This window comes from Algoriphagus yeomjeoni, assembly GCF_049821175.1.
Classification (GTDB): Bacteria; Bacteroidota; Bacteroidia; order Cytophagales; family Cyclobacteriaceae; genus Algoriphagus; species Algoriphagus yeomjeoni_A.
Window position 1 is genome coordinate 2939627 of record NZ_CP187512.1, and the last position, 57671, is coordinate 2997297.

The 57671-nt window shown below is 40.1% G+C and carries 56 protein-coding genes (2 of these 56 running past the window's edge); 31 read left to right on the forward strand and 25 right to left on the reverse strand.

Going from position 1 to position 57671, the window contains the following annotated elements; translation table 11 throughout:
* A protein-coding gene (locus ACPUEN_RS11750; protein WP_425636063.1) for a DEAD/DEAH box helicase crosses the window boundary here: on the reverse strand, positions 1-940 show its 5' portion. It extends 2714 nt beyond the left edge of the window; the window shows 940 of its 3654 coding nt (coding positions 1-940); it begins with the start codon at positions 938-940; its stop codon lies off the left edge, out of view.
* A 201-nt stretch (positions 941-1141) separates the two neighbouring features.
* Between ACPUEN_RS11750 and ACPUEN_RS11755 the strand changes: the two genes are divergently transcribed.
* Positions 1142-3568, forward strand: coding sequence for a hypothetical protein (locus ACPUEN_RS11755; protein ID WP_425636064.1), 2427 nt, complete (start codon positions 1142-1144; stop codon positions 3566-3568).
* Between the two features lie 59 nt (positions 3569-3627).
* Positions 3628-4200: a hypothetical protein gene (locus tag ACPUEN_RS11760; protein WP_425636065.1), complete on the forward strand. Its 573-nt coding sequence runs from the start codon at positions 3628-3630 to the stop codon at positions 4198-4200.
* 2 nt (positions 4201-4202) lie between these two features.
* Here ACPUEN_RS11760 and ACPUEN_RS11765 read toward each other — a convergent pair whose 3' ends face one another.
* Positions 4203-4658, reverse strand: coding sequence for a hypothetical protein (locus ACPUEN_RS11765; protein ID WP_425636066.1), 456 nt, complete (start codon positions 4656-4658; stop codon positions 4203-4205).
* A gap of 73 nt (positions 4659-4731) precedes the next feature.
* Entirely contained in the window at positions 4732-5988 is a 1257-nt protein-coding gene (locus ACPUEN_RS11770; protein WP_425636067.1) for a tyrosine-type recombinase/integrase, read from the reverse strand.
* Positions 5989-6682: 694 nt separating this feature from the next.
* Here ACPUEN_RS11770 and ACPUEN_RS11775 point away from each other — a divergent pair.
* The gene (locus tag ACPUEN_RS11775; RefSeq protein WP_425636068.1) at positions 6683-7324 is read left to right on the forward strand and encodes a hypothetical protein; all 642 of its coding nucleotides are present in this window, start codon (positions 6683-6685) and stop codon (positions 7322-7324) included.
* 438 nt (positions 7325-7762) lie between these two features.
* Here ACPUEN_RS11775 and ACPUEN_RS11780 read toward each other — a convergent pair whose 3' ends face one another.
* Both ACPUEN_RS11780 and ACPUEN_RS11785 read right to left on the reverse strand, forming a co-directional pair.
* The gene (locus ACPUEN_RS11780; RefSeq protein WP_425636069.1) at positions 7763-10285 is read right to left on the reverse strand and encodes an ABC transporter permease; all 2523 of its coding nucleotides are present in this window, start codon (positions 10283-10285) and stop codon (positions 7763-7765) included.
* Positions 10278-10955 carry an ABC transporter ATP-binding protein gene (locus ACPUEN_RS11785; RefSeq protein ID WP_425636070.1) on the reverse strand — a complete coding sequence of 226 codons (678 nt, stop codon included), beginning with the start codon at positions 10953-10955 and terminating at the stop codon, positions 10278-10280. The genes ACPUEN_RS11780 and ACPUEN_RS11785 overlap by 8 nt, the downstream gene beginning before the upstream one ends.
* A 204-nt stretch (positions 10956-11159) precedes the next feature.
* Here ACPUEN_RS11785 and ACPUEN_RS11790 point away from each other — a divergent pair, with 204 nt between their 5' ends.
* The 5 genes from ACPUEN_RS11790 to ACPUEN_RS11810 all read left to right on the forward strand — a co-directional run bounded on the left by ACPUEN_RS11790 (position 11160) and on the right by ACPUEN_RS11810 (position 16637).
* Positions 11160-11852: an arylesterase gene (locus tag ACPUEN_RS11790; protein WP_425636071.1), complete on the forward strand. Its 693-nt coding sequence runs from the start codon at positions 11160-11162 to the stop codon at positions 11850-11852.
* Positions 11853-12002: 150 nt separating this feature from the next.
* Positions 12003-13193 carry a hypothetical protein gene (locus tag ACPUEN_RS11795; protein ID WP_425636072.1) on the forward strand — a complete coding sequence of 397 codons (1191 nt, stop codon included), beginning with the start codon at positions 12003-12005 and terminating at the stop codon, positions 13191-13193.
* Positions 13190-14329, forward strand: coding sequence for a hypothetical protein (locus tag ACPUEN_RS11800; RefSeq protein ID WP_425636073.1), 1140 nt, complete (start codon positions 13190-13192; stop codon positions 14327-14329). Before ACPUEN_RS11795 ends, ACPUEN_RS11800 begins: the two co-directional genes overlap by 4 nt.
* A complete protein-coding gene (locus tag ACPUEN_RS11805; RefSeq protein WP_425636074.1) occupies positions 14326-15465 on the forward strand; it encodes a hypothetical protein in 1140 nt (379 codons plus the stop codon). The genes ACPUEN_RS11800 and ACPUEN_RS11805 overlap by 4 nt, the downstream gene beginning before the upstream one ends.
* Positions 15462-16637 carry a hypothetical protein gene (locus ACPUEN_RS11810; protein ID WP_425636075.1) on the forward strand — a complete coding sequence of 392 codons (1176 nt, stop codon included), beginning with the start codon at positions 15462-15464 and terminating at the stop codon, positions 16635-16637. The genes ACPUEN_RS11805 and ACPUEN_RS11810 overlap by 4 nt, the downstream gene beginning before the upstream one ends.
* 250 nt (positions 16638-16887) lie before the next feature.
* On the opposite strand, the gene ACPUEN_RS11815 is transcribed toward ACPUEN_RS11810, so the two are convergent.
* The 10 genes from ACPUEN_RS11815 to ACPUEN_RS11860 form a co-directional block, all read right to left on the reverse strand.
* Complete coding sequence (locus tag ACPUEN_RS11815) at positions 16888-17478, reverse strand: porin family protein (protein WP_425636076.1); 591 nt, start codon at positions 17476-17478, stop codon at positions 16888-16890.
* Positions 17479-17773: 295 nt separating this feature from the next.
* Entirely contained in the window at positions 17774-19159 is a 1386-nt protein-coding gene (locus ACPUEN_RS11820; RefSeq protein ID WP_425636077.1) for a sodium-dependent transporter, read from the reverse strand.
* Positions 19160-19199: 40 nt separating this feature from the next.
* Entirely contained in the window at positions 19200-20135 is a 936-nt protein-coding gene (locus tag ACPUEN_RS11825; RefSeq protein WP_425636078.1) for an SDR family oxidoreductase, read from the reverse strand.
* Positions 20107-20952 carry a peptidylprolyl isomerase gene (locus ACPUEN_RS11830; protein WP_425636079.1) on the reverse strand — a complete coding sequence of 282 codons (846 nt, stop codon included), beginning with the start codon at positions 20950-20952 and terminating at the stop codon, positions 20107-20109. Before ACPUEN_RS11830 ends, ACPUEN_RS11825 begins: the two co-directional genes overlap by 29 nt.
* A complete protein-coding gene (gene hemC / locus ACPUEN_RS11835; protein WP_425636080.1) occupies positions 20949-21878 on the reverse strand; it encodes a hydroxymethylbilane synthase in 930 nt (309 codons plus the stop codon). The genes ACPUEN_RS11830 and hemC overlap by 4 nt, the downstream gene beginning before the upstream one ends.
* The gene (gene rimK, locus ACPUEN_RS11840; protein WP_111610913.1) at positions 21875-22780 is read right to left on the reverse strand and encodes a 30S ribosomal protein S6--L-glutamate ligase; all 906 of its coding nucleotides are present in this window, start codon (positions 22778-22780) and stop codon (positions 21875-21877) included. The genes hemC and rimK overlap by 4 nt, the downstream gene beginning before the upstream one ends.
* A 164-nt stretch (positions 22781-22944) precedes the next feature.
* Positions 22945-23382, reverse strand: coding sequence for an ATP-dependent zinc protease (locus ACPUEN_RS11845; protein WP_425636081.1), 438 nt, complete (start codon positions 23380-23382; stop codon positions 22945-22947).
* 1 nt (position 23383) lies between these two features.
* On the reverse strand, positions 23384-24520 hold the full coding sequence (locus tag ACPUEN_RS11850; protein ID WP_425636082.1) for an ATP-binding protein: 1137 nt from the start codon (positions 24518-24520) through the stop codon (positions 23384-23386).
* 11 nt (positions 24521-24531) lie between these two features.
* Positions 24532-25728 (reverse strand): GlmU family protein, encoded by a 1197-nt coding sequence (locus ACPUEN_RS11855; protein ID WP_425636083.1) that lies wholly within the window; start codon positions 25726-25728, stop codon positions 24532-24534.
* Between the two features lie 69 nt (positions 25729-25797).
* On the reverse strand, positions 25798-26043 hold the full coding sequence (locus tag ACPUEN_RS11860; RefSeq protein ID WP_111610593.1) for a type B 50S ribosomal protein L31: 246 nt from the start codon (positions 26041-26043) through the stop codon (positions 25798-25800).
* Positions 26044-26327: 284 nt separating this feature from the next.
* Between ACPUEN_RS11860 and ACPUEN_RS11865 the strand changes: the two genes are divergently transcribed.
* The 6 genes from ACPUEN_RS11865 (at position 26328) to ACPUEN_RS11890 (ending at position 33305) form a co-directional block, all read left to right on the forward strand.
* On the forward strand, positions 26328-28028 hold the full coding sequence (locus ACPUEN_RS11865) for a hypothetical protein (protein ID WP_425636084.1): 1701 nt from the start codon (positions 26328-26330) through the stop codon (positions 28026-28028).
* Between the two features lie 60 nt (positions 28029-28088).
* A complete protein-coding gene (locus ACPUEN_RS11870) occupies positions 28089-29921 on the forward strand; it encodes an ABC transporter ATP-binding protein (RefSeq protein WP_425636085.1) in 1833 nt (610 codons plus the stop codon).
* A gap of 121 nt (positions 29922-30042) precedes the next feature.
* Complete coding sequence (locus ACPUEN_RS11875) at positions 30043-30414, forward strand: hypothetical protein (RefSeq protein WP_425636086.1); 372 nt, start codon at positions 30043-30045, stop codon at positions 30412-30414.
* 63 nt (positions 30415-30477) lie between these two features.
* Complete coding sequence (locus ACPUEN_RS11880) at positions 30478-32016, forward strand: YifB family Mg chelatase-like AAA ATPase (RefSeq protein WP_425636087.1); 1539 nt, start codon at positions 30478-30480, stop codon at positions 32014-32016.
* A gap of 37 nt (positions 32017-32053) precedes the next feature.
* A complete protein-coding gene (locus ACPUEN_RS11885; protein ID WP_425636088.1) occupies positions 32054-32500 on the forward strand; it encodes a DUF2214 family protein in 447 nt (148 codons plus the stop codon).
* Between the two features lie 70 nt (positions 32501-32570).
* Positions 32571-33305, forward strand: a complete 735-nt coding sequence (locus ACPUEN_RS11890; RefSeq protein ID WP_425636089.1) for an MBL fold metallo-hydrolase — start codon at positions 32571-32573, stop codon at positions 33303-33305.
* Between the two features lie 41 nt (positions 33306-33346).
* Here ACPUEN_RS11890 and ACPUEN_RS11895 read toward each other — a convergent pair whose 3' ends face one another.
* Positions 33347-34447 carry a trans-sulfuration enzyme family protein gene (locus tag ACPUEN_RS11895; RefSeq protein WP_425636090.1) on the reverse strand — a complete coding sequence of 367 codons (1101 nt, stop codon included), beginning with the start codon at positions 34445-34447 and terminating at the stop codon, positions 33347-33349.
* 161 nt (positions 34448-34608) lie between these two features.
* Here ACPUEN_RS11895 and ACPUEN_RS11900 point away from each other — a divergent pair, with 161 nt between their 5' ends.
* Genes ACPUEN_RS11900 through ACPUEN_RS11910 form a run of 3 tightly spaced genes read left to right on the forward strand, consistent with a single transcriptional unit; the run spans position 34609 to position 36610 of the window.
* Complete coding sequence (locus tag ACPUEN_RS11900) at positions 34609-35139, forward strand: RNA polymerase sigma factor (RefSeq protein ID WP_425636091.1); 531 nt, start codon at positions 34609-34611, stop codon at positions 35137-35139.
* Positions 35136-35822, forward strand: a complete 687-nt coding sequence (locus tag ACPUEN_RS11905) for a hypothetical protein (protein ID WP_425636092.1) — start codon at positions 35136-35138, stop codon at positions 35820-35822. The genes ACPUEN_RS11900 and ACPUEN_RS11905 overlap by 4 nt, the downstream gene beginning before the upstream one ends.
* 29 nt (positions 35823-35851) lie before the next feature.
* On the forward strand, positions 35852-36610 hold the full coding sequence (locus tag ACPUEN_RS11910) for a hypothetical protein (protein WP_425636093.1): 759 nt from the start codon (positions 35852-35854) through the stop codon (positions 36608-36610).
* A 172-nt stretch (positions 36611-36782) separates the two neighbouring features.
* Here ACPUEN_RS11910 and ACPUEN_RS11915 read toward each other — a convergent pair whose 3' ends face one another.
* Positions 36783-37259, reverse strand: coding sequence for a DUF4293 domain-containing protein (locus ACPUEN_RS11915; RefSeq protein ID WP_425636094.1), 477 nt, complete (start codon positions 37257-37259; stop codon positions 36783-36785).
* Positions 37260-37361: 102 nt separating this feature from the next.
* On the opposite strand from ACPUEN_RS11915, the gene truA reads away from it, so the two are divergent.
* From truA to hemE, 6 genes are all read left to right on the forward strand, one after another.
* Positions 37362-38120, forward strand: a complete 759-nt coding sequence (gene truA / locus ACPUEN_RS11920; RefSeq protein ID WP_425636095.1) for a tRNA pseudouridine(38-40) synthase TruA — start codon at positions 37362-37364, stop codon at positions 38118-38120.
* Positions 38121-38126: 6 nt separating this feature from the next.
* Positions 38127-39899: an ABC transporter ATP-binding protein gene (locus ACPUEN_RS11925; protein WP_425636096.1), complete on the forward strand. Its 1773-nt coding sequence runs from the start codon at positions 38127-38129 to the stop codon at positions 39897-39899.
* Between the two features lie 37 nt (positions 39900-39936).
* Positions 39937-40518 (forward strand): hypothetical protein, encoded by a 582-nt coding sequence (locus ACPUEN_RS11930; protein WP_425636097.1) that lies wholly within the window; start codon positions 39937-39939, stop codon positions 40516-40518.
* Between the two features lie 2 nt (positions 40519-40520).
* Entirely contained in the window at positions 40521-41036 is a 516-nt protein-coding gene (locus ACPUEN_RS11935) for a hypothetical protein (protein WP_425636098.1), read from the forward strand.
* Between the two features lie 80 nt (positions 41037-41116).
* Positions 41117-41644 carry a hypothetical protein gene (locus ACPUEN_RS11940; RefSeq protein ID WP_425636099.1) on the forward strand — a complete coding sequence of 176 codons (528 nt, stop codon included), beginning with the start codon at positions 41117-41119 and terminating at the stop codon, positions 41642-41644.
* A gap of 127 nt (positions 41645-41771) precedes the next feature.
* Positions 41772-42794 carry a uroporphyrinogen decarboxylase gene (gene hemE / locus ACPUEN_RS11945; protein WP_425636100.1) on the forward strand — a complete coding sequence of 341 codons (1023 nt, stop codon included), beginning with the start codon at positions 41772-41774 and terminating at the stop codon, positions 42792-42794.
* 137 nt (positions 42795-42931) lie between these two features.
* Here hemE and ACPUEN_RS11950 read toward each other — a convergent pair whose 3' ends face one another.
* On the reverse strand, positions 42932-43738 hold the full coding sequence (locus ACPUEN_RS11950; protein WP_425636101.1) for an MOSC domain-containing protein: 807 nt from the start codon (positions 43736-43738) through the stop codon (positions 42932-42934).
* 439 nt (positions 43739-44177) lie between these two features.
* Between ACPUEN_RS11950 and dnaK the strand changes: the two genes are divergently transcribed.
* Together dnaK and ACPUEN_RS11960 are read left to right on the forward strand one after the other, a co-directional pair.
* Entirely contained in the window at positions 44178-46103 is a 1926-nt protein-coding gene (dnaK, locus tag ACPUEN_RS11955) for a molecular chaperone DnaK (protein WP_425636102.1), read from the forward strand.
* Positions 46104-46236: 133 nt separating this feature from the next.
* Positions 46237-46611, forward strand: coding sequence for a co-chaperone GroES (locus tag ACPUEN_RS11960; RefSeq protein WP_425636103.1), 375 nt, complete (start codon positions 46237-46239; stop codon positions 46609-46611).
* 60 nt (positions 46612-46671) lie between these two features.
* On the opposite strand, the gene ACPUEN_RS11965 is transcribed toward ACPUEN_RS11960, so the two are convergent.
* The 7 genes from ACPUEN_RS11965 to rocD all read right to left on the reverse strand — a co-directional run bounded on the left by ACPUEN_RS11965 (position 46672) and on the right by rocD (position 54912).
* Complete coding sequence (locus ACPUEN_RS11965) at positions 46672-46956, reverse strand: hypothetical protein (protein WP_146613692.1); 285 nt, start codon at positions 46954-46956, stop codon at positions 46672-46674.
* Between the two features lie 295 nt (positions 46957-47251).
* Positions 47252-48433 (reverse strand): porin, encoded by a 1182-nt coding sequence (locus tag ACPUEN_RS11970; RefSeq protein WP_425636104.1) that lies wholly within the window; start codon positions 48431-48433, stop codon positions 47252-47254.
* Between the two features lie 96 nt (positions 48434-48529).
* Entirely contained in the window at positions 48530-49828 is a 1299-nt protein-coding gene (locus ACPUEN_RS11975) for an ammonium transporter (RefSeq protein ID WP_425636105.1), read from the reverse strand.
* A 519-nt stretch (positions 49829-50347) separates the two neighbouring features.
* Positions 50348-51316 (reverse strand): porphobilinogen synthase, encoded by a 969-nt coding sequence (gene hemB / locus ACPUEN_RS11980; protein ID WP_425636106.1) that lies wholly within the window; start codon positions 51314-51316, stop codon positions 50348-50350.
* 118 nt (positions 51317-51434) lie between these two features.
* Positions 51435-52640 carry a porin gene (locus ACPUEN_RS11985; protein ID WP_425636107.1) on the reverse strand — a complete coding sequence of 402 codons (1206 nt, stop codon included), beginning with the start codon at positions 52638-52640 and terminating at the stop codon, positions 51435-51437.
* A 238-nt stretch (positions 52641-52878) separates the two neighbouring features.
* Positions 52879-53532, reverse strand: coding sequence for an HAD family hydrolase (locus ACPUEN_RS11990; protein ID WP_425636109.1), 654 nt, complete (start codon positions 53530-53532; stop codon positions 52879-52881).
* 108 nt (positions 53533-53640) lie between these two features.
* On the reverse strand, positions 53641-54912 hold the full coding sequence (gene rocD / locus ACPUEN_RS11995; protein WP_425636111.1) for an ornithine--oxo-acid transaminase: 1272 nt from the start codon (positions 54910-54912) through the stop codon (positions 53641-53643).
* Between the two features lie 74 nt (positions 54913-54986).
* Between rocD and ACPUEN_RS12000 the strand changes: the two genes are divergently transcribed.
* The 6 genes from ACPUEN_RS12000 to ACPUEN_RS12025 all read left to right on the forward strand — a co-directional run.
* Positions 54987-55145 (forward strand): DUF5522 domain-containing protein, encoded by a 159-nt coding sequence (locus ACPUEN_RS12000; RefSeq protein ID WP_425636113.1) that lies wholly within the window; start codon positions 54987-54989, stop codon positions 55143-55145.
* Between the two features lie 102 nt (positions 55146-55247).
* A complete protein-coding gene (rpmB, locus tag ACPUEN_RS12005; protein WP_057939354.1) occupies positions 55248-55490 on the forward strand; it encodes a 50S ribosomal protein L28 in 243 nt (80 codons plus the stop codon).
* 31 nt (positions 55491-55521) lie between these two features.
* Entirely contained in the window at positions 55522-55704 is a 183-nt protein-coding gene (gene rpmG, locus ACPUEN_RS12010; protein WP_057939355.1) for a 50S ribosomal protein L33, read from the forward strand.
* Positions 55705-55741: 37 nt separating this feature from the next.
* Complete coding sequence (locus tag ACPUEN_RS12015) at positions 55742-55894, forward strand: DUF4295 domain-containing protein (protein WP_111610562.1); 153 nt, start codon at positions 55742-55744, stop codon at positions 55892-55894.
* A gap of 91 nt (positions 55895-55985) precedes the next feature.
* The gene (gene ftsY / locus ACPUEN_RS12020; RefSeq protein ID WP_111610561.1) at positions 55986-56945 is read left to right on the forward strand and encodes a signal recognition particle-docking protein FtsY; all 960 of its coding nucleotides are present in this window, start codon (positions 55986-55988) and stop codon (positions 56943-56945) included.
* Between the two features lie 118 nt (positions 56946-57063).
* Positions 57064-57671, forward strand: partial view of an SPFH domain-containing protein gene (locus tag ACPUEN_RS12025; RefSeq protein ID WP_111610560.1) — the 5' portion only. The gene runs 241 nt beyond the window's last position; 608 of the gene's 849 nt are visible here — the first part of the coding sequence; the start codon lies at positions 57064-57066; the stop codon falls past the right edge of the window.

Below are 57671 nucleotides of genomic sequence, written 5' to 3' on the forward strand. Positions count from 1 at the left end.
TTACATCATCACCAACCAAGGCCCGATTTATTATGGCTTCCTGCCCTGGTCTGAATCTAGATTTTCTAAAAATGTTATGAAGAAAATAGATCAATGATCTATCCTGTTCAAGACTTGAATAATGGAATGAGTGAACTTCCTTTCGTTCACCATTATGTATTTCTTCCTCCGTGATTACTACTTTACCAAGTTTTTTATATCGAATCTTTCGATCCGTTAAGATTTTAAAATTCAGATTTGGTGATTTTTTGGGATCTATTGGGTTAAGTAATATCCCCTTTATTGAACCATCTACAGAGATGGTAATTTGATGATGTAAGTCCCCTTGGCTAAGGAGCGGTATTTTGGTTTCATTTTCTGAAGCTAGATTATTCAGTGCTTCAAAAAGCTCATTTAAGTCCTTATGCAGTAACACCTCTTCTTCCTTGGATACCCCCGTGATACTAAACCAGCTTTCAGTAGGGTTGCCCATCAAACTCAGCAGCATCGTTTTATGCAGTTGATTATATAAAGCAGACCTTTGGAGGAATTTGAATACAGCAAAAGTCTCTTGACCAAAATCGACTACTTCCTTTTCCTGGATATGGTCGATATTCAAAAACATCTCCTTTAGACTTAGTAAATCAGTAGCCTCAAAAACATCAAAGGAGGCTCTGATTTCAGATTTGGAAATAGTAAACCCCTTCTGGAAATCGAAATATTTTCTCAGGAGATATTCACTTATTTTTAACGAGGCTCTTGTTAAGTCTCCTCGGTTTATGATATTCCAGGCTACCTTAAGTAGAGGGGGTACTTGATCTTGATCGATGTAAGCCGGTAAATTCTCTATAGAAAAGGACGAAAATCTTGCAAAGACTTTTTCGATTTCTTCCTTGTCTAGTAAGGCTTCAAGTCTGGACTGAACCTCATCTATGTAATATGTACCCTTTAGTATAATCATGATAGAAAAAAATAGTGAAATTCTTAACTAGCTAAACCGTAAAATTTATTGAAATCCTAAATCAAGCAAGTTAAGATCTGAAAATGTCACAATAAATACCCTAAACAGGGTATTTATTCACTTCTTTTCAATCTTATATTTATCATCATTTTTACTCCATAATTGGAAGAACAGCTTTTTCTTAAATATAAAAAACTACTAATGTCAGTAATCGATGAAATAATAGATGGTGAATTCCAAAAACAACAATTTTCGATCCCAGCCCAACGACTAAAAGATAAGCTCCTTCCAATCCCAAGTAAGGCTTCGGAAATGAGTCGAAGGTGGTTTTGGGAATTACTTCAAAATGCAAGTGACATTACCAATTCTGTAAATATAAAACTCCTCATTGAAGAAGATTTCATCACATTTGAACATGACGGCGGTCCTTTCCGAATCATAGATGCATTAAACCTAATTGCACCAGACACGGGGAAAGACACAAAATTAGACCCAAACATTCCTCAAATTGGAAAGTTTGGGTCAGGTCAAGTTTCTACTCACGTTTTGTCAGGAATTTTAGAAGTAGATGGTATACTTTTGGAGTCAGATGAATATTACAAATTCTCTATAAAACTTGATCGTACAGAATACAGCAACAAAGATTTTTTAATCGATTCAATAAAAACAAGCAAAGCAGGTTTTAACCCCAAAAAACTAGTCGAGACCTACTCTCCACAAAACTTCCCGACAAAATTCAAATATCATCTTAAAAGCCCAATTGCATCCATTGATCCAAAAACTGTTGTCAAAGATGGACTCACCACAATCCTAGATCAGCTCCCTTTCACCATGGCCTTTTTGCCAAAAGTAAAATCGGTAACAATTGAGAATAAGAGCAATTTTTATTCAGACTTCAAGAACTTTAAAATCCAAAAAAGTAAAGAAGAAAACAACCTTATCACCTATACAGCTAATATTGATTCGAAGCCTAAAGACATTAAATTACTTTGGATGAAAGAGGGTGAAGTCGAAACCGCCGTTTTAATTGATAATGGAGACTTAGCGGCTTATCCCAATAATTCACCAAAATATTTTTGCGGACTACCGCTTATAGGTACTGAGGAGATAGGTCTACCAATTCCAATTCACTCTTACTTATTTGAAACAACTCAAGAAAGAGAGTCCATTGAAATCTCTCCGTCTGACACAAAGAATAGAGAGCTACTAAAGTCTGCTAACAAACTCTATAAAAACTTACTTCAAAAATGCGTGGAACTTGAATTCAAAAACATTTTTCACGTCACCAAGATGCAAAAAAAATACCTTGGCGCTGAGGGCAGTAAGATTCACTTTAAGGAAGTAATAATTCAATTGTTCAAAGAATCCCTTAACCAATCTAAAGCTATTATTAATCGAAGGGGAGACCGAATTATCTTTTCAGAATTTATTCTTCCATTCCGCTTAGGCACTAATGATTTGATGTTTGATGTAGGAAAAGCATTAAGACCATCGAATACCTGTCCCGATCAAGATTATGAAAGCTGGATTCCAGCTATAGATGCCGACTTATTTGCAGTTAATCGAGTAGGATATGATAGGTTGATGGCAGAGGTGATCAAATATTCCAATCTAAACTCAATCATTCTAGAGGAAGGTACAAACCCAAAGAATTGGCTTAAGATGGTCATATCACTTATTCTGAAAGTAGATGATTCTCATTTCAAAAAATATAGAGTTTTCCCCAACAAAGAATTAGAACTATGTTTTCTAGAAAATCTCAACTATTCAAAGGACTTACCTGAAAAACTTGTTCAGATTCATGATGAATTAACCAATTCCAAGCTAGGTAAATCCATACTTGATAAAGATTTTGAGGAATTTCATCATTTGTTCCCAAAATCAAAGGAGGTAGACGAGATTGGTCTATGTAATTTGATTGACAATGCCCTTCAAAAAAAATATTCAGAAAGCCAAAACAATACTTCAGTCATAATTGGTCCTTTGCGAGCAATATTTGCATGGTGTGATCAGGCTCGATATACTAAAGAGGAATTAAAGAAAAGGTTTGAATGGTTTGAAAAGAAACGAGCAATCCTATTTTTAGAAACCTTTGATGACAAAGAAAGGGAGCTTGCGCTAAGTATTTCACAAAGCGGCAAGCTAGAAGCCTTAGCAAAATTGGCTGAAAGCACTTTAACAGGAGACCAACTAATGCTACTGGCAGAAAACCCTTCCTTATTCCAAAGCCTATTGAATGGTCAAGCCCCAAAAGTGGATGATCAAACCTATGCAAATGAAGAAATAGGAAATCAAGGTGAGGAACTTGTCTTTTCTGATTTAATGAGAAAATTCCCTACCGGACTAGGGTTTCAAGTTATTTGGGCGAGCAAATTGCTAGGGGAAGCACGATTTGATTTTGAGGTCAAAAAAGGATCAGAAACAATTGCTTACATTGATGCAAAGACAACTGGAATTAGGGAAGGAATAAATGGATCTATCCCATTCTTTGTACGACCTGCTCAATGGAATTTTTTGAAAGATTCCATGTCTTACGGAAAGTACTTTATTTCAAGAGTATTTTTGAAGCCAACCCTTGATGTCAAATACCTTAAAACAAATCTTATAACCGAGATAAACAACCAATAATCATGAACTCTGTACGCAAATATGGAACTGCACTATTTCAAATCGACGGGATTTTCTTCATGGAAAAATATGATTTAGAGGAAAAGTATGACGAAAACATAGAAAACTCTAAAGAATTAGCTGAAAATCAACTTAAAAAAAGAATCAATGAGCTAGAAAAAAAGAGTATTGGGACTCTAGAATATCACACAGGATCGATAGCACTTTTTGGAGGCAGGGTAGTGTTTAAAAAATACAGTCAAGCAAGTTTGAGCATCGATGGAATATATATAAATAAACCTTTATCTAATGACGAATTTACAGCCACCTCTGATTTTTATGAAACTGCAGAATTGCTTGGATACATAAACATCATTTCAAAAATTGGAGTTGATTCCTTTTTTGAAAATTATAAAAAGGAAACTGAATTATTGATTGAAAAACTTGAAAAAAAGTTAAAATCCCTAGAAGAGCTTTATCGACTTGAAGGCACCATTGAAAAAAATGCAAATACACTAACTAAATATTGGAGAGACATTAAAACATTTCACATTCATGGATTCATACTTGGATTATGGATGATGCCCGGAATTGAAAACGAGACGGCTTCGATTGCCTATGATAAACTTCAGGTGATTATTGCTTCAATCTAAAATCATCCTTCAAAAGGCGTTACAGAAACTGAGTGACACCCAACTCCCTTTTCTTTTTCATCAAGTACCTTTGTTAGATAGTCGTCGCAATCTTTGGAGAAATTCATAATACGGACATTATTTGCACAAGATTCTGGAGTAAACTCAAATAATCTCCTTAGAAGTATGGAGGCAAAATAATACCCGATTTTTTCATTGATTTGGGAATCAATGGATAAGGCTATTGAATATTCCCCCTCATCACAAGTGCCCAATGAAATCACACAAAAACTTGTTCCAACTTGATCCAAAATGTATTTCGCCCTATCATCTTTCGAGAAATCCGAAATCACATTTACTCTTAACCATTCTTCCTCAAGCCAATATTGAATCCTTTTAATGCATTCCTTCATATTATGAAATGCCTCAACTAGAAGTTTATTTTTATTAATAACCTCCCCAGATAAATTAACTGACATATAAAAATTTTTTTGATTTTAAAATTCTTCAAGTTTAAAACAATCTTTCAACTATTAAAAAAAATATAGACTTCTAAGTGCTAGCATATTTCAAAAACAATCTTGCATTTTCATCCCTGTCCTTTGGCTTATTGATGTATTGAAGGAAAGTGCTTTCTTTTACATGGCCAGTAATTCCCATAATCACAGAAGTGTGGGTTGTTTTGTAATAATTGGTTGCAAAGGACCTCCTACAAACATGGGATGTAATCAATTCATGTTTTGGATACTTACCAAAAACTTTACGTTTGGATTCTGCATCATACTTTTTCCCTTCAATGATTTCATCAAGCTTCGCAGCTTTTGCTACTTCCTTTATGTAATCATTCAGATTTTGTAATGAGATTTTTTGAGGAAAGCCAGTATCCAAAACCTTCTTGGCTCTCTTAGTTATTGGGATTGTCACATGTTTTTTCCCTTTCTGCTGAAATACATCTACAACTTGATCAACGTCTATTTTTCGGAAATCAGATGGCTTGATCCTCATCAGATCTTCACCACGCTGCCCTAGTTCACAACCTAGCAAAAGCCACTTTCGGGCATTGATCAACGCCTTCCTAGATAATTCTGCTTTTGCAATTTGTTCTAATTCTGCAAATGAGAGTGTCACGATGTTTCTATCTTCGTTTGACTCATTAAAGGCTTCAATCTTAAATGCATTTGGATGAACACTTATTCCAAGCTTCTCTGCATCCTTGGAAACACTTTTCAAGTGGGCAAGAGACCTTCCTGCATGATTAACGGAATACCCCTGTTTCTTTAGCAGCCAGTTCTTAAACTTCTCAATTACTTCTGGTGACAAATCCATGAAACGCAATGGTTTTTTAATCACCAATTCAAACTCTTCAATGATGTTCTTGAAGGTTTGATAGTTTTTCACAGTGTTTGCAGCGAGACCGATTTTGCTTTTCCCTTGAATCTTTCGAGTGTCTGCATGATCGATGATGTATTGAATCTGATAGGTTACCAAAGAGTTGTCAGTCTTTTCTTCTCTATTGAAACATCCATTTGTTTTCTGTTCTAGAAACTCATTATTGATTTCTACTCCATTCGCCTGAGCATCATTGATACATTCAAGCAGATGCTTCTCTAGCGTTTTCAAATTAGCTGCAACCTTCTTATTGGCTTCATCATTCTGCTTGGGAAATCCCTTGGCTTTACTCCAGTTTGATGGATGAATTGAAAAACCTGTCCGTATTCTAAAAAATGATCCTCTTCCCATGGATAGGTAGAAGTAAATTGGAACAGCCTTGTTTGCCTCGCTCCTTAGCTGAAATTTGATTGTCGCCATTTCATTGATGTTTGCCAAATTTATGTTTTTGGCAAACCATTGGCAAACATTTCATGGATTTAAATGGATATCATGATATCACATGCTATTTGTTGATCAAGTGAATAATTTACAAAATTGCCCATTTTGATTAATTAAAGCATATATTTCGATTGGTAAAGCACCTTAATTCAGCTTTTATAAATTCGGAAAATCCAATAGGTTCGACTCCGGCTCTGGGTACACAAAACCCCTTCTTAAGCGATTTTGAAGGGGTTTTTGCATTTTTTGGCAAACACAATTTAATTCCCTCTATTTTTCTGAACTTGGAGTAAGGTTGAAAACTGGGGAATTATCAATTTCACTACTTTTCTTACCCAAACTTTCAGTGCTGAAATTTAAAAATCTAATACATAAGGTGCGTAGTCTTCTTTTGATTTTTTTGCTCCTTATCACTTAGGTTTGATACTCTATTAATGGAAGCTGTAAACGAGTCCACGGCTAGAATACAGAAATTATCAAGTGTCTCAAAATTTCTTAAATACAATCTTTCAAAGCTTCATTGTGTTTCACTCGGAGTTGGGTCTACAAGTAATGTCCATAAAAAATGCAAAAAATACCCCGTACAGGGTATTTTCTAACGAATTAGAAATGCGCAACTTTCGATTCTAATATTGCCATATCACTTTCAAAATTCTCTTAACTAAAATTATTGATGAAATTTTACACTTTAATCTTTTGCTTCTTCTTGATAAGTTCATTCGCAACTGCTCAGACCCATTTGTACGAGCACCCTCAAATCGAGCAGTATATTGCAAAGCATCAGAAAGTTGCTATTCTGCCATTCAAAACCTCAATTACGCTACGGCCAAAAGAAATGAAGTCCATGACGAATGAGCAACTCAAAAAAATGGAGGAGGATGAGGGTCTTAGCATTCAAAATGCAATGCACTCTTGGTTTTTGAAGCGAGAAAAAACCGGAAAATTAAAGGTAAGTTTTATTGATCCTTTGACTACTAATGCAAAGCTCAAAAAAATGGGTGTGACTTCTGAAAATTTCGGGGAGTATACTCCAGACGAATTAGCAGATATAATCGAAGTAGATGCCATAATAATGGGGTCGTTTGAAACAAATAAACCCATGTCCGAAGGCGCTTCTGTCGCACTTGGCTTATTAGTAGGCATGTATGGTAGTACAAACAAGGCTACGTTAAACATGTCAATTTATGATGCTGAAGACGGCATTCAAGTAGCAAACTATAATAAGGCAGTATCAGGCTCTATAGGCTCCTCTACTGAGGATCTCATCAATAAGTTAATGAGAAAGGCTTCAAGGAGAATTTCTTACACAGATTAAACATTCCCAAAAAAAGATAGATTTATAAATAGTACTAAGCCAACCCATGAAAACTGGGTTGGCTTAGTCTTTTATTGAATAGGCAAACCTCAATAAGATTCTCATGATTTAAATAAAATATGTATTTCAACTACAAATATTTCAAAAATAACCTTGCATTCTCATCCCTGTCCTTGGGCTTGTTGATCTATTGAAGGAAGGTGCTTTCTTTTACATGGCCAGTAATACCCATGATCAATGAAGTAGGTATCTTTTTGTAATAAGTGGTAGCAAAGGATTTCCTGGTAGTAGGAAAAGTTATAAATCCAAGTTTGAGTTATTTACCTAATACTCTTCGATTGATTTCTTGGCACTTCTTTTTCTCTTCAAAGATTCCCTCCAAAAAAGGCCCGCATTCCCGCGAGCCATTTCAGATTTCATAATTCCAATTTCAGACTTTTAGGTCCCTCTCAAAATCTCCATCGGGGGCTGATTGATGATTTTCCTACCATTTAGCCATCCCAAAACTATCGTCAAACTTGTGATCGCCAGATAAAGTACAAATGCCTCAACCCAAGCTCCACGGAATGGAATATTGAATACAAACTCACTCAAAAGCCAAGTGGCTCCGAATGACAATATGATTCCGGAGAGCGATGCTAAACTTCCCAAGAAGAAGTATTCCAGCGTATTTATCCTGCTGACAATGGCAGAGCTTGCGCCCAAAGTACGAAGCAGAATACTCTCACGCATCCGCTGATATTTAGAAATAATTAAAGAACTAATCAAAACCAAAACTCCCGTGGCAATACTAAAAAACGCCATAAACTGAATCACAAAGCTGATTTTTCCCAAGATCTCTTCCAGCGTCGCTACGATAGTCCCAAGATTTATGATGGAGATATTCGGAAACTGACGCACAATCTCAGCCTGCACATCTCCTGCCTCTCTGTCATTCTTGGTTTTGGTGATCAGCACATGGAATTTAGGCGCTTGATCTAATACTCCATTTGGAAATAGCACCAGGAAATTAGTGGAAACTTGGTTGAATTTCACATCCCGAAAGCTACCCACGAATGTCTGGATCGGACGACCCTGCACATTAAACTCAATCTGATCGCCTATCTTCAAGCCATTCCCTTCTGCAAATCCTTTTTCAAAACTCACAAAAATACTATCGCCTCTAGCACCTACAGGAATCAATTCTCCAGAAGTCAACGTCTCTGAGGAAATCAGCGTATCACGATAGGTAACTCGAAATTCCCGATTATAAATCCATCTAGAGTAGTCCTCTTCTTCAGGCAACTCTTCATTGGCTTGCTTGTCTATCCCGTTGATCGCATTCAGGTTCATCGTCACAATTGGCACTTCCTGCATTATCGGCAAGTCACGGGAGATTATTTTAGCTTTCACATCCTCCAGCTGAGCAGTCTGAATATCAAACATCAGCATGTTTGGCTGATCTTCCTTATCCGCAAACTTGGCTTCTTCCAGCAGTTGATTTTGGAGGAAAAAGAGCGTAGAAATCATCGCCGTCCCCAAGCCAATCGTCGCAATCAAAGAAACTGTCTGGTTATTTGGTCTGTACAAATTGGCCAAAGACTGACGTAGCGTATAAGTGAAAGAAATTGGCAGAAACTTCCTAACAGCCCAAATAATCGCCTGAGCAACAGCCCATAGGATACCGAAAGCAAATACGACAAAACCAGTAAATCCAAATGCAAAATCAACCCGATCCAGCAAATAAAAGCTAAATCCCCAGATAAAAGCCAGAATTGCGACGATCACCAACCAACGAAGGGGATCCTTCAATAAACTGGTATCGGCTGTCTCAGGTCGCAACGTAGCCATCGGAGACACATTCCGTACTTTCAGCAATGGCAAAAGTGCAAACAATACTGAGACAAATAATCCCGTAATCACTCCAAATCCTACAGATAACCAGGAAATCCCAAAGGAAACTTCTACTGGAAGAAAATCTGCAAAAACCGCAGGCAAAACAAATTGCAAAAGGGTACCCAGAAAAGCTCCTAGCACTGCTCCCACCATCCCCATAATCATGATCTCAACTAAGTAGATCAACAACACATCTCTGGACGAAACCCCGAGACAGCGTAAGACGGCAACTGAACCCAATTTTTCCTTTACAAACACATTTACAGCACTAGCCACACCCACACATCCTAGCAAGAGTGCAATGAATGCTACCAAGCTCAAAAAATTTGACATGTTTGCAAATGACCTTCCCGTAGAGCGCTTTTGATCCTCCACAGTATCTGCATCCACCCGGTCGATTTCCCATTGATCTTCGAAAGGCTTGATCAATTCATCCACATTCGTATTTACAGCAAACTGATAATACCGATTGTAATTCACTCGGCTACCGTATTGTACAAGGCCAGTTTCTTCCAAATATTCCATCGGAATATAAACCGCCGGAGCTACAGTGGCCGTAATTCCCGTTTGACCAGGCACAGCTTGAAGTTCGCCTACGACAGAAAACTCTACATTACCGACTTTAATTACATCCCCTACTTCAGCCCCAAATTGAGCCAAGAGCGCTTTTTCTACCAGCGCTTTTTTACCGCCACTTCTGAAATCCGCATCACCTGCTTCTGGGATTGTTTCTAAAACTCCATAAAATGGGAAGGCTCCTTCCAGCGCTCGCACTTGTGTCAGGCGACTGGCGCCAGTGGCAGGATAAGCCACCATGGAAGCAAAATTCACTTCTGAAGCCGTCTCTACAGCCAGAGAATCTATAGGCTGATCGCCCAGGGCTTGATTGTTTTCCAGCACCAAGTCGGCTCCCAAAAGCTCCTTGGCTTGACTGTCTATATCTTTGGTAAGATTCTCACCAAAACTACTGATCGCAACCAAAGCGGCTATGCCTACCACTATGCTGCTGACGAAAAGCAAAAGTCTAGAGATGTTTTTTCGGAAATCCCGAAACGCCATCTTCAAAATCCATCCGAAATCAGGCATGTGCTTCCTCCTGTATTTTACCCCCTTTGATATGAATAATGCGCTGGGTTTTGGCAGCTAGCTCCAAGTCGTGAGTGACCAAAACCAATGTTGTTCCCTGTTCTCTATTTAGATCAAAAATCAATTTTTCTATCATTTCCCCTGTCTCCGTATCCAGATTACCTGTGGGCTCATCTGCGAAAAGTATCTTAGGTTCGTTGGCAAAAGCTCTGGCAATGGAAACCCGCTGCTGCTCTCCACCTGATAGCTGGGTAGGGTAATGTGTCGCTCGGTTGCCCAAACCCACTTTTTCAAGTAATTCCTGCGCTTTTGCACGGGCATCTTTCCTTCTCTTTAGTTCAAGCGGAACCATCACATTTTCCAGCGCCGTCAAAGTAGGGAGCAATTGGAAATTTTGAAAAATAAAACCTACGTGCTGATTGCGAACGGCAGCTCTTTGATCCTCATCCATGGTTTGTAAATTGGCGCCGTTCAGGCTCACCATGCCTGTACTGGCAGAATCCAAGCCCGCACAAAGTCCAAGCAAGGTGGTTTTCCCACTACCCGATGGACCGACGATGGAGATGATTTCCCCTGCTTTGATATCAAAATTAACTTCGTCTAAAACAGTAAGCTTTCTACTGCCACTTTGATAAACCTTACTCAGGTTTGATACTGATAAAATATTCATGTGATGTACTTGGGTGGGAAAAAGAGGTAAATATGCTAAACGGCAAAGCTCCTAGATAGTTTTTGGAAGATAGCAATAGCCTCATTAATCAACAAGCATCCTTACAGCAGAGGTATTTGAAACCATATTTTTACTAAAAATGATGAACCTTTTGCTAAGAAATCCTTTTGCGTATATAGTTTTACAATTCATCAGTTAGATTCCATGCGATTTAAAATACTAAACTCATTCTTCCTACCCGTAGCGCTTCTTTTCACCTTAGCAGTCGTTTCTTGTTCTGAAAAGAAGTCAGAAACCACCAAACAGGAAGTGATTTCTGAAAAAGCTACAGAGACAAAAACAGATCAGAAGACTATTCTATTCTTTGGTAATAGCCTCACAGCTGCTTACGGCATCGATCCGGAAGATGGTTTTGCCGGATTGACACAACAAAGGATCGATAGTTTGGGCTTGAACTATCGAGTCATCAATGGTGGATTAAGTGGGGAAACAACCGCAGGTGGAGTTGGAAGATTGGACTGGTTTCTTGAAGAAAAGCCAGATGTCTTTGTATTAGAACTTGGAGGAAATGATGGACTCCGGGGGATCGCGATAAGTGAAACCAAGAAAAACCTGATGCTCATTATCGATAAGGTGCGGGAAAAATATCCTGATACTAAAATCATTTTGGCGGGAATGCAAATCCCGCCTAACATGGGGACAGACTATGCGAGAGAATTCACCGAAATTTACCCCGCTGTAGCACATGAGAAGGACGTAACCCTAATCCCTTTCTTACTTGAAAATGTAGGAGGAATCAAAGAACTAAACCTCCCTGATGGCATTCACCCGACGGAGGAAGGTCATGAAATTGTTTTTGAGACGATCTGGCCTTATATTGAAAAGACCATCGAATAATTACTACACGCAATACTAAAACCCCTTCACACTAGAAGTAAGTATCAATTCTGTCAGAAAAAACATGAAACTCAGTCGATAAGGCTGAGTTTTTTTTGCTCTCAACTGTTTAACTACTATCTTATTCATTTATTCTCAACTCTTGTTCAAATGCGTAAAAATCTATTAATCCTCTTCCTGATAAGTTCGTATTGGCTAATATCCTGTGAGGGGAAAGAGCGTGCCGCAGAAGAGACTCCTATAGAACTTTCCATAGATTTGGTTGACTCCTTGGACTTAGAAATCCTCGGCAATCCTTTGATGGCTTCTGTAAACAAGGAGGGCAGCCTTGTTTCCTTTTTCGATTTTCCCTCTAGCGAGACTATTATCACAAATTCAAACGGTGAAATTCTTGGTCAATTCTCAAAAAAAGAAGATACGCCTGACGCTTATGGGTTCAAACTGGAATTGCCAGTACTTTGGGGAAATGATAGGGTAATTCTAATCGGTATGAAAGGAATATTTATCTACGACCTGAGTGGTACTTTGATCAAAAAAATTGATCATGCTGAAGCTATGGGTAGTGCAGGATCCATGTCAATGCCTGGATTAACAGCTAAAATAATCACACTTGAAGGGAAAGAATACCTTATGACTAAGTCTTTTCGCAGTCGGGACACCTACCCAGGCGAGCAGAAATTCTACGATACCTACAAAGCCGTTGAGCTGGTTGATTTGGGAACTGGAGAAATGCAGGACTTCGGGCCTTTCGAACCAGAGAGCAAATTCCTTGATGGCATGGGCTATGATCAAAGTGATTATGCTCCAGCTTACGATGTGCAAAGCGATAAATTATATCTGTCCCACGGCTCAGATCCTACGCTTTATATTTATGATTTTTCTACAAAGGAGGCAAAACTCGACACTGCTATTTACCTTGATATTCCCGATTTCTATGTAGTGGAGGGCAAACCGAGAACTGAGTTTTCCCCGGGAAGTGTCTCAATTAATGGAGGCACGGCAGCTATCCGGAATATTTTGGTTCAAGACGGGAAAATACTTGTCCACTACTACCCAGGCATAGACCCAAGAATCATAGAAGAAGCAAGGGCACTTTGGAGCTCTGGCCAGGAAGAGGAGGGAGAGGCAATCTATAGCAAAGGATCTTCAAATACAAAACCCGGCATCATGGTTTTTGATGAAAAAACTTTCTCCTTTTTGGGAACACTTGATTTTCCTACTGGTGTAAATCAAGCTGGTTTTATGGCAAGTAATGAATCGCTTTATTTTCAAAGAACACCCGACCCCGAAGTCGAGGAGGATTTTTTAAGAATTTATAAAATGAAACTAACTGAAAAATGATTTACAGACACATTTTAATTGCCTTTTTAGCTTACAGCTTTCTGAGCTGTTCCTCCTCAGAAAAATCCGAAAAAATAGCATCTGAAACTTCAACTGAATGGGAACTCCAAGTTCTTGACTCTATCCATGTGGATTATATGGGAAATATTTCCACTGGAGATTTTAGAGGGGGAATGGGTTTGCTATATGATTATACCGCGAACACAGTAATCAAAATCGATTATGAGGGACAGATCCTCTCCACCAAAGCATTTCCCAAAGACGGCCCAAACTCAATTTCTTTTATCTCCACTGTCAAAATTGATCCAGATGGCGATCCTTATATAGGAGGCCACGATGGCCCTTATTTCGAGTTGAACGAAGATCTATCTGTGAAAAGAAACATCGAAATGCCATTTGCATCCCAATCCTTTGGTGGCCTGATGGATGCGAAATCATTCGAGTTCTGGCAGGATAAAATAATTCTTTACTATACAGGAAGAGATGAAGTGGGACCTTTTACAGAAAATTATTTAAAAGACTATTTCTTGCTGGAAATGCTTAATCCCGCCACTGGAGAAAGCAGTCCCTTAATCCGAACTCCTGAAACCTCAAAATTCAGTACAGGCTTACTCTACGAAAGACCTTCTATATCATTTACGACAGTTGAAAATGACTTATTGCTCTACTTCAACAATGAGCCAAAAGTTCACAGATTTGACCTGCTAGACTCTGGAAGGCACATTGAGACCCTAGATCTTAATCCCACAAAATTCATCGAAGCTCCGGAATTGAAAGATAAATACGAAAACTACAACTACGAAAAACTGGTCGAAGGGAATATTTTTGGAGTATTTTCAGATCAGAAACGCCTCGTAGTCCACTATTCAGAAGGGATTTCAGAGGATGTTTTCAGCGCACAGAACTTTACGTTCCCTGAGGACTTCCCTAGACTAGCTGAATTAAACCAATCCTATTTCAAAGTCTATGAGACTGAAAAAGGCTGGTCAAACGAGATCCCCATTTCTAAAAAAGTTAAGCAAATCTTTGCTATAGAAGACCCAACTCAGCCATTCTTTGCTCTTCGAAACGATGATTACATCGGCGAAGAGCAGGATTATCTTACTTTTTATAAACTTCAATTAGTACAGAAATGAAAAAGAACTACCTACTATTTTCATGCTCAATCCTACTGGCTTTTGCCTGCTCAACTCAGAAAAACGACTCAGAAAACCAGTCCACCACATCCAATGAATGGGAGCTTCAGATCGTGGATTCTATACAGGTTGATTATTTGGGAACAGTGGATGGAGGAGATTTCAAAAATAATGAAGGAGTTATATTTAATTTCAAAGAAAACAAGCTGATCAAATTTGATGACTCAGGAAAAATACTTCATGAACAATCCTATCCTAAGGAAGGACCTGGAAAAGTTCAATATCCAACTCAAATTAAAATCCGCGAAGAAGGTGATATTCTGGCCGCAAGTTTCATCGGTTGGCTATATGAGATAAACCCAGACTTATCATTTAAAAAGGAGATTAAACTTGAATTCCCTACCGAAGCTAAAGACGGAGGTGGGCTATTGAAAAACCTTGACGTATGGAATGGGAAAATTATCTCATATTACCCAGGTAGGGATGGCGCCAACCCGTATGGCCCGCATTTTTTTAGAGACCATTATTTACTTGAAAAAATTGATGCTGACAAAGAGACATCCGAACCAATCATTAGGATACCAAACACCTCTCGGTATTCCACTGATAAGTATTACGAACGTCCATTTCTCCAATTCGTAGTTTTAGAAAACTACCTATACCTAGCATTGGAAAACGAGCCATTGGTTCATGTGTACGACCTTTCTCAAAACAATGAATATTTACATACATACAATTTTGAGCCAACAAAATTTTTAGACAATGGAGAGCACTCCAAACCCTATGAATACATTTCTTTTAGTAAAATGAGAGACGCTAGTATCCAACAATTCTTCCCAACCGAACAAGGAATTTTTGTGCTTTATACAGAAGGGATTTCGGAAGAAATATATGCCCAGTATGAATTGAAAAAACCAGAAAACTTTCCTCAGCACAAGGACCATCAAAGACAGATTATCAAAATTATAAACCCTGATTCTACGCTTTCCAATGAAATAGATCTCTCCTATAGAATCGGTAGAATCTTAAACATAGAATCCCTCTCAAAACCTTTCTATGCCCTACGAAATGATGATTACATCGGCGAGGAGCAGGATTATCTTACTTTTTATAAACTGAAACTCGTTCAGAAATGAAAAACCTAACCTATTTATATTTCCTCCTTTTTGCTCTCACAACACTAGCCTGCTCAGGTGAAAAAGAAGAAGCCAAACCCTCCACTCCTTTTTCGGAACAAAACTTTGAATTCGAAATTTATGATTCTCTGGTGGTGGATTATTTAGGGAATTTACACATGGCAGACATAACTGAAGATGGCAAGACCTTCCTGCTCATTGACCAGCGAAAAGACACGCTTTTTGTCATTGATCGGGAAGGAACCATTCTGAGCAAATTCAGAAGGCTTGGAGATGGTCCAGGTTTCTATCAAGACTATCGATTGGTCCTGCCCAACTTCTTAAGCTCAGAAGAGATCATAGTTCCAGCTGCAAGAGGTTTTTACCTGTATTCACTTTCCGGTGAACCTACCAGATCTTTTTTGCCTGAATTTACCCCCTCAACTTCCCTAATTGATGGATTCAATACAAATTTGGTCGTACATGATAACCAAGTCATGTTTCCATGGGAAGGCCGACTCTCAGATGAATTAGGAGTGGATGGGAAAGAATTTCAAATGGCCTCCCATCGGGTGGAAGTTTTGGATTTAGAAAGCGGCAAATTTACCCCAGCTATACCATTTCCAGAATCATCTAAATTCAGAACTGGAGAAAAAACTTTTTTGAATATAAATTACCGCACTATAATCTCATCAAGCCCTGACACACTGTACCTCACTTTCCGTAATGAACCGGTGATTTACAGTTATTCTTTTTCGGACTTAAACACCCCATCGTCCATCTACCAAATCCCCTTTGATGAATTCATCCAAAAGGAGCCAAAAGACGAAGAGCACTTTGGAGCTTACGACATGAAGGATATCTATGTGGGAATGATTCATAACTTCCACCCGACAGAAAAACAACGGTTTTTGATCTCATATAGCAGAGGACTGACAGATCAGGAGTATAAAGAAGTCTTTGCCTTGCAGGCTTCAGACCCTGAGGAGTTTAGGCGTAAGCTAATAGAGACAAACACTAATGGACAGGTTCTATTTGATGGAAAATCCATCTCCCAAATCATCAGTAAGCCAGAATCTCTAGGCTTTACCTTCAAATTCATCTCTGAAGAGGAAATCTGGTTCACCCCTAATTTTGAATACACCGAAAAAGACTACTCGGTGATATACAAAACACGAATAGTGGAGAAGTAAATGACCAATTCTCAATTTTCAAACTCAATGATCAGGTAGTTTACGAACCTTCGTTGCTTTTTGGCGAAAAATTCTTGCCCTTAGAATTCCCCTTTTCAGTCCATCTTCTGGAGAAGCAGGACAACAGACAGACAACAACCGATAAAACTGTGGCCTTTTCGTCAAACTTTGTCCCCACTAGGGCTAAAGCAAGCGCATAAAAAATCCCGATTGATGAATTTCAATCGGGATTTTTTTGAGTTTTGAGGTTTTAGAATAACCTAAAACCAACAGAAAGGATCCATTGATTCACCCGCTGATCTGTGCTGAACTTCCCCATGCTCCCTGTAATCTTATCCAATGAACTTTCGTATTTGGCATCAATGATTAGGTTTCCTATATCCAAGCCAAGGCCAGCCTGATAGCCAATAGTAGCATCTTCAAACTTGGCATTTTGAACCGTCTGACCTGCATCTTTCAGCTCAGAATTGACATTGATACTTGCTATGGGACCAGCTTGAATTCTTAGCACCTTAAACATCTTTAATCCCACCATAAGCGGGATATCCACTCGATTAAAATCTGCTTCATAGTCCTTAATTGGCGCATCTGCCGGATTAAAGGTAAACTGACCTTGGGTCTGCGTGTACAAAATCTCAGGCTGTAAATAAAGCGGACCTAGTCCTATTCTAGCGAATAATCCTACATGGTAGCCAAATTTAGAATCTCCGTTTTTGAAATCATCACTTTTGAGATCGAGCTGTGTTTGGCTTAGACCTACTTTTGGACCAAAAGCGAAGCCCTGCGAATAGCCCGTCAGCGCAAATGCCAACAGAGCCAGAGAAAGAATGAGTTTTTTCATGGTTTTATGATTATTGGTTTAGTAAGCTTAGTAACGAAGTTTTTTAAGAAAAATTAGCAATTCCCTTGCCAACAAGGAAAAATCAGGTAAGAGGTTTGATTTGAAAAGTAATCAGTGATCAGTATTAAGTAATCAGTTTTCGAACCAACCTACTAAATAGAATATTCACCCAAGATTAGAAAAAGTCAGAGTTGTGCCCTCCGCGTGTACTCCGTGAGCTCTGTGGTTATACACTTGAAATAAAAAAAGGAAGCCCGAGGACTTCCTTTTTAAGTTCTATAACAATGAGGTTATTTTATGCAGCTTGGGCTGTACCGAACACTCCGACCATATTTAGGATGAGTAAAATAATAACGATTGGACATATCCACTTTACGAAGAATATCCAACCAACTCTGAAAGGCCCTTTGAACTTTGGAGCTCCTAATTTTAGCTCATCAGCATAATCAGAAATCTTTGATGCCCAACCTGTGTAAAGAGCCAGCATCAAACAAATCACGATCACCGCAAACGTACCGAACACAAAGTCCATAATTCCGAAGAAACCTTCTAACCTATTTCCAAAGAAATTGATGTGCAGATTAGCAAAGAATGTACCTGGGATTTGAGATAAAGCAGATGGTACAGAAAGTGCCATTGCAGCCAAACCTATAGTCCAAGTTGCTTTTTTTCTACCCCACTTTCTATCGTCAATCATATAGGCTACAGGAACTTCAAGCATTGAAATAGTAGACGTTAAAGCTGCTACCATTAATAGGATAAAGAAAAGCGCTCCGACCACATGTCCACCTGGCATAGCTGCAAATACCTTTGGCAACACATCGAAAACCAGTGCGGGACCTGCTGCTGGATCCTTGCCAGGAAGTAGTGCAAATAGTGCAGGAAACACCATTAATCCTCCCAAAAGAGCAACTGAAGTATCCATACCTGCAATCCATCCTGCTGATTGAATGATATTAGATTTCTTAGGCAAATAAGAACCAAATGTGATCATTAGACCCCATCCCACCGACATAGAAAAGAATGCTTGACCAAGTGCCTGAAGTATAACTGCAGGATTGATTTTGCTGAAGTCAGGCTTCAAATAGTACTCAATACCGGCTCCTGCGCCTTCCAAGGTAACGGCTCTGCCAGCAATGAAAATGATGATAATAAAAAGTACCGGCATCAAGAATTTAGATGCTTTTTCAATACCTCCTGATACTCCACCCAACACAATCAGGATGGTCATCAATATAAATATAAAGGTCAAAGGAATCACATACAATGGAGTCTCCACAAACTCCGCAAAGTCAACAGGAACATTGATGATTTCCGTGATAATATAGCCGACAGTCCAGCCCGCAATAACGGAATAGTAACTAAAAACGAAAAAACAGACTAGCACACAGAGAACGCCTGCAAGCTGCCAAAACTTATTTCCTCCTGTGTCTCGTATAGCTCCGATTGGGTTTTTACCAGATTTTCTACCAAGTGCTATCTCGTTAAATAGTAGCGGTAATGCTATAAACAGCACACATAAAATATAAACAAAGACAAAGGCTCCGCCTCCATTTTCACCCACTAAATAGGGGAATCTCCAAATGTTCCCAAGACCTACGGCAGAACCGGCTGCGGCCATTATGAATCCTAAACTAGAACCAAATTCGCCTCTTTCTTCGGTTTCGTTGATTGATGCCATAAGTTATTTTAAAGTTAAATTAGGGTGTATAAACTGCTTTTTAAGAGCGGGCTAAGATAATTTGTTTTGCCAAAATACCAATTGCCGTTCGGAAACTTTTCGGTTCGAAACCAAGCTGTTCTCGGGCTTTTGTGATTACAAAACCTGTTTTTAAAGGTCTTTTTGCTGGTTGGGTAAAAGTGGTTGAATCTGCCCGCTTGATTAAATCCTTATTCAAACCAAAATAGTCTGCGGTGATATTTGCCATTTCATAAGGAGTCAAAAAGTCTGGCCCCGAGATATTAAATATTCCTTCGGCTTCTTTCTCAGCGATCAAAATACATCCTGTTGCTAAGTCCTCAGCAAGCGTTGGGGTGCGGAACTGATCATCAACAACTTGAATTTCTTTGCCAGCTTCAAGAGAGGATTTCACCCAAAGCACAATATTGGATCGACTCAAGTCATGTGCAATCCCAAATACCAACACAGTTCGTGCTATTGCCCATTTGGTCTTAGATGCCATGACCAACTGTTCAGCTTCAAGTTTGGTCTCGCCATAGTAATTTACAGGTGCAGCCTCAGCATTTTCGTCCAACGGACCTTCTACTCCAGAGAAAATAAAATCTGTGGAAACGAAAATAAAATGAGCTTTTGCGGCTTCCGCTGCTTTGACTAGGTAAGCTGTAGCATTGACATTGGAATCGTAGCAAGCTTCCTGATTCAACTCACACTGATCAACATGAGTCATTGCGGCACCATGAATAATGATATCTGGCTTTATTTCAGCCAAGGTTTTCTCTATTTCATCTGCATTCGTAATCTCCAGAGACACATATTCGAATCCATCTCCAGGTAATCTGCACTCACCTTTGCCACTGGCGAAAATCTGAAAATCCCCTTTTTCGACTAATTGAGAAACAAGCTTTTGACCCAGCAAGCCATTCGCTCCAGTGATAAATATCTTTTTCTTATTTGCCATCTGGGTAGCTGTAGCCATATTCCTTTTCAATTTTCTTTCGGGACATTTTCTCCACTTTCACCGTCATATAAACCGGCTCAACTGGCCTATCTCTAGTGTTTGTAGTAGTATTTGAAATCTCCTCGGCCACTTCCAATCCTTGGATTACTTCTCCAAAAACGGTGTATTCCTTGTCCAAATGCGGTACTCCACCCACGGTTGTATAGGCTTCGATTTGCTCTTTGGTATAATCCTTTGTCAAGTTCACATTGAGTGACTTTTCCAGTTCATCTCTTTTGGATAGAATCAAATTGGTCAAGCTATCGAACTTCTGTTCATTATAAAGGCGGATGTATTGATTTTTCAATTCCTCCTGACTACCCAGCTCCATGTACTTCATCAGCGACTTTTGAAGCTCCTTCATGTCAGTCGTCAATTCCAGTTCATCGTAAACTTGCCCGATAGTGATATAAAACTGTGAACCATTTGAGCGACGCTCTGGATTGATTCCATCAGGCTGACGTGCGGCAGCGATCATCCCTTTTTTGTGGAAATATTTCGGTCTAATTTCAGCTGGTAAGGTTGGCCATTCCTGAGGTGGAAGATTTTCTTTTGTAAAAACATCTCCACCTTGAATCATGAAATTCTTCATCACCCGCTGGAATTCAGTAGAGTCAAATCTCCCCGCTTCTGCTAGTTTGATGAAATTGGACTTATGCTCAGGCGTATCGTCAAAGAGAACGGCCACTATATTCCCGTGACTTGTTTCAATTGTAATCACATAATCTTTCTCTGCGGCACAGGCAAAGGAGCTCGCGCAAAGAAAAAGCACAAGTAAGGTTCTTATAAATTTCATTTATTGAGTGTTTTTTTGATTTGATCCAGTATGACTTTCCCGCCCGCAGCAAAAACCTTATTTGCAAGCTCCTGACCGAGTTTTTCTGGATTGGCAGAGTCGCCTTCCACAACGATGGAAATCCGCTCTTTCCCATCCAAACTCACGATCCCACCTTTTAGGCTTAGCTGATCTCCTTCAAGATTTGCTAACGCAAAAACAGGAATACTACAGCCACCTTCCAAAACTCTCAAATAAGCTCGCTCGGCACGAAGTCTCAAGGAGGTTTCCAGATCATTGCAGGCTTTAGTTATCTTCGCTTTTAACACAGAATCCAATTTTTCAGCGACTTCGATAGCGACGGACCCTTGACCAACTGCCGGAGTGAATTCATCCAAATCCAACTCCTCAACAATCATGTGATCATATTCCATCCGATGCGCTCCTGCATAGGCAAGCAATAGCGCATCACAAAGTCCCTCTTCCATCTTTCGGATTCTAGTTTGCAGATTCCCACGTACCTCCACAGTTTTCACATGTGGGTAAAAATGCTTCAAGGTAGATACTCGACGGGTAGAAGAAGTCCCTAGCACAACTTCCTTCCGCAGAGAAACAGATTTGTCGTGAGAGACAAGCACATCATTTTCTTTTTCACGCTCAGTAAACGCTATGATTTCAAAACCATCTGGCAAATTGGACTGCATATCCTTAGCGCTGTGAACAGCGATATCGATCCGTCCGTCCAACAATTGATCTTCCAATTCCTGTGTAAAAACCCCCTTGCTACCAATCTTGGCAATGGAAACGTCCAGAATTTGATCTCCTTTGGTGTCGATGATTACAATTTCAGTACTCAGACCAGCTTTTTGTAAAAGCTCCTCTACATGGTACGCTTGCCAAAGCGCCAATTTACTTCCGCGCGTACCTATTTTCACTTGGTTACTCATTGACTCGATATTTTCATAGGGCGCTTATTCACGCCTTCTTCTATAAATTTAATGATGGAACCTGCCACATCGATTCCTGTAGCTTTCTCTATTCCTTCAAGTCCAGGAGAGCTGTTCACTTCCAGGATCAATGGGCCTCTCGCCGACTGAAGCATATCTACTCCAGCCACGTCCAAACCCAGCGCTTTTGCAGCACCCAATGCAGCAGCTTTTTCCGCACGACTTAGCTTGATTACAGTAGCTTTACCTCCACGGTGAAGATTAGATCTGAATTCACCTTCAGCTCCTTGGCGTTTCATCGCTCCTACCACTTTGCCATTGACGATGAACGCTCGGATATCTGCTCCTTTGGCTTCTTTGATGAATTCCTGAATAATAATTCTCGCTTTCAACCCATGAAATGCTTCAATCACGGACTGACTTGCTTTTCGGGTTTCTGCTAAAACTACACCTAGCCCTTGAGTTCCTTCAAGTAATTTTATGATAAGTGGCGCACCGCCCACATGCTCAATTATTTGCTTCTCTCCACCTTTGGAAAAATTGGTGAACGCTGTTTTGGGCATTCCAAGCCCAGCACTTGACAAAATTTGTAAGCTTCTCAGCTTGTCTCTGCTTCGTACAATCGCCTGGGAATTTACTGCAGAAAAAGCACCCATCAATTCAAACTGACGAACCACAGCCGTCCCGTAAAACGTAACTGAAGCTCCAATTCTTGGGATAATTGCATCAATATCAGTTAGTTTTTCGCCTTTATAAATAATGGAAGGCCCTTCCTGCTCTATGATCAAATCACATATACTATGATTTACAATCAGTGCCTCATGACCTGCCTTTAGAATTGCTTCAAAAAGTCTCTTTGTAGAATATAAATTTGGGTTCCTGGAAAGGATTGCAATTTTCATCTGTTTAAAATTGAATTTTATGGTCATCCTGATTGCTATCGGGAGGAATCTCGCAAAGAACAATCATTCTTTGAAATGTAGCTTTCGTTTTGCTCGATTTCATTAGAAAATTATTATATGGTGTGAGTCCCGTCTATGACTCGTAACGTGGATCAGGAAATATGTTATTTTACTCTGTATGCTCTGGCCAAATTGACCTTTGACACATCCACAAGAAAACGATTTTTTAAGATCTTTCGCCCGAGAAGTATTGCATTTCTCATACTTGACCGATCTGATAATGTAAATTCTGCCGAATAACTTTCACCTGCTAGCTCAAAGGTAGTTTCTATCAAGTATCGGACTTCAGCATGGCCAAAAGAATTTTTTACTTTTTTCTCTCTGAAGTGCTCAAAGGTAACCATTTCTCCAGTGTAGGATTTATGCCCAGGCAGCAAAGGGTGAAACCTTAAAATCCTTTTACCATTCTCCTCAACCACTTCTAAGTTCTCCGCGTGAATGCTACTTGTATATGCACCAGTATCAACCTTAGCCCAGACTAAATTCAGACCTAATTTGGGAAGTGAGATTTTCTCTTTTCTACCTATTATTTTCTGATCCATATCAGCTGATTTTAGCCATTAATCTAGTCACGTTCATAGATAAATCTGTGAAGATAAACTTGGCGTTACCATTTCTTTCCAAGTGATAATGAGCTGTATTGAAATCACCATACAACTTGCCTACATGCTCCTCTTTGAGGATTTTCCCAGAGATATTATTCACAAATGTACGGTCCTCATCATGCGTCCGTAGCAACTCGTCCAAACCCGCGTTTTTTAAAAGAATCTCTCGAAGCACATTTAAGCCTGTCAGCACAAGTGATTTTTGCGCCTCTTTATCAGATTTGTGAAAATCATCTGCGAGCCCAAAAATGCTTTTGAAATCTGCCTTGTAGCAGGACAAAAACCATTCTCTGATTTTTCTCACCTGCAAATCTTCTACCTGATCTACGAGACGATAAGCCTCTCTAAGATTTCCATCAGCAAGCATCGCAATCTGATCCGCAGAAGCCTCGTCACATAGGCCTTTAGCGATAAGATGATTTCTCACCTCTTCGTCCGCAAACCCCCTTATCGTTACTTTTTGAGTTCTGGAAAGGATCGTCGTAAGCAACTGGTCGGCAGCCCCAGTAACCAGGATAAATAAAGTTTTAGGCTGCGGTTCTTCCAGAATCTTCAGAAGCGCATTTGCCGCAGACGGATGAAGAAACTCTGGTGCCCAAATCATCATAATCTTGTATCCTCCTTCGAAAGACATCAAAGAAAGAGCCTGGATAATTTTGCGAGCTGCTCCTTTGGAGATATTTAATTGTTTCTTTTCGAAATTGTTGAAATAGATAAAATCGTGAACATTTCCGTAAGGCTGCTCCCTGGCAAACTTCCTCCAGCTTGTCAATATGTCCACTTTTTCCTCGTCATCCTTATCATCTTCCTTTGCTTTGGCGATCGTCGGAAAAGCAAAATTCAAATCCGGAATAACTAATCGACTCATTCGCTGGCAAGAAGCACAAGTACCACAGGAATCGGTTTCCCCGGGATTTTCACAGTACAAATAAGTACACAGCGCCAGCGCCATGGTCAAATTAGCCGAACCTTCAGGTCCGTGAAACAACAAGGCATGCGCCAAATGATTGTTTTTGACGGCATTGATTAGGTTTTCTTTGGTTTCGGGAAGTCCCGGTATATCTGCGAATTGCATGAATTAATTAATCAGGATGAGGTTTCCCAAATTCTATAGTTTTTGGACATTTCGAAAATCGTGCGTAAGATTTCTTGTTCTTCCACATTCAATTCAAGTCCCCTGCGAGCCACTACTGCTTTGGCTGTCTCTAGAAATTTTGGAAACAAAAAGGTAGAGAATCCTTCTTCTCCACCCCAAGCAAATGAAGGAATAAATTTACGTGGAAATCCGGGGCCGAAAATATTTGAGCCAATCCCAACCACAGTCCCGGTATTAAACATGGTATTGATCCCACACTTGGAATGATCACCCATCATCAGTCCACAGAACTGCAAACCGGTATTGGAGTAATTTCCGACGGTATAATCCCAAAGTTTCACAGGAGAATAATTGTTTTTCAAGTTGCTGGTATTCGTGTCAGCACCCATGTTGCACCATTCGCCGATCACGGAATTGCCCAAGAACCCCTCGTGACCTTTATTGCTGAAGCCAAAAATCACCGAGTTGGACAGTTCCCCTCCTACTTTGGAATACGGACCGACGGTAGTATCCCCTTTTATTTTGGAACCCATATTTACAGTAGAGCTTTCGCAAAGCGCAAAAGGCCCTCGAATCATCGAACCTTCCTGAATCTCGGTATTTTTCCCAATGTAAATAGGTCCATTCTCCGCGTTCAAAACAGCTGCTCGAATGACAGCTCCTTCTTCGACGAAGATATTTTCGGGTGAATACACTTTAGTATGAGGATCTGTGATCTTTGCCGATTTCCTTCCTTTTGTAATTAGCTCAAAATCCTTTTTGATTTCTGCGCCATTGAATTGAAATATATTCCAAGTTTTCAACAATAAAGTAGGCTCATATCCAAGTTGAACTATCTCTTTACCTTTCACAGCGGACAGATTCTTTTCCGTTTCACCGATATAGGTAGCGATGAGTGTTTTGCCGAAGTAAAGGGCTTGATTAGTTGAAAGAGCTTGTAATAGCTTAAGACTTTTGTTGTCAGGAAGCCAGGCTCCATTGATTGCCAAGGCATTTCCGGTACTCCGAGGAAATTTAGCTTGGAGGTAATCTTGGGTAAGAAATGAAACCGATGCTTCAGATATTTTCTCCCACTTCTCAGAAATCTTCAGTATTCCTACGCGGATTTCCGCCACAGGTCTGGTAAAAGTAAAAGGGAGCAATGATCCTCGAATGGCGGGATCATCAAACAACAAAATTGAGTCCATGAGGCAAAAATAAAAAAGTCTCCCGGAATCCATGCTCCAGGAGACTTTTTAGCCTGATTTAAAGAAGAATTACTTCTTAGCGTATCTTCTGTTGAATTTCTCAACACGACCCGCAGTATCAAGCATCATTTTCTTACCTGTGTAGAACGGGTGAGATTCAGAGCTCACTTCGACCTTGAACAAAGGATATTCGTTGCCATCTTCCCAAGTGATAGTTTCGCTTGTTTCGATAGTTGACTTAGTAAGAAATTTAAACTCGCTAGAAGTGTCGTAGAAAACGACGTCTCTATAGTTTGGATGGATATCAGCTTTCATATTATTGCTAGTTATTATGTACCTCTTTCAAATGAGGCACAAAGCTAGGCTTTTTCACAAAACTCACCAAATCTTTGCCAAGTATTTATAAGTCAATTGGTCAAAAGGTTTCAAAAAGTAGAACTTTACCGGCAAAACAACCGCTTTTCTCCCAATAAAGAAAAAAGCTTAACGAACTCCTGGTGATTACAAATATCAACTTGGTGCTATAGAGGACATATAGCCGAGAATTTCATACACCTGAATAGTATCTCAATTTCAGGAATGTTTTTTAGATTTAGCCAATGCTAAAGCTATACAAACACCACCTAAGCCTCAGGCTACTTATTTTAGTAAGCTTATTTTTTCTTCCACTTTTTGCGTTTGCACAAGGAAGCTACATCCCATATGACCGGGACTACTATCATAAAATCGAGCGCTACGAAATTCTTCAGGGCAAAAACAATCCAGTATTTCATACGGGGGCAAAACCTTACCGACGAGACCATCTAGCTCAATTTCTTGATAGTATTGCCAATGACGCGGTTATCCGAACTAGCGTTGATCGGTTTAATCTCGCCTATTTAAGTCAAGACAATTGGGAGTTTGTAAGTAGGGAAACTCCACTTTCCAAAAATCCTTTATTCGACGCGATTTACAAGAGACCTGGAGACTTTGCATATTATAATAGTGATGAATTCGATATCCATGTAAGTCCCGTTTTGTACTTGAATGGCGGGATAGAACCTGATAATGACCGAAATCCAAACCGCCTTTCTCGTGGAGTAGTTTTAAGAGGCTCGATAGATAATAAAGTTGGATTTTACACCTATTTCACTTCTTCCGAAGCTTTTTTTCCAAGCTGGGTAAAAGGCTATACTGAGCATAATGGTGCTGTGCCAGGCGAAGGGTTTTGGAAAGAATATAATGGAGATGGCTATAGCTATTTCTCTGCTTTGGGACATGTGAGCTTTAATATCACGAAGCACATCCAAGTAGAAGCTGGCCATGACCGCAACTTCATCGGAGAAGGTTATAGATCCTTTTTGCTATCTGATTTCTCCAATCCTTATATGTTCATAAAGCTAAATACACAAGTTTGGAAGTTTCAGCTAACAAATATTTGGAGTCAAATGACGGCAGACGCCTTTTATGATAGAGGTAGACCAACGGACGGGAAATATCCTCAGAAATTTTTCGCATTCAGCAGGCTTGCAATGAATGTTGGTAAGAACCTCAACTTGGGCTTCTTCTCGTCTGTAATGACAGAGGAGGTGAACTTTAATTATTTCAACCCAATAATTTTCCTTCGTTGGGTGGAGCAGCAGCAAGGCACGCCAGACAAGGTCATGCTTGGCTTGGACGGAAAGTGGATTTTTACTCCTGGAATGGAACTCTATGGACAGTTTGCACTGGATGAGTTTGTTTTCAATGAGTTTTTTGGGATAGATGGCAAAAACTCAAAACGCAATAAATATGGGGTACAAATGGGCTACAAGTACATGGATGTATTGGGTGTGTCCAATTTAGATTTTCAGCTGGAATGGAATCAAGCAAGGCCTTACACTTTTCAGGAAAAATTCGATTACCAGTCTTACTCCAACTGGAGAACTCCTTTGACTCATCCAAGAGGAGCAAATTTCAGGGAATTCATCGGCATAATGCGCTATCAACCGATTCCAAAGCTAAATCTAACATTTACGGGAATGCATCAACTCTATGGAGCAGATCCAGACGAAGAAACCAACTGGGGTGGAGATGTCTTGAAAAATAGATTGGAAGGAAGTCCAACAGGATTGTTTGGAAATGTAATTGGTCAGGGAATTGAGAATACGGTGGTACAAACAAACCTGAATGCCTCTTATATGCTGAAGCATAATTTCTTTATCGATGCATCGCATACATTTCGGAGAAGAACTGCACAGGATTTGGATAGCCCAGAAACTTCCCAATACCTTCAATTGGCTTTCCGTTGGAACTTTACACGACCTGATTACAACTATTAACAAGGAACCTCCGCTACCATTTTTGCGTAACTTGCGAGATTATTCCACGAATATTAGTTTATGAAGACCTATTTACGAATTCTCTCTTATGCCAAGCCTTATGGGAAATTCGTGCCTACTTATATTATTTACGCGTTCCTTTCTATTGTTTTTGGGCTTCTGAATTTCACACTTCTGAAGCCTCTTTTCGATGTGATTTTCGAACAAGTAGATCCTGAGTCATTGGCGAAGTATGCGGATAAACCTGAGTTCAGCTTTTCCATAGAGTATTTTTCCCATCTCTTCAATTACAATTTCCTGCAAGTCGCTGAAGAGTATGGGAAGATGGGGACGCTGTTTTACGTCTGTATTATCATCGTTGTATCGGTATTTCTCTCCAACCTCTTTACTTATTTATCAGGCGTAGTTTTAGCCAAAGTACGGGCAATCGTAATCAAGAGAATGCGGATGGATATTTTTGAGCATGTCAGCGGCCTGCACATCGGGTACTTTTCCAACGAGCGAAAAGGCGACCTGATGTCAAAAATGACCAATGACGTGCAAGAAGTAGAAAACACCATTGTACAGTCGCTTCGGGTAGTTTTCCGTGAGCCCGCCACCATTATTCTTTATTTTTCAGTGCTGTTCTTCATGTCAGTGAAATTGACACTTTTCACCATTTTGATCATCCCTATCTCTGGAGCCATCATTGGAGGAATCACTAGAAGACTAAAAAAGAAGGCAGTTCAAAGTCAACAATCACTGGGCCGTATTGTGAATATTCTAGATGAAGCACTGGGCGGTATGCGGGTGATCAAAGCTTTCAATGCTGAAGGCTTTATGAAAAACAAGTTTGATGGAGAAACTGATTTCTATGCCGATGTCAATGTAAACATGGCTCGCAAGAATGAACTCGCCTCTCCTATTTCCCAGTTTTTAGGTGTCTTCGTAGTGGCGGGGATTCTAGTATATGGAGGAAGCATGGTTCTTAGTGGCAGCTCCGATCTTGGCGCTTCTGACTTCATTACTTACATCATTATTTTTACACAAGTACTCAATCCTGCCAAGGAAATCTCCAGAGCAGTAAGTAGCATTCAAAGAGGTATTGCTTCAGCAGAACGGGTTTTCACAGTAGTGGATACGCCCTCCCAAGTTTATTCCGCCACATCTCCTGTTCGATTGAATTCATTTGAAAATTCGGTTGAGGTCAAAAATGTAAGTTTTGCTTACGAAGATCAACTGGTCTTAAAGAATATCAACTTTACGCTTGATCGAGGAAAAACCATAGCACTTGTAGGCCCTTCTGGAGGAGGTAAATCCACCCTTGCTGATCTAGTCCCACGTTTTTATGATCCTAGTGCTGGTGAGATTTTGCTCGATGGCAATAGCTTGAAAGATTTTGATCTGAAAGAGTTGAGAAGCCTTATGGGTATTGTAACCCAAGAGTCCATACTGTTCAACGACACCGTCTTCAACAACATAGCCTTTGGAGTAGAAGGAGCCACAGAGGCCCAAGTAATGGAAGCAGCAAAAATCGCCAATGCACATGAATTCATTGCAAAAATGGAAGATGGCTATCAAACTAGTATCGGTGAGCGCGGTTCCAAGCTTTCTGGTGGTCAGCGACAGCGTCTGAGCATTGCACGGGCCGTATTGAAAAACCCTCCGATTTTGATTCTTGACGAGGCAACTTCCGCCTTGGATTCGGAATCTGAGCTTTTGGTACAGGAAGCTCTGACGAAATTAATGAGTAATAGAACTACACTCGTCATCGCACATAGGCTAAGCACGATCCAACATGCGGATGAAATCTTGGTGATAGAGCGCGGAGAAATCGTGCAAAGAGGAACACACGCTGACTTGAGTCAAATTGATGGCTTGTATCAGAAGCTTTCTAGTATTCAGTCGGTTTAGTATATTCGTTAATACTAATTTTAAAACCTATGAAATCGAGCATGTCGAAGATCAAGTAAAATAGGATCTTCCCCTTTGTTGCGAGATTCCATATATCAGCTAAAAATTAAATTATAATCATATGAAAAAACTTCACCAAATACTTCAAATAGCCCTTTTGGTCTATTTTGGTGCTTTTCTTATTTTCTTCGTTGCCTTCGAGACCCTTGGTGGGCTCTTTGGAATGGAAGAAATCACCTCAGATTCCATGGTCACTATTATTCTCATCGGGATGATCCTTTTTCTAGCCGCCTGGGGAAGCAGCTATGCAGCATACAGCAGTCTTTCGTCCCAAATCAAGAAAATGGAAAGCGAAACGAATGCACTCAAAGCTAAGATATATGACTTTGAGCATCCTGCAGTACGCGCAAATGCTCCTGCTAACAAACCAGTAAAACCCACGGAACCTGATCAAAGCAACCTTCCGCCAAGACAAAATTTTACCGATAAGTGAGATATTAATTTTATCAAACTAGTATATTGAGGAAACCATTTAGGTTTCCTTTTTTTGTAAAATATGGTAGCTAAAACTTTTGGAAGCGCAGTATCAGGCGTAGATGCAAACATCATCACCATCGAGGTGAACGTGGGGCAAGGAACCAGTTTCTTCATGGTCGGTTTACCAGACTCGGCTGTGAAAGAATCCCAACAACGGGTAGAAAGTGCCTTAAAATATTTTGGCTACAGAATGCCTCGGCAAAAAGTCGTCATCAATCTTGCACCTGCAGACATCCGAAAGGAAGGTTCTGCATATGACTTGCCGATTGCGATGGGGATTTTACAGGCATCCGAGCAGGTCGAATTTCCGACTTTGGGAGATTACGTGATCATGGGTGAACTTTCGCTCGATGGCAATCTCCGCCCTATCAAAGGGGTTTTACCAATTGCCATAGAAGCCAGAAAGAAGGGATTCAAAGGTTTTATCCTTCCTGTAGAAAACGCAAAAGAAGCCTCTATTGTCAATAGTTTGGACATTATTGGTGTGGAGACAATGCAACAGGCTACAGACTTTTTGATGGGAGACCTGGAAATAGAGCCTTTGGTAACGGACACTCGGGAGATTTTCTATCATTCACTGGATGATATTGAATTTGATTTTGCAGATGTACAAGGTCAGGAAAACATTAAGCGCGCTATGGAAATCGCGGCTGCCGGTGGTCACAACGTGATCATGATAGGTCCTCCGGGAGCGGGCAAGACCATGCTTGCCAAACGTCTCCCTTCGATTCTTCCACCGCTGACTTTGGTGGAAGCGCTGGAAACAACTAAAATACACTCCGTTGCTGGGAAGCTAGGCAGAAATGGTTCTTTACTAGCTAATCGCCCTTTCAGATCGCCACATCATACCATCAGTGATGTCGCTCTTGTGGGAGGAGGAGGAAATCCTCAGCCTGGCGAAATTTCTCTTGCACACAACGGCGTACTTTTTCTGGATGAATTGCCAGAATTCAAGCGCACGGTGCTCGAAGTAATGCGCCAGCCACTGGAAGAGAGAAGAGTTACGATTTCCAGAGCGAAAATTTCGGTGGATTTCCCTGCCAATTTTATGCTGATTGCCAGCATGAACCCGTGCCCTTGTGGCTATTACAATCATCCAGAAAAAGAATGCGTATGCGGGCCAGGAATAGTGCAGCGCTATTTGAATAAAGTATCTGGCCCCCTTCTAGATCGTATTGACCTTCACGTAGAAGTGACTCCGGTGAAGTTTGACGAGATGACCTCCACCCGAAAAACAGAATCCAGCAAGGAAATCAGAGAACGAGTGATCAAAGGCAGAGAAAGGCAAAAGGAACGATTTAAAGGAAATCCCGAGGTTTTCTGCAATGCCATGATGCCCTCACATTTGACCAAACAAATCTGTCAAATCAATGAAGCCGGAAAAATGCTCTTAAAAACGGCCATGGAGCGCCTTGGGTTATCCGCACGAGCCTATGACCGAATTCTGAAAGTAGCCAGGACCATCGCTGATATTTCTGGAACTGAAGAAATCAAAGTCGAACATTTGGCTGAGGCTATCCAGTATCGAAGTTTGGATCGAGAAGGCTGGGCGGGGTGAGGAAAATTTGAAGTTTAAAATTTGAAATAATCAATTTATGACCCTAGAAATTCTCCTCCGCTACCTTCACTTCATCAGCATATTTGCTATTGTGGGTTCACTTGTGTCAGAGCATCTTCTGCTGAAAAAAGAACTGACACGAAAAAAAATCAAGCGACTGGCAACCATAGATGGAGTTTATGGAATGGGAGCTCTGACACTTTTGGCCGTTGGGCTTACACTTTGGTTGGGTGGATACGGTAAACCTACTGAGTTTTACACCCACAACTTCATCTTCCATATCAAAATCACACTTTTTGCCCTAATTGGAATTTTGTCCATCTATCCAACCGTATTTTTTATCAAAGAAGCAAAAGGGGATCCTGAAGAGATTGTTCAAATCCCAAAAACAATTTTTATGCTCCTGAGGTTTGAACTCCTGCTATTAATTATCATTCCTTTATTAGCTGGATTGATGGCAAAAGGAATCGGGTACTTTGGCTAAATCTTCTTGATTTCACTTTGCTAGGCTTTTCTTTCTCTTATTAAACTAAACAACTATTCACTTTACAACTATGAAGAACTTAACCTTATTGATGATTTTCATCTCCTTTGGAGCATTTTCCCAAGACATAATCCCCGCAAAAAAAGGAGACATCACCATCAACCCAATCACTCACGGCACCTTAGTGCTGGAGCATGACAACCAAGTAATTTATGTAGATCCTTATGGCGGTGCTGCTGCTTTCGACGGACAGAAAAAGCCGACTTTGGTGCTGATCACAGATATTCACGGAGATCATCTCAATCAGGAAACTCTAGATGGATTAGATCTATCCGAAGTGACCATCATCGCACCTCAAGCTGTTGCTGACCAGCTTGCTGAAGGAACAGGAAAAGACCTCATCATTTTGTCGAATAATCAATCTAAAGCTGTCAATGGGATTAGGATCCAAGCAATACCAATGTATAATTTGCCAGAAAGTACGAAAGCTCCACATACAAAAGGCCGCGGAAACGGATACATTGTTCTCTTAGGAGGCAAGCAGTTTTATATCTCAGGAGACACTGAAGACATTGCGGAAATGAGAGCGCTTAAAAATATTGATGTAGCATTTGTGTGCATGAACTTGCCTTACACGATGGATGTGGATCAGGCTGCAAGTGCAGTTTCTGAATTTAAGCCTTCTATTGTCTACCCTTATCACTACAGGGGAACAAATGGGTTGAGCGATGTAGAAAAATTCAAGACCTTAGTCAATGAATCTGCTCCCAATGTAGATGTTCGATTGAGAAACTGGTACAACTAAATTCAAAAAAAGGGAGTAGAAATTGATCTACTCCCTTTTTTTTAGTGCAATGCCTCTTCCATATCTTCCAGCAAATCATATAAATGTTCTAACCCGACGGACACTCGGATCAGATTCTGAGGTGTCAAGGTATCTGGCCCTTCAGACGCTGCTCTACGCTCAATCAAACTTTCTACGCCTCCGAGACTGGTAGCATTCGTAAAATATTTAAGCTTAGAAATAATGAAATCTGCGTCGGATGCTTCTCCTTTCACCTGGAAAGATAAAATTCCTCCAAACCCAGTCATTTGATTGGCGGCTATTAAATGACCGGGATGGTTTTTCAACCCAGGATAATAAACTTTTTCAACAGACTCGTGTGTAGATAGAAAATTGGCCAAAACGATCGCATGTTCAGCATGCCCCTTCATCCGATAAGGTAAGGTTTTGATGCTTCGGCATAAGTAATAGCAATCCATGGGAGATGGTACTGCACCTCCACCTATCTGAACATTCTTCACTTTTTCCCAAAATTCATCAGCTTCCTTTGTAATCAAAGCGCCACCTAAAATATCTGAATGGCCTCCAAAATATTTGGTACTGGAATGCATGACGATATCAGCACCAAAGTCAATTGGATTTTGAAAGACAGGTGTAGCAAAAGTATTATCACAAGCAAGCATTGCTCCTTTTTCCTTGGCCAATTGTGAAACAGCAGCAATATCTGTGATTTTCAACAAGGGATTGGAAGGCGTTTCTACCCAAACCAATTTTGTGTTTTCCTTGAATGCCCCTTCCACTTTTGCTAAATCTGTCATATCCACAAAAGTCGCCTCCAGAATCCCTTTGAAAATCGAGAGAATAGCATTTTTCAACCCATGATACATATCATCAGGAGCGATAATATGGGAGCCAGGCTCTAAAGCTTGGAACACCGCTACACCTGCAGCATTGCCAGAGGAAAATGCTGCTGCATCAGCCCCTTTTTCCAAACCTGCCAATAGCCTCTCTAAAGCATGGCGATTCGGGTTATTAGCCCGGGAATAAATCATCGAGTCTGGCTGATGAATAAATGTAGTACTCAGGGTGATCGGCTGTATTACTGGCTTTTCTGAATCTGTTACAATATTTCCTCCGTGGATGGCGAGTGTTTCGAGTTTCATATAATTATTGTTAATAGGGGCTATTAGCTATGCTTGAAATTACCAATATTTCAGTGGTCCCCGAAAATAATTTGTAAAATGGCATAAGTCTGAAAAAAAACTTTGAGTTCCATTCCAACCTTTTGCCAACAAAGCATCTCTTTCAAGTATAAGCCAATTCAATGAATCTTCAAAAACTAGACACTCACCTAATCACAAGCGTCCTCAAAGGCGACAGGTCAGCGCAGTTTCAGCTTTTTGAATTGACCAAAGGAATGCTTTACTCAGCTTGCTACAGAATTGTGAATGACGAGGATGAGGCCAATGATGTTTTACAGGATTCTTATGTTGAGATTTTCCAGAAAATCCATTCGCTGAAGCATCCTGAGGCTTTGCTCTCATGGATGAAAACAATCACGATCCGAAAGGCAATTTTGCAAAGCCGAAAGAAAATCCATTTTGAACCAATTGAAGAGGCTGTAATGGATTCAGTTGAAGATTTTGATTCTTGGTTTGATGCCGAATTGCTCGATCAAGCAATAGAGAGTTTACCCGCTGGGGCAAAAGCCGTATTCCTGCTTTTGGCGGTTGAAGGTTATTCACATAAGGAAGCTTCCGCTATGCTGGGTATATCAGAAAACACTTCAAAATCCCAATTGAATTATGCAAAAACGCTATTGAAAAGGCGCATCACTAAACTTCTTCAGGCATGAAATCACACAAACCAAAACCTGATTTATGGAGTAAAATCCAGCAGCGGAAGGATTTCGATTCGCAGGTGAAGGAGCATGTCCCTAATCTTCCTGTGAAGATGCCAAAAGCAGATCTCTGGGATTCAATTGAAAGCAAATTGGATCAAAAGACTCCGGTAATTCCACTTTGGAAATATGGAATGGTGGCAGCTTCTATTGCTTTGATTTTAGCAGTGACTGGTATTGCCTATTTAGAATTTAGAGAAAATACTGTGGTAACTCCACTGACAACTGATATCACGGTAAAGACTCCAGAACTGAATATCCCTGCAAAATCAGAACCTGTTGAAATCAAATCAAAAGCGGAAATTCCGACGCAAAATGAAGCTAAAGAATCGATCACTAATGTTCCTGAACAAAAAGTATCCACTAGGATTTCTCCAGTTACTATCCAGATTCCGACACTTGAATTACCAGAAATCGAAATTGAATCCAGCTTAATATCAGAGGTTATTATACCTCCTGCTCCTGAAAAAGACGAAACACAAACCCTTCATAAAGTTCGAATATCATGGGGAATCCAAGAAAAAACCAAACTCCAAACAAAGTTTGGTTCAAGTACTCCTGAGGACATTTCTACGGGGCAATTAGGACTTGCGAACCAACGCAAAAACTCGATTAAGATTAATTTCCACAAACAGTAATCATTTAAACCTTTCTAATAAATAAAATCATGAAACGACTACTTCTAGTTCCTTTCCTGGCATTGCTATGCACATTTCAAACTTATAGCCAGGAATTTGAAAACGGCCTCTCAAAGAATCTACAGGAATGGCTAGACCGGGATTGGCCGATCACTGACACCTTGGTTTTTGATTTTCCAAATGAAAGCGCTTTGGTGCTTTATTTCAACAAAACTGAATTCACAGCAGAAGGGTTGACGGAAGAGTTTGAGCCATTACTTCGCAAAGCGACCGACTTTCCAGAGTTCACCACACTATATTATAGAATAGGCGAAAACTTTCAGCCTACTTCTCTGAAGAATGTGAAATATCAAATTGAGAAAAAATATGTGCCGTATGTCGATAGTCTGGAAATGACCTTTCCCGTTGGGTTAGATTTCACAGGAGGAGATTTCACTCCAGTTGTGGGGTTCAGAGCTCATTTGAATTGGAGAAATTTCTCCCTAGGCGGATCCATCTCCAATACTATTTATTTTCCTGACCGAGTAGAGAACAATGTCAAAGTCAATAGCAATTGGTTTGCAAATGCTGAATTTGTTTGGGAATTTGGAAACACAGATAAACAAAGAAGAAACACATTCGGCGTAGGCTATCTGATCAATGAAAACAAAAGCCAACTTTTCAATGGAACCACCATGCAGGCATACTACAACAGAAAATTAAGCAAACATATCTCCATTCAAGTAGGTGTGATTGCTACAGAAAATTTCAAAACCTTCTATCCCACAGTTGGGGTGAGGTTCTGGTAGAAAAAGTGATTGGATGCTGCTTTTGGAGAAGCAGTACAACGAACCTTTTAAATCCAATAAAGCCAGCGAGTTGCTGGCTTTATTGGATTGTGCTTTTTATTGAGATTGCTTCTCTTCTACGTCGCTCGTTAAGAGAAATCTAACGTCTTGCTACTTATATCTAATGTCTCAATTATCTGATTCTATCCACAGATTTCAGCAAAGCCACATCTTTTCGGATAAATCGATTTGCAAGCATATTACAAACCATTGCTACCAAAATTGCCCAGAAGCCAATTTGATATGAACCGTTGTCCGCTGCTCCGATTTCTTTATTCACACCATTGGTGGTCAAAAAAACAATCGCAACCAAACCAACCATAAACAGGGAATTGATCATATTAATCATCATCTGTCTGCCGTGATTTCTGTATTGGAAAATCGATATTATAGCCATGAGTCCAACAAATGCTGCCAATGCTGCTATATACCAATTGGAAGAAGACTGGACTATTTCTCCCGCAGAGCTACTTTGGATCATAAACAAAGCATTGAGTTTCCATGTTTCACCGGAATCGGCCACTACTTGAGTCCAAAGGTCTAAGCCTAAAGTCAAACCCATGGCAACTGCCACAAGGAAAAGGAAAATTGATTGTAAGCGCTGGATCATTTCTTTCTGATTTTTTGGCAAAGAAAAGGTCTTATGACTTCATTAACAAGGAAAGCAGGTTTCTCGCGCTGATTTGAATGGGAATAGTATCTTTGCAGCCGTATGAGTGAGAGCAAAAGATATTTCTTGGACATAAGCTACAAAGGCACCCGCTATCATGGCTGGCAAATCCAGGAAAATGCATTTACTGTTCAAGAAGCTTTGGAGGCTGGGCTTTCAACTTATTTCAGAGAAAGAGTTTCTGTGATGGGCTCGGGTCGCACAGATACCGGTGTGCACGCGAGCATGCAGGTTTGCCACTTTGATACAGATCAGGAAATAGATCGAGAGAAATTCATTCGTGCAATCAATGGAATTTTGCCCAAAGACATTTCTATAAATTCTATACGAGAAGTAAAACCCGACGCACATGCAAGGTTCAGTGCCAAAAGCAGGTCTTATGTTTATAGAATGATTTTACAAAAAAGCCCCTTTGTCGAAGATTTCGTCTGGAGACACTATTTCAACCCAGATATAACTCGAATGAATGAGGCAGCGAAAATCCTCCTTGAGTATAATGATTTTGAGTGCTTCAGCAAAGTGCATACTGCTGTGAAACATTTTCGCTGTGAAATAAAATCAGCGCATTGGGAACAAAAAGACGGAGAATTGCAATTTCATATAACTGCAAACCGATTTTTGCGTGGAATGGTAAGAGCAATTGTGGGAACACTTGTTGATATTGGACTCGGGAAAATGGAACCTGAGGAAATGCACCAAATTATAGAATCGCGGAATCGGAAGAAAGCAGGAAAATCAGCTCCTGCTAACGGGTTGTTTTTCAGCAAAATAGAATATTCAGAAGACATTTATTTAGACTAGTTTACCTTGAGTTTAGAACAAGAAAAATCATCCTCCGGCGAAATCGTCGATTCGAAAGTACTCAAGCAGCTATACGGCTTTGTAAAACCATACAAAGCACAGTTCTATTTTCTGATCTTTCTCACGATCGCACTGGCTATTTTGGCGCCTACTCGACCTTATTTTATTCAGGTAGCGATTGATGATTACGTAGCTGTGGGAGATGCTGAAGGTCTTTTGAAAATCATCTATCTACTCGTAGGCTTGATGATTCTCCAAGCCTTCGTGCAATGGGCCCATACGTATTATTCTGGCTGGATTGGTCAGATCATCATTCGTGATATACGTGTGAAGCTTTATAAGCACCTTCTTAAGCTTCGCTTAAAATTCTTTGATAATACGCCAATCGGACGATTGGTCACAAGAAATATTTCAGATATAGAAACACTCGCTGACGTCTTTTCTGAAGGATTGGCAGCAATCATCGGTGATTTACTTCAGTTAGTCACCATCCTTGGAGTCATGTTTTACATTGACTGGAAACTAACATTAGTGAGTTTGTCCACCTTGCCATTGATGATTATTTCCACCTACGTATTCAAGGAAAAAATCAAAGTGACCTTTAATGATGTCAGAAATGCCGTTTCAAACCTAAATTCCTTTCTTCAAGAACATATCACAGGCATGAACATCGTGCAGATTTTCAACCGAGAGGAACGAGAGTTTGAGAAATTTAAGGAGATTAATAAGGAACACCGAAGAGCACATATCCGCTCTGTCCTATATTATTCTATTTATTTCCCGGTGGCCGAAATTATTCAGGCAATCGGGATCGGACTAGTCGTTTGGTATGGCGCAGTGGGTGTTTTAGGAATGGACATCGAAATAGGAGTTTTGATTTCCTTCATCATGTACCTGCAGCTTTTCTTCCGACCTATCCGAATGATTGCGGATAGATTTAATACCCTTCAAATGGGGGTTGTTAGCTCCTCCCGTATTTTCAAATTGCTGGAAAGCAACGAGCATATTGCAAATGAAGGTGACTTTAGCCCTGAAAAAGTCAAAGGGAGCATCAAATTGGAAAATGTTTGGTTTGCCTATGTCGATGAAGACTATGTACTGAAAGACATCAGTTTCGAAGTCGAGTCAGGCCAGACGGTTGCATTGGTTGGGGCTACTGGAGCTGGAAAGTCTTCCATAATTAATCTGATTTCCAGATTTTATGAAATCAACAAAGGACATATTTCCATCGATGGACATGACATCCGTGAATTTGAACTAGATACTTTGCGTAAGCATATAGGAGTAGTTTTACAGGACGTTTTCCTTTTTTCCAATACAATATTCTACAATATCACGTTAGGTAATCCAGATATCACCCGGGAGCAGGTGATGTATGCTGCTGAGCTTGCTGGCGCAAAAAGATTCATAGAAAGACTTCCAGGTGGACTGGATTACAATGTCATGGAGCGTGGAGCTACCCTTTCTGTGGGGCAGCGACAACTAATATCCTTCGTTCGGGCGATGGTCTACAATCCTGAAATTATCATTTTGGATGAAGCTACCTCTTCTGTAGATACAGAAACTGAAGAACTGATTCAAGAGTCTATAGAAACTATGATGACGGGAAGGACCTCTATCGTAATTGCCCATAGACTTTCTACCATCCAGAAGGCAGATAAAATTATTGTACTACACAAAGGCGAAATTGTCGAGACTGGCACACATGATGCTTTATTAGAATTAGGTGGTTACTACACTCAATTGCATCAGATGCAACTCAAAACAATGGCAATCTAGCCTGATTTTGAATTCTAATCCTAAACCAACATTTAAAGTGAAATTCAAATTAATTATCCTTTTGCTATTGCTACCAGTGATCAGTTTTGCACAGGAGAGAGGAGTAGGCATCCGTCTTGGAGAGCCGCTTTCTATCACGTACAAAGACTTTCTTACCGAATACATTTCTATCGAAGGGATGATCGGCAGTGCTGGGATCAATGGCGCTAGCTATTATCAAAAGGACTTTGAAAGCAATCTTCCTGAATCCAATGCGTTTTACATCTCCCATAGTGCCAAAAAAGGAATTTCTTTCAATGTGCGCTCTGCCTATCACGAGGATATCACGGATGTATTTGGGATCACCGAAGGCTACTTGATGGCTTATGGTGGAGCTGGAGTACAATTGAGGACAACCAATGTAACTTATTCCTATGCAGATGGTCAAAACTCTTCTATGATAAAGAATGACAGTCGAACCAATGTGGATTTTGGACCTGAGGCATTTATTGGTGCCGAGTATTACTTTGATGAAGTTCCAATCTCAGTTTTCGGAGAAGCAGGATTTTTCTTGGAACTAATCGATCGCATTGGCCATATTAAAGGACAGGGTGGAATTGGAGTCCGTTATCTTTTCTAAACATGAAAAAGTTCGTGGTTTTAGGTGTAGCGCTGATCTCTACACTCACTGTTTTGGGTTTTTGGGGCTTTAGCAAATTGGGTGGCAACACTCCTATTGAGGTGACACTCATAGAAAACAAACCTGAAAATCTTGCAGGAATTACTTATCGTGGAACGCCAGGGAATGAGGAATTAGGGGAAATATTCAAGAAAATGGAAGCCCAAAAAGGGTTACACCCAGGGAGTTACCTTCATACAATCTACGAAGTAGAGCCAGCCGGCAAATTAGATACAATGGTAGTTTTCGTAGGAATCAATCAAATCCTACCTCTCGCTGACATGGAATTTAGATCTTTTGAAAACAACAGCTATCTCCTAGCCAAAATCAAAAGTAATAAGTGGGTAATGCCAGACCCTGAGAAAGTGAAGGAAAAGCTGTCAGAATTTGCCAAAGAAAATAACCTAGCGCTAAGCGGTATTTATATCGACAGAATCATCTCAGAAAACGAAGTTCAAGTCATAGCACCAGTTAAGTAAAAATTTGTTAAGGAATTTAAGCCAACCTATTCATGGCACAATTCGTGAAAACAGTTTGCTAACCTTAACAAACTACGACTATGAAAAATATCAACTTATTAATTTTAGCGCTTTTTGGAATGTTCATATTCCAATCATGTGAAGGTCCAGAAGGGCCTCAAGGCATTCCAGGCCCTATAGGAGAACCTGGGATCAATATATTATCTGAGGTATTTGAGCTGGAAATTGATTTCAACGAAGGAAACAACTTCGAAGAAATCCGTGATTTTAATCCTGCAATTATTGATGGGGACATGGTTATAGCATTTATCCAATGGGATGCAAACGGAACTAGCCCGATTTGGAGAGCACTCCCGCAAACCGTTTTCTTCGAAGAAGGAGTTCTGATGTATAATTATGATTTTACTAACAATGACTTTAGATTATTTCTAGATGGACCGCTTGACTATAGTTTACTAGGGCCAGAATGGACAGACAATCAGTTATTCAGAGTTGTAGTAGTGCCTGGAGAACTTCTCTCTGCCAATGCTAGAATTGACCTGACTGACTATAATACCGTCACAAAACTCTTGGGCTTAAGTGACTCAGATTTCAAGCGCATCGAGTAATATTCAATCAAATACATTACCTAAACCAACTCGATTACCACAAGCTGGAACAATGAAATTCATTGTTCCAGCTTTTTTATGTGTCAATTTTCCAAGCCATATATAATTTGGCGCTTATCTTTGCCCCATGCATTTACAGAATGACCTTTTACTTCGAGCCGCGAAAGGCGAAATTATAGAAAGAACTCCAGTATGGCTGATGCGCCAGGCTGGGAGAATTTTGCCTGAGTACAGAAAAGTACGAGAAAGTGTCAGTGGATTTATTGAGCTTGCTCAAACCCCAGAACTTGCTGCAGAAGTAACTATTCAGCCGGTAGATCTGCTTGGCGTGGATGCTGCGATTATATTTTCGGACATCTTGGTGATTCCAGAAGCGATGGGATTGCCTTATGAAATGGTGGAGAAAAGAGGTCCCCTATTTCCAAATACTGTTAGATCTGAAGCTGACCTAAAAAAACTACATGTATCTGACGGATCTGAACTTCAATATGTGACTGATGCTATTCGTATCACAAAAAGAGAATTGAATGGCCGAGTTCCTTTGATTGGTTTTGCGGGGGCTCCGTGGACTATTTTTTCCTATATGGTAGAAGGTCATGGTAGCAAAACTTTCTCTGCTGCACGGGAAATGCTTTATACTCAACCTGCATTCTCACACCAACTGCTTCAGATGATCACAGAAAGTACGATCAATTATCTAAACGCTCAGATCGAAGCTGGTGCTCAATTAATTCAACTATTCGATAGTTGGGCAGGAATACTTGGCCCAAAGCAGTACGCAGAATTTTCTCTTCCATATATCGCTCAAATATGTGACGCGATTACTTCAGTTCCTAAAACCGTTTTTGCTAAAGGAGCATTCTTTGCCAGAGAGGAAATGGGGAAATTAAATTGTGAGACGATTGGATTGGATTGGAATATGGGAATAGCTGAGTCAAGAAAACTTATAGGTTCAGATAAAACTTTGCAAGGAAATCTAGACCCAGCGGCTCTTTATGGGACTGCCGACCAAGTGCGCCAAGCAACGATCAGCATGATGGAGCAATTCCGTGGAACTCGACATATCGCCAATCTAGGCCATGGAGTGTATCCAGATATCAATCCAGAAATGGTCAAAGTTTTCATACAGACAGTGAAAGATTTCAAATAGAATAACAGCGGCGAACACAGAGTCCCGATAGCTACCGGGATTCGCGGAGTCTACAGAGTTATCCTGCTTCTCCAGAGTCAGAATTTTCTGTTTAATAGCTATCTACAGGAGCTTCTTTGCTTGATTTATAATCGGAATTACTCCACTGTGAGTTTGTCTCCGACTTTGATGGTCCCGTTGGATAAAGCCACCATATTTTGCCCAAAAAATATTTTGTTGCCAACTTTTCTATAGGTAGCCAAGGTTTTTAGCGGTTCAACCCCTTTTACACCAGTATTCTGCTCGACTGTGATCATCACACATCGCGCGCATGGTTTTATGACCTGAAAGTCAACTTGTCCTATTCGTATTTTTTTCCATGAATCCTCCTCAAAAGCTTCCCCACCGGTGAAAACAATGTTTGGCCGAAAGCGATTCATAGGCACCATTTCATCCAATTTGGAATTGAGGTCTTCCAGTGATTTCTGGCCGATTATCAAATAAGGCATTCCATCTGCAAAACTTACTGATTCTCCGTTTACCGCATATCTTGAATCTACTTTTCGCTCCGTTGAATTCGGCATTTTTACTAAACGGACATTGACTCCCAAAGCTTTGGTAAACCACTTGTCGATCTGAGAATCAACAAGTGTGGCAGGCATCGCATCATCCCACACAATAACCGAAGTTAGCTCTTCGACTTCCTTATCAAATGGTATGTGTATCATCTCTCCGGGATGAGAAATATGATAAACGACTAATGAATCAGCTCCTATTTCGACTTGAAGCATAGCCATAAGCGGAAATTTGCGCTGAGAGACAAACTGACCTTCCTCATCTATCAGCATCCATCGGCGATCTAACTTAAAGCCTTTTTCCTCCACTTTAGCCTCGGAAACGCGAACTCCCGCCAGTGATTTGATTGGATAGATGTATAGGTCTTGAATAGTCAGGGAATCTAGCATACTCTAAAAATAAGAGCCTGCTTTGGAAATTCTTATTTCAAATAAAAAAACTTGATAACGCAGGCACAAAGCCTTTTATAAAAGACCAAGCGGTAGGCACAATTTCCAATTCTCTGTTTGCTGTAAGTATTGCCATTCCCAGGATAAACACTAGGCTCCATCGGCATCTTTCTTTCATATTTCCCCTAAAAAATGGTTTCATTCTACGTAATAGATGCAAAAGGCCGCCAATAGGTTGCAATTCGATCTGATATATTTCTAAAAAACTGTCAATTTGTAGATTTCATTTGAACATGAAAATGACAATTCAGTAGTACACTGACTATCCGCATGTCAACTTTTCTGCCAATGTGACACAAAAACTGCTGAAAACTCAGATGGCACATCCATTGAAGAAAGGGAGTAGTATCCATTAGAAATAACTTAAAAATATATAATCATGGGAAAAATCATAGGCATTGACTTAGGAACAACCAACTCCTGCGTAGCAGTGATGGAAGGTAACGAACCTGTAGTCATTCAAAACAGTGAGGGAAGAAGAACCACACCTTCAATTGTGGCTTTCCTTGACAACGGAAACGGTGAGCGTAAAGTGGGTGATCCTGCAAAGCGTCAGGCGATAACTAACCCTCAGAACACTATTTCTTCTGTTAAAAGATTTATGGGCAAGAAATTCTCTGAAGTATCTGAGGAGAAAAAGCATGCTTCATATAAAGTAGAAAAAGGAGCCAACGACACGATTGCTGTGAAAATTGGTGACAGATCATATACTCCACAAGAGCTTTCTGCAATGATCCTTCAGAAAATGAAGACTACAGCAGAAGATTTCTTGGGACAAGCAGTGACTGAAGCGGTGATTACCGTACCTGCTTACTTCAATGACTCCGAGCGTCAGGCTACCAAAGAAGCTGGACAGATCGCTGGTCTGGAAGTGAAGCGTATCATCAACGAGCCTACTGCTGCGGCATTGGCATACGGGATGGACAAGAAGCACCAAGACATGAAGATTGCAGTGTATGACCTTGGTGGTGGTACATTTGATATCTCAGTTTTGGAACTTGGTGACGGTGTATTCGAAGTAAAATCTACCAACGGTGATGTTCACTTGGGTGGTGATGACTTTGATCAGGTGATCATGAACTGGCTAGCTGAAGAATTCAAATCTGAAGAGCAAATCGATCTTAGACAAGATCCAATGGCGCTACAGAGATTGAAGGAAGCTTCTGAAAAAGCTAAGATTGAACTTTCTAGTTCTGCTTCTACAGAAATCAACTTGCCATATATCACTGCAACTCAAACAGGTCCTAAGCACTTGGTCAGAACATTGAGCAGATCTAAGTTTGAGCAACTTTCCGAAGACCTAGTAAGAAGATCAATGGAGCCTTGTAAGAAAGCTTTAGCTGACGCAGGTTTGAGCCCATCAGATATCGACGAAGTAATCTTGGTTGGTGGTTCTACAAGAATTCCAAAAATCCAGGAAGAAGTTGAAAAATTCTTTGGTAAGAAGCCTTCTAAAGGTGTTAACCCTGATGAAGTAGTAGCTATCGGTGCTGCAATTCAAGGTGGTGTATTGACAGGTGAAGTGAAGGACGTTCTTCTTTTGGATGTAACTCCTCTATCTCTAGGCATCGAAACAATGGGTGGAGTATTGACCAAATTGATCGAAGCTAACACAACTATTCCTACTAAGAAGTCGGAGACATTCTCTACTGCTGCGGATAATCAACCAGCTGTGGACATCCACGTACTTCAGGGAGAAAGACCAATGGCTAAGGATAACAGAAGCATAGGTAGATTCCAGCTTTCTGACATTCCACCAGCACAAAGAGGCGTACCTCAAATCGAAGTAACTTTCGATATCGATGCTAACGGTATCCTAAATGTATCTGCGAAAGATAAGGGAACTGGCAAAGAGCAGAAGATCAAAATCGAAGCTTCTTCAGGACTTTCTCAGGAAGAAATCGACAGAATGAAGTCTGAAGCTGAAGCTAATGCTGCTACAGATAAGGCTGAAAAAGAGAAAATCGACAAGTTGAATCAGGCTGATAGCTTGGTATTCCAAACTGAGAAGCAGTTGAAAGAATACGGAGATAAACTTTCCGAAGGAAACAAAACTGCAATCTCTGAAGCACTTGAAACTCTTAAAGCTGCTCATCAATCTCAAAACATTGAAGGCATTGATACTGCAATGGAAGGATTGAACAAAGCTTGGGAAGCTGCTTCTACAGAAATGTACAACGCTGCTGGAGCTGAAGGCGCTGGTGCAGCTGGAGCTGACCCAAATGCTGGATCTGGCTCTGCTGAGGCTGGTGATGGAGTATCTGACGTCGATTACGAAGAAGTAAGCGAAGAAGAGAAAAAATAATAGCTTAAAAAGCTAGACCAACTAATACTGGCACCTGTGTAAAAGCAGGTGCCTTTTTAGTTAAAGGACAAAAAACATGACCTAAGAATCAGGAATTTTGATTCATTCATTTTCACTCTAGCATACTATTACAATGCAATTGACATCTGACAATAAACTAAAGAAACTCATAGTAGTTGGTGACAGAGTTTTAATTCGCCTGAAAAAGCCCAATGCCAAAACAGGTTCAGGCTTATATTTACCACCTGGAGTTCAGGAAAAGGAAAAAGTACAACAAGGTTACATCATCAAAGCGGGACCAGGATATCCAATTCCTGTCGCTACTGATGACCACGAACCCTGGATGGATAGTGAAGAAAAAGTGAAATATGTACCTCTGCAAGCAAAAGAAGGTGACTTGGCAATCTTCCTGCTTTCTGGAGCTCATGAGGTTATTTATGAGGGAGATAAATACTTTATCATTTCTCAAGCAGCAATATTAATGCTTGAAAGAGAGCAGGATTTATAAATGAAAAAAGCTCGGAACCAACCGAGCTTTTTGTATGAATATTGAATAATAAAGGGACTCTTAATCTTCCCAAACTTTTCTATTTTTTGCTTTAGGCCCTTTCAAAGGCTCTTTTCTTCTGACGAATATCGTCTTGGTAGTTCCATCCTCTTGTTTCCAAACCTTTTGATTCTTTGCCAATGGACCCTTTGTATCGTCAGGTACCGTGTAGAATTTCATTGGTTTAGCATTTGCATAGCGTTCAGTCGCTGATGCGTTCTTAGCTTTTGGACCTTTCAAGGTTGATTGTGAAAATCCCACTGCCGATACCATCATAACTGCGAGTAATAATACCGATCTTTTCATAACAAGTATAGTTTAAGTTGCTCTTAGTGTACTATACTACAGAGGTAAAAAAAAGTTACGTAAAATCAGTACTTATTAAATGTTTTTTGACAAATGATAAAATTATATTTTCCAAATATTCATAAAACTTATTTTATTCAGTTAAATATCAAACCTAAATTTAAATAAGCCACCACAATTCCTGACAAAGCTGACATCAAAAAGAACCATTTTTAGACCAAATTGCCTAAAAAATAAAAAACCGAGATGAAATCCATCCCGGCTTTAAAATTAACAATAGACCCTGTTTGTATTTTTAGAAAGCAAAAACCGCAGCCAACATAAAGGAGGTAAGGTTTTTACTAGCATTCATGTCGTTATCAGTGAAAAAATCTTCACTCATAGAATCCATTCTCAACTCAGGAATCAACGTAAGGTTTTTATGAACTCTTACATTTCCAGAAAGAGTTGCTGCAAAAACACTTCCATCACCTTGAGTGTCTAAGCCTACTACCCCACCAAGTCCACCGTTGAAAACACTGAAGTATTCACCTCGAACTCCAATTGAGAATATATCAGAAGTAGTAGCTTGAAGGTACCCGGCAAATCCTAGAAAACCCGAGCCGTCACCATCCAAATCAGATACACTAGAACCAGTGAATTGCTCACCAGCTGAAGTAGTATTGTATGTAGTATTCAAGCCAACATAGATAGACTCTGACACATCAAACCCAGCTGTCAAATCCACCTGAAAAAGACTTCCCATGGAAGATTGTCCAGATACCAAAGGAGCATCTGCATCAAGCTTTCCATCTTGATCCCCATATACGAAGTTCAAATAAGCCCCTCCAGCATCTGTAGAATATCCTAACTGTGCACCCAAGGTATAAGTACCCATTAGATTAAATTCTGTCATATCAGTAGGGTTCATCACTGCAGCCATCAAAGACCAATTATCAGATAATGCAAAGTCCGCTTTCAATCCTGTGTGAGAAAATGGTCCATAGGAGAACATGTAAGAAGTAGAATAATTGAAATTGGCTGTTGGTGAGATCACCTCATATCCAAGGAATGTATTGAAGTTACCCATAGTTAGAGTAACCACATCACTTACATTCCAATACACATACAATTGATTAACGATCTGAGAACTACCGGCCATTCCACCTGCATATAAAGGAGAACCAAATACAGCATCCTCTCCTCTAGGCCCGAAAACCAAGTCGGCTACTGCTCCAACCTTCTCACCTTCGTACGTAGCTATAATATTTGCCATGCCTAGTGAAAAGCCTGGCAAATTACCAAATGATGTGGCTGGTGCTTGAAAGTTCTCTCCCTTATTCGGCCCGTTAAAGTTTGTTCTGAAATAGGCATCTACAGAGCCTGAAAATGTTAATTTAGAAGGCTCCTCTTCTTCTATGATGATTACATCTTGAGCAAATGAATTTGTAGCGCCAATCAATAATAAGGCTACTATTAGTAGTTGAATTTTTTTCATGTTGTTAATAGGTATAGGTTTATAAATAATAATTAATGTAGTAGTGATACTGCCAAAGAATGAGTGCACTCAACTCTTTGGCAGTAGAAGGATTGACTATTCGTCGTAAACAATTGTGTAACCACGGATTCCGTGTTCGTGAGAATCCAAACCGTTACGCTCATGCTCCTCAGAAACTCGAATCCCAATAGTCTTTTTAAGAACAAAGAAGATGATGAAAGCAGCAGAGAAGGCTGCAACACCGCATATGGCTACTCCAATTAATTGAGTGAAGAAGGTGTGATCAGGGTTTGTAGAAAAAATACCAACTGCCAACGTACCCCAGATGCCACAGGTCAAGTGAACTGAAACGGCACCAACTACATCATCAAGTTTAAGTTTATCTAATAATACAGCCGAGTACACTACTAGTATGCCAGCTATAAAACCAACTAAAACCGCTGCTCCAGGATTGATCACATCAGCGCCGGCAGTGATACCTACTAGTCCAGCTAGCACTCCATTGAGCACCATACCAAGATCGAGGCGTTTGAAAACTAGATTCCCAGCAAGAAATCCACCTATACCACCTGCACAAGCAGCCAAACAAGTTGTCACCAATACAAAGGAAACTAGCGCTGGATCTGCAGATAGCACGGAGCCACCATTGAATCCAAACCATCCTAACCAAAGTAAAAAGACACCAATTACTGCCAAAGGAACACTCGATCCAGGCTTATCAACTGTCTTTCCGTTTACATATTTTCCTATTCTAGGACCAACTAGTATTACACCAGCCAATGCTCCCCATCCTCCTACAGAATGAACTAAGGTACTTCCTGCAAAATCATAGAAGCCCATTGCATCTAGTGCTCCACCACCCCATTTCCAGGAACCGATCAATGGATAGACAATTCCAACATATAGTAGGGTGAAAATCAAGTAAGCCCATAATTTCACTCGCTCAGCGATTGCTCCTGATACAATAGTCGCAGCCGTTGCAGCGAACATTGCTTGAAACAAGAAATCAGTCCAATAGGTGTAGCCACCATCTGCATACCCACTTGTCACATCAGCATCTCCTGGAGAAAACCAAAACATGCTCCATCCAGCTGTATCAAATGATAGCCACCCTGGAGTTTCAAAACCCGGATACATCAGATAAAATCCTACAAATGCATAAGACAAAATACCGAGGATAGGGGTAATAGTGTTTTTGAATAAGATGTTCACAGTGTTTTTGGCTTGGCCAAAACCTGCTTCTACTCCAGCAAACCCCAAGTGCATGATAAACACCAAGGCAGTGGAAAGCATCATCCAAACGTTGTTTGTTGTGAGGAGATTTTGAGAAATCTCTGCCGACAAGTCCATTGTTGCGGCCACATCTTGGGCCAACAGTGTTGCGAAATACTTCATAGGTTAAATATAGTTTTTAGAACAAATTTCAGAATTTACGATAGGTTTGATGTATTAAACTCGAATCGAATGTAATTATATTATTGGTAAAAAAACAAATCCATTTTTACATTTAATACATTAAAAACTGATATTCAATGTGATTTTTAACCCATTTTTTACATTTTTTGCAAATAAAATAAGAATTATACCTATTTCGTAAACTTATTACTACGAGAAATAATATTTGGTTTGGATGTATAATATTTTATGAAACCGATTACGATACAGCGAATTCAAAATATTGGTGAAAAAAATAAGGCGTATTTGGAATTTTATTTTAAAAAAAAGAAAAAAACAGTATTCTTAGCAAACTGTTTGTTTTTACGAAAAATATAAATTTTCAGATTACTGATATTTATTTCACCCAACAGTAAAAAAAATAATGCATTTATTGAAAAAACAGGTGATAATCATAAGCTAACAACAAAAAAAACCGGCATATACCGGTTTCTTTCTCAAATATATAATTCCAAAGACCTACTTCACCAGACTTGCATATTCTTTGGCAAAGTACGTAAGAATAACCTTTGCTCCAGCCCGTTTAATACTCAACAACACTTCGAGCATGGCACGATCGTTTTCGATCCAACCCTTTTCTGCAGAAGCTTTGATCATACTATACTCTCCAGACACATTATATGCTGCAATTGGCAGTGGGAAATTATCGTTTAGCAATTTGATGATGTCCAAATACGAAAGTGCTGGTTTTACCATCAAAAAATCTGCACCTTCTTCAGTATCCAGATCTCCTTCAATCAATGCTTCCTGAGAATTTGCAGGATTCATCTGGTATGTCTTTTTATCTCCAAATTTCGGGGCAGAATCCAACGCATCCCGGAAAGGCCCATAAAATGCACTCGCGTACTTTGCTGTGTATGACATGATAGAAGTGTCAGTAAACCCACTCTCATCCAACAACTCACGGATATAGCCTACTCTGCCATCCATCATATCTGATGGGCCAATGATATCCACACCAGCATCAGCTTGAGCCAAAGACATCCTGGCAAGAATTTCAAGCGTTTCATCATTTAAGATTTTGCCATCTTTAACTAATCCATCATGACCATCACTGCTATAGGGGTCCATCGCAACATCAGACATCAGACAGACTTCGGGGAATTGCTTTTTTATTTCACGGAGTGCTTTTAAATAAAATGTCTCTGGATTATAGCTTTCTGAAGCTACTGGGTCTTTAAGAGACTCCGGATAGGCAGGGAAAACATCAAAAGCAGTGATACCGAGCTTAAGACATTCCTCTATTTCTTTAAGAAGTAGGTCTTGAGAAAATCTGAAAATCCCAGGCATAGACTGAACTTCAATTTTCTTATTTGAACCTTCGATGAGAAATAAAGGAAAAATTAAGTCTTTGACTGACAAACTGGTTTCTTCCACTAAATTCCTAACTGAATCAGATTTACGGTTTCTTCGCGGTCTTCTTAGCATGATTTATTTAACTGTTGAGAACTCCCAAAGTTAACCATATGGTTTTTATCCATTCCTTTTATAAAAACAAAAAGCATCTCCATAATTGAAGATGCTTTTACTTTTAGGGTTAATATGATCAGAAATTCACCTGCGCCTGTATTCTAAGCAGCCCCCCCCTCTCTCTATTCAATGGATCCAGAGAATTCTGTGCAGATCTATCTGATATTGTGTACATCGTGACCAATTCCAAAGCTTTATGAAATTGCCACTCTACCCCCAGTTCAAGCTCACTTACCCGATGTCGAGTGGCATCCACTTCAAACTTCTTTCCTCCTGAGTAGTAGTGATAACGTGTGAAAGGTATGATAGCACCTTTACTTGTTTTTTGCATATAGGAAGCCAACACGTAGCCGCCTTTCAAGGGAGCGTCTTCGACATCGTTGGTTTCAGGATTGTATTGTGGTCCTCTTCCCCAGTTGAATTCCGCCTGAAGACCAAATGGCTGAGGATAAATAACAAAGGTCGGCCCGAATCTAAACTCTGGAAATTCTACCTGATCAAAGTCTGTCAGGGGATTTCTACTGATCACAAACTTGCCAGCATACCCTTGAAAAGAAGCTTCAATGAATTGCCCGGAAGCTAACTTCATAGGATAGCTAAATCTAGAAACCACATGGAAGTTTCTGTTTCTTTCTGGCAAATTGGCTGTTTGTCCATTGTAAGCACCAAAGCCAAACATTCCATAATCCCCAGAACCTTTAAGACCAGAGGAAACTAAGTACTTAAACCTCTCACGAACCTCGGTAGGTGCATAGTAAAAGAACAAACCAATATCCCGTTCATTAAGGACAGCAGAGTTCAATCCGTCATTTCGATCCAAAGGAAGGCGGTTTTGGCTGGACTGTAGATTCTCAAAACCAAAAGGAACTTTGGACTGCCCAATCCTAAGCCTGAATTCTTGTTTGGCATCTAATCCTAAATCGAAATAGGCATCCCGGATCTGAACGAAGTTTTGGCCTCCCGAAGCAAAATCAGGCTGTATATACATATATATACGTTCATGGATTTGTCCAGAAAATATCATCCGGATCCTGCGAAGGAAAAACCCTCCAGTACCCCATGATTTATCACATTGAGAACAGCCCAAATCGGGGTTTGTTTCAAAAAGACCGTTGTATCGCATCTGAGCATAACCTCTCAGCTGAATACGGTCATACCATCCAACTTGAGTTGATGGCACAGATGTTTTTGCCGGCAGCGAATCCCCCTCAGCGCCCCTTGCAAAAGCGCTTATTGAGATCATTGTCAAGACGACAACTGCTGCAGCGAAGTGGATTCGCATACAGTAAGTTTTTTAATTGATAATTTACAGCGCCGCAAAAGTCCAACTTCAATATTTACTCAAAGTGTCTCCTATATTATTTATCCATTAACAAAACGAAAAAATTAATCAAATTTCAACGGGTGATTTATGATAGATTGAGTCAAAAAGACATTGGAGACGGTTTTCTATATTAAGCTAATGTTAACTGTATATTCAATGTTAACAAATATTTAAAAAATTGTTACGCTGATCTCAGTTAGTCAAACAACGAATATAAGGTCGAAACCTCCAACTTTTCATAATTATCAATAAAAAGATCACAATTCGGCAGCTGATCCTTCGTATGGCTAGAAAGTACCCCTACCACTTTCATTCCGGCATTTAGCCCTGCGCTGGCTCCAGAGAAAGAATCTTCAAAAACCAAACAGTTTTCAGGCTTCACACCAAGATTTGCTGCAGATTTTAAGTAAACTTCTGGATCAGGCTTATGCTTAGTTACGTCTTCCGAGGCAAGCTGAGATTGCATTTGATTGCCAATATCCAGAGCGCCAATAATTAAATCAAGGTTTGCACGCGGGGCCGAAGTCGCCACTGCTGTCAATAATCTTTCAGATTTTAGCTTCGCAAAAAACTCCATAAAACCCCTAATTGGATTTACTTCATCCTTATATATTTCTCTGAAAAGCCCTTCTTTTTCGTTTTCCAGCAAAGCCAACTCCTCCCCTTCAATTTTCCTTCCCAAGAAATGGCTCAGAATGTATCCGTTATTTTTCCCGTACATATGTTCTGCATATTCCGCTTCCGTCGGATTTAGATTTCGCTTCGCAAAAAATCGCTGGAAAGCAATGGAGTGAAATGGATTGGTATGGCAAATGACGCCATCCATATCAAAAATTACTGCTTTTAACATGAGCTGGTTAAGTATTTAAGTCGTAAAATTAAGGATAAGACTCTAAAAAACCCTCCCAAGTTCCAAATACAAGGGAGGGCTTCCTTTCTTACAAATACTGATTACGTATTATTTTTCAAATGCAGCTATGGTCTTCTCTATAATATCACAACATTCATGAAGTTGCTCTTCAGTCATCACCAATGGTGGAGCAAAGCGAATAATATTCCCATGAGTTGGCTTCGCCAAGAGCCCATTATCTTTTAGTGCCACGCAAATATCCCAGGCCGTGCTGCTTTCTTCGGTATCATTGACCACCACAGCATTGAGAAGGCCTTTGCCTCGCACCAGCTTGACTATAGTGTAGCGATCAACCAATATTTGCATACGAACTCTGAATAGTTCACCAAGTTTTCTGGCGTTTTGAGCTAGGTTCTCATCTGAAACTACCTCTAGGGCAGCCATTGCCACTTTGGCCCCAAGCGGATTTCCACCAAATGTGGAACCATGTTGACCGGGTTTGATTACGCCCATAATGTGGTCATCGGCCAGTACAGCAGACACAGGATAGAAACCGCCAGAAATCGCTTTGCCCAAAATCAACATATCTGGCTTCGTATAAGTGGACTGTTTCTCGCATGATTTTTCACACGTACAATTCCCACAAACTGCTAAAAGCGATCCAGTCCTGGCAATTCCAGTTTGAATTTCATCAGCAATAAGAAGTACGTTTTTTGCTTCACATGCAGCCTTAGCCTGTTTGATATAATTATCAGAAGGCACATAAACACCAGCTTCACCTTGAATCGGCTCCACCAAAAAGGCTACCACATCAGGATCCGAAAGAGCCACTTTTAAAGCATCAACATCATCATATGGTATTTTAATAAAACCAGTTGTATAAGGACCAAAGTTTTTACGTGCATTCTCGTCATTAGAAAAGGAAATGATTGTAGTAGTCCTTCCGTGAAAATTATTTTCAGCTACAATGATCTTTGCTTGATTTTCATCTACTCCCTTTTTCTCGTACCCCCACTTTCTGGCAATTTTGATAGCCGTCTCAACACCTTCCGCGCCTGTATTCATCGGAAGAACTTTATCAAAACCGAAATATTCAGTAATGTATTTTTCAAATGGCCCAAGCACATCATTATGAAAAGCCCGGGAAGTCAAAGTCAAAGTACTCGCCTGCTCAATTAAGGCATCTTTAATCCGCGGATGGCAGTGTCCTTGATTTACAGCAGAATAAGCTGACAAGAAATCATAATATCTTTTGCCTTCCACATCCCATAAAAAGACTCCTTCTCCCTTTGCCAAAACAACTGGTAATGGATGATAGTTATGAGCTCCGTATTTATCTTCTAAAGCTATAGCTTGATTACTTGAAGTTATAGTCTGCATGTTTTTCTTAATTTTGTGTACTATATAATAAGGACTGGATAAGCTCAAATATAGTAATTGCCATTGCCCTAACCATGAAAGATACCAAGAAGCCTGCCGCAAAAGCAGCAATAAGTCCGGAAGACTTTTATTATAATGAGCAGGGATTAATGGTATTTACAAAAAAATACCACTTAAAACGTGGCTATTGCTGTGGCAATGGCTGTAAACACTGTCCCTACACAAAAGCCTGAGATAAAAGGAAATATTTTTGAAATGCATTGTTGCAAATCCCCCAAAAGTTCCGATATTTGCAGACTCATTACAGAAACGGATACAATTTACTATACATTACCATGGCAAAAGTTTGTGACATTACCGGAAAAAGACCTCGAGTAGGTAACAACGTGTCCCATGCAAACAACAAAACTAAGCGTAGGTTCTACCCAAATCTTCACAAGAAGACGTTCTACGTTCCAGAAGAAGATGCATGGATCACTTTGAAAGTTTGTACTAAGGCATTGAAGACTATCAATAAGAAAGGTATCACTGCGGTTTTGAAAGAAGCTCAGGATAACGGGATGATTGTAATCAGATAATCAAGGTCACTACCCTTAAATCAATACAAAGATGGCTAAGAAAGGCAATAGAGTACAAGTGATTATGGAATGCACGGAGCACAAAGCTTCTGGATTGCCAGGTACTTCAAGATACATCACTACCAAGAATAGAAAAAATACTACTGAAAGATTGGAATTGAAAAAATTCAACCCAATTATGAAGAAGGTAACTGTTCATAAAGAAATTAAATAATTTAGCTCGGAAGCAATTCCGTTAAAACGATAAGATTATGGCTAAGAAAGTAGTAGCAACCCTTAAGAAAGAAGGCGGCGTAACTTACGCCAAAGTTATCAAGGCGGTTAGATCTGAGAAGACTGGCGCTTATACCTTCAGAGAAGAAATGGTTCCTTCCCCTTTGGTACAGGACACCTTGAAAAAATAAGTTGCATTTTGCAGCATAAGGCATTCTAGTCCCTCTGTCCATCGGTCAGCAGGGACTTTTTCGTTATATTCCACTTTCAAAACGCATACCCATGGGAATCTTTGGTTTCTTTTCAAAAGACAAGAAAGAAAGCCTCGATCAAGGCCTTCAGAAATCAAGCGAAAATATTTTTTCAAAACTCAGTAAGGCCGTAGTTGGCAAGTCCAAAGTGGACGATGAGATTTTGGATGAATTGGAAGAAATTCTAATCACCTCCGATGTGGGGGTGGACACTACTATCAAAGTCATTCGAAGAATTGAGGAACGAGTAGCACGTGACAAATATGTAAACACAGCAGAGCTCGATGTGATTCTCAAAGAAGAAATTGAAAACCTTCTAAAGGAAAATAACTCTCAGGATCTAATGGATTTTGACCTTCCGGAAGGCAAGAAACCCTATGTCATCATGGTAGTAGGAGTCAATGGTGTGGGTAAAACCACTACTATCGGAAAACTGGCAAATCTTTTCCAATCCGCAGGAAAGTCAGTCATCCTAGGCGCTGCGGATACGTTCAGAGCTGCAGCAGTAGATCAATTAATCCTTTGGGGAAATAGAGTCGGCGTACCTGTTGTGTCTCATGGCATGAATACAGATCCGGCTTCGGTGGCATTTGACGCGGTAAAACAAGGAGTAGACACTAATGCAGATGTCGTCATCATTGATACTGCCGGGCGACTCCACACCAAAGTGAATCTCATGAATGAACTTGGTAAAATCAAGCGTGTCATGCAGAAATTCATCCCTGATGCACCACACGAAATCCTATTAGTTTTGGACGGATCCACCGGTCAGAATGCTTTTATACAAGCCAAGGAATTTACGAAAGTCACAGAAATCACTTCTCTTGCAATCACCAAACTTGACGGAACCGCTAAAGGCGGAGTGGTAATTGGAATTTCGGATCAATTCAAAATCCCGGTCAAATACATTGGAGTAGGCGAGAAAATGACTGATTTACAGATTTTCAACCGAAAGGAATTTGTGGACTCCCTCTTTACTAAGAAAAAATAAGAAAACAAACCTATTCACATACCCCGACAAACATCGGGGTATTTTTTTTGCGAAAAATTTGAACCTTGTTTGAAAAATGCCGTAATTCAATATGATATCATTTTAACATCATAATAATATGGAAAAAATAACTAAACCTATTTCTGGATATATCCTTATCCTCGTTGTTCTGGCTCTTATTCCAGTAGCTATTTTCAGTTTTATAGGTGATCAGCCAATAATAGGCTTTGCAGCAGGTTTATTATTCTTTGTCTGCATTCCAGGCTTTTTCATCGTGGAGCCTAATAAAGCAATGGTTCTTCTGCTTTTTGGTAATTACATAGGCAGTGTAAAAGCAAATGGTTTCTATTGGGTCAATCCTTTTATGACAAAGAAGAAAATTTCTTTACGAGTGAGAAACTTCGAGAATAAGCCTGTCAAGGTGAACGACAAAATCGGGAACCCAGTAATGATAGGCACCATCGTAGTTTGGCAGGTGGAAGATACATTCAAGGCTACTTTTGATGTGGATGATTATGAAAACTTTGTGCATCTCCAATCAGATGCTGCAATCCGAAAAATGGCGGGACTTTATCCATACGATAATTTTGAAGCTGAAGAAGCTGAGGTTACGCTGAGATCTGGTGTAGAAGATGTCAATCATTCACTGGAGCAAGAAATTAGTGAGCGTCTTCATCATGCGGGAATCAAGGTAATTGAAGCTAGAATTTCGCACTTGGCCTATGC

Excerpts from the sequence above, each read along its gene's own strand:
- ACPUEN_RS11755 (WP_425636064.1), top strand. The coding sequence starts at position 1,142 with ATGTCAGTAATCGATGAAATAATAGATGGTGAATTCCAAAAACAACAA.
- ACPUEN_RS11760 (WP_425636065.1), top strand. The coding sequence starts at position 3,628 with ATGGAAAAATATGATTTAGAGGAAAAGTATGACGAAAACATAGAAAAC.
- ACPUEN_RS11765 (WP_425636066.1), bottom strand. The coding sequence starts at position 4,658 with ATGTCAGTTAATTTATCTGGGGAGGTTATTAATAAAAATAAACTTCTA.
- ACPUEN_RS11770 (WP_425636067.1), bottom strand. The coding sequence starts at position 5,988 with ATGGCGACAATCAAATTTCAGCTAAGGAGCGAGGCAAACAAGGCTGTT.
- ACPUEN_RS11775 (WP_425636068.1), top strand. The coding sequence starts at position 6,683 with ATGAAATTTTACACTTTAATCTTTTGCTTCTTCTTGATAAGTTCATTC.
- ACPUEN_RS11780 (WP_425636069.1), bottom strand. The coding sequence starts at position 10,285 with ATGCCTGATTTCGGATGGATTTTGAAGATGGCGTTTCGGGATTTCCGA.
- ACPUEN_RS11785 (WP_425636070.1), bottom strand. The coding sequence starts at position 10,955 with ATGAATATTTTATCAGTATCAAACCTGAGTAAGGTTTATCAAAGTGGC.
- ACPUEN_RS11790 (WP_425636071.1), top strand. The coding sequence starts at position 11,160 with ATGCGATTTAAAATACTAAACTCATTCTTCCTACCCGTAGCGCTTCTT.
- ACPUEN_RS11795 (WP_425636072.1), top strand. The coding sequence starts at position 12,003 with ATGCGTAAAAATCTATTAATCCTCTTCCTGATAAGTTCGTATTGGCTA.
- ACPUEN_RS11800 (WP_425636073.1), top strand. The coding sequence starts at position 13,190 with ATGATTTACAGACACATTTTAATTGCCTTTTTAGCTTACAGCTTTCTG.
- ACPUEN_RS11805 (WP_425636074.1), top strand. The coding sequence starts at position 14,326 with ATGAAAAAGAACTACCTACTATTTTCATGCTCAATCCTACTGGCTTTT.
- ACPUEN_RS11810 (WP_425636075.1), top strand. The coding sequence starts at position 15,462 with ATGAAAAACCTAACCTATTTATATTTCCTCCTTTTTGCTCTCACAACA.
- ACPUEN_RS11815 (WP_425636076.1), bottom strand. The coding sequence starts at position 17,478 with ATGAAAAAACTCATTCTTTCTCTGGCTCTGTTGGCATTTGCGCTGACG.
- ACPUEN_RS11820 (WP_425636077.1), bottom strand. The coding sequence starts at position 19,159 with ATGGCATCAATCAACGAAACCGAAGAAAGAGGCGAATTTGGTTCTAGT.
- ACPUEN_RS11825 (WP_425636078.1), bottom strand. The coding sequence starts at position 20,135 with ATGGCTACAGCTACCCAGATGGCAAATAAGAAAAAGATATTTATCACT.
- ACPUEN_RS11830 (WP_425636079.1), bottom strand. The coding sequence starts at position 20,952 with ATGAAATTTATAAGAACCTTACTTGTGCTTTTTCTTTGCGCGAGCTCC.
- hemC (WP_425636080.1), bottom strand. The coding sequence starts at position 21,878 with ATGAGTAACCAAGTGAAAATAGGTACGCGCGGAAGTAAATTGGCGCTT.
- rimK (WP_111610913.1), bottom strand. The coding sequence starts at position 22,780 with ATGAAAATTGCAATCCTTTCCAGGAACCCAAATTTATATTCTACAAAG.
- ACPUEN_RS11845 (WP_425636081.1), bottom strand. The coding sequence starts at position 23,382 with ATGGATCAGAAAATAATAGGTAGAAAAGAGAAAATCTCACTTCCCAAA.
- ACPUEN_RS11850 (WP_425636082.1), bottom strand. The coding sequence starts at position 24,520 with ATGCAATTCGCAGATATACCGGGACTTCCCGAAACCAAAGAAAACCTA.
- ACPUEN_RS11855 (WP_425636083.1), bottom strand. The coding sequence starts at position 25,728 with ATGGACTCAATTTTGTTGTTTGATGATCCCGCCATTCGAGGATCATTG.
- ACPUEN_RS11860 (WP_111610593.1), bottom strand. The coding sequence starts at position 26,043 with ATGAAAGCTGATATCCATCCAAACTATAGAGACGTCGTTTTCTACGAC.
- ACPUEN_RS11865 (WP_425636084.1), top strand. The coding sequence starts at position 26,328 with ATGCTAAAGCTATACAAACACCACCTAAGCCTCAGGCTACTTATTTTA.
- ACPUEN_RS11870 (WP_425636085.1), top strand. The coding sequence starts at position 28,089 with ATGAAGACCTATTTACGAATTCTCTCTTATGCCAAGCCTTATGGGAAA.
- ACPUEN_RS11875 (WP_425636086.1), top strand. The coding sequence starts at position 30,043 with ATGAAAAAACTTCACCAAATACTTCAAATAGCCCTTTTGGTCTATTTT.
- ACPUEN_RS11880 (WP_425636087.1), top strand. The coding sequence starts at position 30,478 with ATGGTAGCTAAAACTTTTGGAAGCGCAGTATCAGGCGTAGATGCAAAC.
- ACPUEN_RS11885 (WP_425636088.1), top strand. The coding sequence starts at position 32,054 with ATGACCCTAGAAATTCTCCTCCGCTACCTTCACTTCATCAGCATATTT.
- ACPUEN_RS11890 (WP_425636089.1), top strand. The coding sequence starts at position 32,571 with ATGAAGAACTTAACCTTATTGATGATTTTCATCTCCTTTGGAGCATTT.
- ACPUEN_RS11895 (WP_425636090.1), bottom strand. The coding sequence starts at position 34,447 with ATGAAACTCGAAACACTCGCCATCCACGGAGGAAATATTGTAACAGAT.
- ACPUEN_RS11900 (WP_425636091.1), top strand. The coding sequence starts at position 34,609 with ATGAATCTTCAAAAACTAGACACTCACCTAATCACAAGCGTCCTCAAA.
- ACPUEN_RS11905 (WP_425636092.1), top strand. The coding sequence starts at position 35,136 with ATGAAATCACACAAACCAAAACCTGATTTATGGAGTAAAATCCAGCAG.
- ACPUEN_RS11910 (WP_425636093.1), top strand. The coding sequence starts at position 35,852 with ATGAAACGACTACTTCTAGTTCCTTTCCTGGCATTGCTATGCACATTT.
- ACPUEN_RS11915 (WP_425636094.1), bottom strand. The coding sequence starts at position 37,259 with ATGATCCAGCGCTTACAATCAATTTTCCTTTTCCTTGTGGCAGTTGCC.
- truA (WP_425636095.1), top strand. The coding sequence starts at position 37,362 with ATGAGTGAGAGCAAAAGATATTTCTTGGACATAAGCTACAAAGGCACC.
- ACPUEN_RS11935 (WP_425636098.1), top strand. The coding sequence starts at position 40,521 with ATGAAAAAGTTCGTGGTTTTAGGTGTAGCGCTGATCTCTACACTCACT.
- ACPUEN_RS11940 (WP_425636099.1), top strand. The coding sequence starts at position 41,117 with ATGAAAAATATCAACTTATTAATTTTAGCGCTTTTTGGAATGTTCATA.
- hemE (WP_425636100.1), top strand. The coding sequence starts at position 41,772 with ATGCATTTACAGAATGACCTTTTACTTCGAGCCGCGAAAGGCGAAATT.
- ACPUEN_RS11950 (WP_425636101.1), bottom strand. The coding sequence starts at position 43,738 with ATGCTAGATTCCCTGACTATTCAAGACCTATACATCTATCCAATCAAA.
- dnaK (WP_425636102.1), top strand. The coding sequence starts at position 44,178 with ATGGGAAAAATCATAGGCATTGACTTAGGAACAACCAACTCCTGCGTA.
- ACPUEN_RS11960 (WP_425636103.1), top strand. The coding sequence starts at position 46,237 with ATGCAATTGACATCTGACAATAAACTAAAGAAACTCATAGTAGTTGGT.
- ACPUEN_RS11965 (WP_146613692.1), bottom strand. The coding sequence starts at position 46,956 with ATGAAAAGATCGGTATTATTACTCGCAGTTATGATGGTATCGGCAGTG.
- ACPUEN_RS11970 (WP_425636104.1), bottom strand. The coding sequence starts at position 48,433 with ATGAAAAAAATTCAACTACTAATAGTAGCCTTATTATTGATTGGCGCT.
- ACPUEN_RS11975 (WP_425636105.1), bottom strand. The coding sequence starts at position 49,828 with ATGAAGTATTTCGCAACACTGTTGGCCCAAGATGTGGCCGCAACAATG.
- hemB (WP_425636106.1), bottom strand. The coding sequence starts at position 51,316 with ATGCTAAGAAGACCGCGAAGAAACCGTAAATCTGATTCAGTTAGGAAT.
- ACPUEN_RS11985 (WP_425636107.1), bottom strand. The coding sequence starts at position 52,640 with ATGCGAATCCACTTCGCTGCAGCAGTTGTCGTCTTGACAATGATCTCA.
- ACPUEN_RS11990 (WP_425636109.1), bottom strand. The coding sequence starts at position 53,532 with ATGTTAAAAGCAGTAATTTTTGATATGGATGGCGTCATTTGCCATACC.
- rocD (WP_425636111.1), bottom strand. The coding sequence starts at position 54,912 with ATGCAGACTATAACTTCAAGTAATCAAGCTATAGCTTTAGAAGATAAA.
- ACPUEN_RS12000 (WP_425636113.1), top strand. The coding sequence starts at position 54,987 with ATGAAAGATACCAAGAAGCCTGCCGCAAAAGCAGCAATAAGTCCGGAA.
- rpmB (WP_057939354.1), top strand. The coding sequence starts at position 55,248 with ATGGCAAAAGTTTGTGACATTACCGGAAAAAGACCTCGAGTAGGTAAC.
- rpmG (WP_057939355.1), top strand. The coding sequence starts at position 55,522 with ATGGCTAAGAAAGGCAATAGAGTACAAGTGATTATGGAATGCACGGAG.
- ACPUEN_RS12015 (WP_111610562.1), top strand. The coding sequence starts at position 55,742 with ATGGCTAAGAAAGTAGTAGCAACCCTTAAGAAAGAAGGCGGCGTAACT.
- ftsY (WP_111610561.1), top strand. The coding sequence starts at position 55,986 with ATGGGAATCTTTGGTTTCTTTTCAAAAGACAAGAAAGAAAGCCTCGAT.